60 protein-coding genes (1 of these 60 cut by a window edge) are annotated in these 57,671 nt (G+C 43.5%); 12 read left to right on the top strand and 48 right to left on the bottom strand.

Going from position 1 to position 57,671, the window contains the following annotated elements; genetic code table 11:
- A protein-coding gene (gene pepT, locus FZD51_RS15490) for a peptidase T (protein WP_148975603.1) crosses the window boundary here: on the top strand, positions 1–162 show its end. The gene continues 1,071 nt to the left of window position 1, outside the view; 162 of the gene's 1,233 nt are visible here — the last part of the coding sequence; the start codon falls outside the window, past its left edge; its stop codon occupies positions 160–162.
- 192 nt (positions 163–354) lie between these two features.
- Positions 355–1,875 (top strand): UDP-N-acetylmuramoyl-L-alanyl-D-glutamate--2,6-diaminopimelate ligase, encoded by a 1,521-nt coding sequence (locus tag FZD51_RS15485; protein WP_148975602.1) that lies wholly within the window; start codon positions 355–357, stop codon positions 1,873–1,875.
- Between the two features lie 96 nt (positions 1,876–1,971).
- Here FZD51_RS15485 and FZD51_RS15480 read toward each other — a convergent pair whose 3' ends face one another.
- Positions 1,972–3,756, bottom strand: coding sequence for a S9 family peptidase (locus FZD51_RS15480; RefSeq protein ID WP_148975601.1), 1,785 nt, complete (start codon positions 3,754–3,756; stop codon positions 1,972–1,974).
- 156 nt (positions 3,757–3,912) lie between these two features.
- Between FZD51_RS15480 and FZD51_RS15475 the strand changes: the two genes are divergently transcribed.
- Positions 3,913–4,812: a PhzF family phenazine biosynthesis protein gene (locus FZD51_RS15475; RefSeq protein ID WP_148975600.1), complete on the top strand. Its 900-nt coding sequence runs from the start codon at positions 3,913–3,915 to the stop codon at positions 4,810–4,812.
- An 11-nt stretch (positions 4,813–4,823) separates the two neighbouring features.
- Here FZD51_RS15475 and FZD51_RS15470 read toward each other — a convergent pair whose 3' ends face one another.
- The 11 genes from FZD51_RS15470 to FZD51_RS15420 all read right to left on the bottom strand — a co-directional run bounded on the left by FZD51_RS15470 (position 4,824) and on the right by FZD51_RS15420 (position 14,550).
- A complete protein-coding gene (locus tag FZD51_RS15470) occupies positions 4,824–5,813 on the bottom strand; it encodes a glycosyltransferase family 2 protein (RefSeq protein ID WP_148975599.1) in 990 nt (329 codons plus the stop codon).
- Between the two features lie 120 nt (positions 5,814–5,933).
- A complete protein-coding gene (locus tag FZD51_RS15465; RefSeq protein WP_009794397.1) occupies positions 5,934–6,125 on the bottom strand; it encodes a hypothetical protein in 192 nt (63 codons plus the stop codon).
- Positions 6,126–6,201: 76 nt separating this feature from the next.
- Positions 6,202–7,221: a galactose/methyl galactoside ABC transporter permease MglC gene (mglC, locus tag FZD51_RS15460; RefSeq protein WP_148975598.1), complete on the bottom strand. Its 1,020-nt coding sequence runs from the start codon at positions 7,219–7,221 to the stop codon at positions 6,202–6,204.
- Between the two features lie 12 nt (positions 7,222–7,233).
- Entirely contained in the window at positions 7,234–8,736 is a 1,503-nt protein-coding gene (mglA, locus tag FZD51_RS15455; protein WP_148975597.1) for a galactose/methyl galactoside ABC transporter ATP-binding protein MglA, read from the bottom strand.
- 172 nt (positions 8,737–8,908) lie between these two features.
- Positions 8,909–9,970 (bottom strand): galactose/glucose ABC transporter substrate-binding protein MglB, encoded by a 1,062-nt coding sequence (gene mglB / locus FZD51_RS15450; RefSeq protein WP_148975596.1) that lies wholly within the window; start codon positions 9,968–9,970, stop codon positions 8,909–8,911.
- Between the two features lie 513 nt (positions 9,971–10,483).
- Positions 10,484–11,161: a transposase gene (locus FZD51_RS15445; RefSeq protein WP_338120391.1), complete on the bottom strand. Its 678-nt coding sequence runs from the start codon at positions 11,159–11,161 to the stop codon at positions 10,484–10,486.
- Positions 11,162–11,178: 17 nt separating this feature from the next.
- Positions 11,179–12,057 carry a transposase gene (locus FZD51_RS15440; RefSeq protein WP_148975594.1) on the bottom strand — a complete coding sequence of 293 codons (879 nt, stop codon included), beginning with the start codon at positions 12,055–12,057 and terminating at the stop codon, positions 11,179–11,181.
- Between the two features lie 2 nt (positions 12,058–12,059).
- Positions 12,060–12,284 (bottom strand): transposase, encoded by a 225-nt coding sequence (locus FZD51_RS15435; protein WP_148975593.1) that lies wholly within the window; start codon positions 12,282–12,284, stop codon positions 12,060–12,062.
- A gap of 319 nt (positions 12,285–12,603) precedes the next feature.
- On the bottom strand, positions 12,604–13,179 hold the full coding sequence (locus tag FZD51_RS15430; protein ID WP_148975592.1) for a class I SAM-dependent methyltransferase: 576 nt from the start codon (positions 13,177–13,179) through the stop codon (positions 12,604–12,606).
- Positions 13,180–13,202: 23 nt separating this feature from the next.
- Positions 13,203–14,114 (bottom strand): NAD(P)/FAD-dependent oxidoreductase, encoded by a 912-nt coding sequence (locus tag FZD51_RS15425; RefSeq protein ID WP_148975591.1) that lies wholly within the window; start codon positions 14,112–14,114, stop codon positions 13,203–13,205.
- 34 nt (positions 14,115–14,148) lie between these two features.
- Positions 14,149–14,550 (bottom strand): Rrf2 family transcriptional regulator, encoded by a 402-nt coding sequence (locus FZD51_RS15420; RefSeq protein ID WP_009791002.1) that lies wholly within the window; start codon positions 14,548–14,550, stop codon positions 14,149–14,151.
- Between the two features lie 230 nt (positions 14,551–14,780).
- On the opposite strand from FZD51_RS15420, the gene FZD51_RS15415 reads away from it, so the two are divergent.
- Positions 14,781–15,344 carry a CBO0543 family protein gene (locus FZD51_RS15415; RefSeq protein WP_148975590.1) on the top strand — a complete coding sequence of 188 codons (564 nt, stop codon included), beginning with the start codon at positions 14,781–14,783 and terminating at the stop codon, positions 15,342–15,344.
- 166 nt (positions 15,345–15,510) lie between these two features.
- On the opposite strand, the gene FZD51_RS15410 is transcribed toward FZD51_RS15415, so the two are convergent.
- The 25 genes from FZD51_RS15410 to FZD51_RS15290 all read right to left on the bottom strand — a co-directional run bounded on the left by FZD51_RS15410 (position 15,511) and on the right by FZD51_RS15290 (position 40,750).
- Complete coding sequence (locus FZD51_RS15410; protein ID WP_148975589.1) at positions 15,511–16,680, bottom strand: sensor histidine kinase; 1,170 nt, start codon at positions 16,678–16,680, stop codon at positions 15,511–15,513.
- Positions 16,670–17,377, bottom strand: a complete 708-nt coding sequence (locus tag FZD51_RS15405; RefSeq protein WP_148975588.1) for a response regulator transcription factor — start codon at positions 17,375–17,377, stop codon at positions 16,670–16,672. The genes FZD51_RS15410 and FZD51_RS15405 overlap by 11 nt, the downstream gene beginning before the upstream one ends.
- Positions 17,331–17,933 carry a VanZ family protein gene (locus tag FZD51_RS15400; RefSeq protein WP_148975587.1) on the bottom strand — a complete coding sequence of 201 codons (603 nt, stop codon included), beginning with the start codon at positions 17,931–17,933 and terminating at the stop codon, positions 17,331–17,333. The genes FZD51_RS15405 and FZD51_RS15400 overlap by 47 nt, the downstream gene beginning before the upstream one ends.
- Before the next feature lie 216 nt (positions 17,934–18,149).
- A complete protein-coding gene (locus tag FZD51_RS15395) occupies positions 18,150–18,614 on the bottom strand; it encodes an NUDIX hydrolase (protein WP_187445780.1) in 465 nt (154 codons plus the stop codon).
- A gap of 99 nt (positions 18,615–18,713) precedes the next feature.
- Complete coding sequence (locus FZD51_RS15390; RefSeq protein WP_148975585.1) at positions 18,714–20,303, bottom strand: malate:quinone oxidoreductase; 1,590 nt, start codon at positions 20,301–20,303, stop codon at positions 18,714–18,716.
- Between the two features lie 299 nt (positions 20,304–20,602).
- A complete protein-coding gene (locus FZD51_RS15385; protein ID WP_148975584.1) occupies positions 20,603–21,043 on the bottom strand; it encodes a cell wall hydrolase in 441 nt (146 codons plus the stop codon).
- Positions 21,044–21,174: 131 nt separating this feature from the next.
- Positions 21,175–22,278, bottom strand: coding sequence for a 5-methyltetrahydropteroyltriglutamate--homocysteine S-methyltransferase (locus tag FZD51_RS15380; RefSeq protein WP_148975583.1), 1,104 nt, complete (start codon positions 22,276–22,278; stop codon positions 21,175–21,177).
- 146 nt (positions 22,279–22,424) lie between these two features.
- Positions 22,425–23,342, bottom strand: coding sequence for a LysR family transcriptional regulator (locus FZD51_RS15375; protein ID WP_148975582.1), 918 nt, complete (start codon positions 23,340–23,342; stop codon positions 22,425–22,427).
- A 211-nt stretch (positions 23,343–23,553) separates the two neighbouring features.
- Entirely contained in the window at positions 23,554–24,882 is a 1,329-nt protein-coding gene (locus FZD51_RS15370) for a 6-phospho-beta-glucosidase (protein ID WP_148975581.1), read from the bottom strand.
- Entirely contained in the window at positions 24,879–25,208 is a 330-nt protein-coding gene (locus FZD51_RS15365; RefSeq protein ID WP_148975580.1) for a PTS sugar transporter subunit IIA, read from the bottom strand. The genes FZD51_RS15370 and FZD51_RS15365 overlap by 4 nt, the downstream gene beginning before the upstream one ends.
- 82 nt (positions 25,209–25,290) lie before the next feature.
- Entirely contained in the window at positions 25,291–25,605 is a 315-nt protein-coding gene (locus FZD51_RS15360; protein ID WP_022543756.1) for a PTS sugar transporter subunit IIB, read from the bottom strand.
- Between the two features lie 132 nt (positions 25,606–25,737).
- A complete protein-coding gene (gene chbG, locus FZD51_RS15355) occupies positions 25,738–26,481 on the bottom strand; it encodes a chitin disaccharide deacetylase (protein WP_129612341.1) in 744 nt (247 codons plus the stop codon).
- A 12-nt stretch (positions 26,482–26,493) separates the two neighbouring features.
- A complete protein-coding gene (celB, locus tag FZD51_RS15350) occupies positions 26,494–27,843 on the bottom strand; it encodes a PTS cellobiose transporter subunit IIC (protein ID WP_148975579.1) in 1,350 nt (449 codons plus the stop codon).
- Between the two features lie 14 nt (positions 27,844–27,857).
- Positions 27,858–28,163 (bottom strand): PTS sugar transporter subunit IIB, encoded by a 306-nt coding sequence (locus FZD51_RS15345; protein WP_022543755.1) that lies wholly within the window; start codon positions 28,161–28,163, stop codon positions 27,858–27,860.
- Between the two features lie 240 nt (positions 28,164–28,403).
- Entirely contained in the window at positions 28,404–30,344 is a 1,941-nt protein-coding gene (locus tag FZD51_RS15340) for a BglG family transcription antiterminator (protein WP_148975578.1), read from the bottom strand.
- Between the two features lie 306 nt (positions 30,345–30,650).
- On the bottom strand, positions 30,651–30,929 hold the full coding sequence (locus FZD51_RS15335) for a hypothetical protein (RefSeq protein WP_148975577.1): 279 nt from the start codon (positions 30,927–30,929) through the stop codon (positions 30,651–30,653).
- 96 nt (positions 30,930–31,025) lie between these two features.
- Complete coding sequence (locus FZD51_RS15330; RefSeq protein ID WP_148975576.1) at positions 31,026–31,766, bottom strand: GntR family transcriptional regulator; 741 nt, start codon at positions 31,764–31,766, stop codon at positions 31,026–31,028.
- Positions 31,767–31,831: 65 nt separating this feature from the next.
- Positions 31,832–32,653 carry a PfkB family carbohydrate kinase gene (locus FZD51_RS15325; RefSeq protein WP_148975575.1) on the bottom strand — a complete coding sequence of 274 codons (822 nt, stop codon included), beginning with the start codon at positions 32,651–32,653 and terminating at the stop codon, positions 31,832–31,834.
- Positions 32,653–33,543 carry a carbohydrate ABC transporter permease gene (locus tag FZD51_RS15320; protein WP_148975574.1) on the bottom strand — a complete coding sequence of 297 codons (891 nt, stop codon included), beginning with the start codon at positions 33,541–33,543 and terminating at the stop codon, positions 32,653–32,655. The genes FZD51_RS15325 and FZD51_RS15320 overlap by 1 nt, the downstream gene beginning before the upstream one ends.
- Positions 33,543–34,427 (bottom strand): carbohydrate ABC transporter permease, encoded by an 885-nt coding sequence (locus FZD51_RS15315; RefSeq protein WP_148975573.1) that lies wholly within the window; start codon positions 34,425–34,427, stop codon positions 33,543–33,545. The genes FZD51_RS15320 and FZD51_RS15315 overlap by 1 nt, the downstream gene beginning before the upstream one ends.
- A 64-nt stretch (positions 34,428–34,491) precedes the next feature.
- Positions 34,492–35,772 (bottom strand): ABC transporter substrate-binding protein, encoded by a 1,281-nt coding sequence (locus tag FZD51_RS15310; RefSeq protein WP_148975572.1) that lies wholly within the window; start codon positions 35,770–35,772, stop codon positions 34,492–34,494.
- A 56-nt stretch (positions 35,773–35,828) separates the two neighbouring features.
- A complete protein-coding gene (locus tag FZD51_RS15305) occupies positions 35,829–36,803 on the bottom strand; it encodes an SIS domain-containing protein (RefSeq protein WP_148975571.1) in 975 nt (324 codons plus the stop codon).
- A 317-nt stretch (positions 36,804–37,120) separates the two neighbouring features.
- Positions 37,121–37,603, bottom strand: coding sequence for a VOC family protein (locus tag FZD51_RS15300; protein WP_148975570.1), 483 nt, complete (start codon positions 37,601–37,603; stop codon positions 37,121–37,123).
- Positions 37,604–37,862: 259 nt separating this feature from the next.
- Entirely contained in the window at positions 37,863–38,846 is a 984-nt protein-coding gene (locus FZD51_RS15295; protein ID WP_148975569.1) for a tRNA dihydrouridine synthase, read from the bottom strand.
- A gap of 209 nt (positions 38,847–39,055) precedes the next feature.
- The gene (locus tag FZD51_RS15290; RefSeq protein WP_148975568.1) at positions 39,056–40,750 is read right to left on the bottom strand and encodes a M3 family oligoendopeptidase; all 1,695 of its coding nucleotides are present in this window, start codon (positions 40,748–40,750) and stop codon (positions 39,056–39,058) included.
- 385 nt (positions 40,751–41,135) lie between these two features.
- Here FZD51_RS15290 and FZD51_RS15285 point away from each other — a divergent pair, with 385 nt between their 5' ends.
- Positions 41,136–41,966, top strand: a complete 831-nt coding sequence (locus FZD51_RS15285; protein WP_148975567.1) for a protein-glutamine gamma-glutamyltransferase — start codon at positions 41,136–41,138, stop codon at positions 41,964–41,966.
- A gap of 189 nt (positions 41,967–42,155) precedes the next feature.
- A complete protein-coding gene (locus FZD51_RS15280) occupies positions 42,156–42,314 on the top strand; it encodes a YjcZ family sporulation protein (protein ID WP_148975773.1) in 159 nt (52 codons plus the stop codon).
- A gap of 284 nt (positions 42,315–42,598) precedes the next feature.
- Here the strand turns inward: FZD51_RS15280 and FZD51_RS15275 are convergent, their stop codons facing one another.
- Both FZD51_RS15275 and FZD51_RS15270 read right to left on the bottom strand, forming a co-directional pair.
- Positions 42,599–43,036 (bottom strand): SMI1/KNR4 family protein, encoded by a 438-nt coding sequence (locus FZD51_RS15275; RefSeq protein ID WP_148975566.1) that lies wholly within the window; start codon positions 43,034–43,036, stop codon positions 42,599–42,601.
- A gap of 755 nt (positions 43,037–43,791) precedes the next feature.
- Positions 43,792–44,769, bottom strand: coding sequence for an SDR family oxidoreductase (locus tag FZD51_RS15270; RefSeq protein WP_148975772.1), 978 nt, complete (start codon positions 44,767–44,769; stop codon positions 43,792–43,794).
- A gap of 1,044 nt (positions 44,770–45,813) precedes the next feature.
- Here FZD51_RS15270 and FZD51_RS15265 point away from each other — a divergent pair.
- The 5 genes from FZD51_RS15265 to FZD51_RS15245 are packed head-to-tail and all read left to right on the top strand — an operon-like array spanning position 45,814 to position 48,129.
- A complete protein-coding gene (locus tag FZD51_RS15265; RefSeq protein ID WP_094767369.1) occupies positions 45,814–46,059 on the top strand; it encodes a spore gernimation protein GerQ in 246 nt (81 codons plus the stop codon).
- 16 nt (positions 46,060–46,075) lie between these two features.
- On the top strand, positions 46,076–46,444 hold the full coding sequence (locus FZD51_RS15260) for a spore coat protein (RefSeq protein WP_148975565.1): 369 nt from the start codon (positions 46,076–46,078) through the stop codon (positions 46,442–46,444).
- A gap of 18 nt (positions 46,445–46,462) precedes the next feature.
- Positions 46,463–47,599, top strand: a complete 1,137-nt coding sequence (locus FZD51_RS15255; protein WP_148975564.1) for a zinc-dependent alcohol dehydrogenase — start codon at positions 46,463–46,465, stop codon at positions 47,597–47,599.
- A gap of 17 nt (positions 47,600–47,616) precedes the next feature.
- Complete coding sequence (locus FZD51_RS15250) at positions 47,617–47,811, top strand: hypothetical protein (RefSeq protein ID WP_094767372.1); 195 nt, start codon at positions 47,617–47,619, stop codon at positions 47,809–47,811.
- 18 nt (positions 47,812–47,829) lie between these two features.
- Entirely contained in the window at positions 47,830–48,129 is a 300-nt protein-coding gene (locus tag FZD51_RS15245) for a spore coat protein (RefSeq protein ID WP_148975563.1), read from the top strand.
- A 256-nt stretch (positions 48,130–48,385) separates the two neighbouring features.
- Here FZD51_RS15245 and FZD51_RS15240 read toward each other — a convergent pair whose 3' ends face one another.
- Positions 48,386–49,258 (bottom strand): SDR family oxidoreductase, encoded by an 873-nt coding sequence (locus tag FZD51_RS15240; protein ID WP_148975562.1) that lies wholly within the window; start codon positions 49,256–49,258, stop codon positions 48,386–48,388.
- A 176-nt stretch (positions 49,259–49,434) separates the two neighbouring features.
- On the opposite strand from FZD51_RS15240, the gene FZD51_RS15235 reads away from it, so the two are divergent.
- Positions 49,435–49,872 carry an Rrf2 family transcriptional regulator gene (locus tag FZD51_RS15235; RefSeq protein ID WP_148975561.1) on the top strand — a complete coding sequence of 146 codons (438 nt, stop codon included), beginning with the start codon at positions 49,435–49,437 and terminating at the stop codon, positions 49,870–49,872.
- A 359-nt stretch (positions 49,873–50,231) separates the two neighbouring features.
- Here FZD51_RS15235 and FZD51_RS15230 read toward each other — a convergent pair whose 3' ends face one another.
- The 8 genes from FZD51_RS15230 to FZD51_RS15195 form a co-directional block, all read right to left on the bottom strand.
- Entirely contained in the window at positions 50,232–50,567 is a 336-nt protein-coding gene (locus FZD51_RS15230; protein WP_148975560.1) for an IDEAL domain-containing protein, read from the bottom strand.
- A 361-nt stretch (positions 50,568–50,928) separates the two neighbouring features.
- Positions 50,929–51,828 carry an aldo/keto reductase gene (locus FZD51_RS15225; protein WP_148975559.1) on the bottom strand — a complete coding sequence of 300 codons (900 nt, stop codon included), beginning with the start codon at positions 51,826–51,828 and terminating at the stop codon, positions 50,929–50,931.
- Between the two features lie 165 nt (positions 51,829–51,993).
- Complete coding sequence (locus FZD51_RS15220; protein ID WP_148975558.1) at positions 51,994–52,710, bottom strand: SDR family oxidoreductase; 717 nt, start codon at positions 52,708–52,710, stop codon at positions 51,994–51,996.
- A 91-nt stretch (positions 52,711–52,801) separates the two neighbouring features.
- Positions 52,802–53,314, bottom strand: coding sequence for a type 1 glutamine amidotransferase domain-containing protein (locus FZD51_RS15215; protein ID WP_148975557.1), 513 nt, complete (start codon positions 53,312–53,314; stop codon positions 52,802–52,804).
- Between the two features lie 257 nt (positions 53,315–53,571).
- The gene (locus FZD51_RS15210; protein WP_148975556.1) at positions 53,572–54,594 is read right to left on the bottom strand and encodes an LLM class flavin-dependent oxidoreductase; all 1,023 of its coding nucleotides are present in this window, start codon (positions 54,592–54,594) and stop codon (positions 53,572–53,574) included.
- A gap of 37 nt (positions 54,595–54,631) precedes the next feature.
- Positions 54,632–55,597: a TIGR03571 family LLM class oxidoreductase gene (locus FZD51_RS15205; RefSeq protein ID WP_148975555.1), complete on the bottom strand. Its 966-nt coding sequence runs from the start codon at positions 55,595–55,597 to the stop codon at positions 54,632–54,634.
- An 11-nt stretch (positions 55,598–55,608) separates the two neighbouring features.
- On the bottom strand, positions 55,609–55,956 hold the full coding sequence (locus FZD51_RS15200) for an ArsR/SmtB family transcription factor (RefSeq protein ID WP_148975554.1): 348 nt from the start codon (positions 55,954–55,956) through the stop codon (positions 55,609–55,611).
- A gap of 322 nt (positions 55,957–56,278) precedes the next feature.
- Complete coding sequence (locus FZD51_RS15195) at positions 56,279–57,373, bottom strand: L-dopachrome tautomerase-related protein (RefSeq protein ID WP_148975553.1); 1,095 nt, start codon at positions 57,371–57,373, stop codon at positions 56,279–56,281.
- Positions 57,374–57,671 lie beyond the last annotated feature (298 nt).

Below are 57,671 nucleotides of genomic sequence, written 5' to 3'. Positions count from 1 at the left end.
ACGGACGGTTCCCAGCTATCCTATATGGGGCTTCCGACGCCGAATATTTTCACAGGCGGCGAAAATTACCACGGCAAGTATGAATATATTTCAGTTGATAATATGGAGAAAGCAGCGAATGTGATTATAGAAATTGCAAAGCTGTTTGAAGAGAAAGCATAATATCAGGGGGCGGGGATTTGATCTTCGCCTTTTTTCTTCCTCCAAATTCCTGAATTGACCGGAGCACATCCACAAGATACATTTTTTCAGCTGGATGTGTAAATACTTTTAGTATGGGTATAGGTATATGGCGCATTGTCGAAAAATGCGCCAATTCAGGCTTTTATTACAGGGGGTTTAGATAGCAGCATTATGGACATCTACTTTGAACAATATGGTCAGCTGAACATCAGGCAGAGATGGGGCAGCCCCAGCCAAAGAATAAAAAGCATCACTTATGATTCCCGCAATGCAGGCCCTCAGTCGGTCTTTGTCTGCATGGGCGGCGAAAATCATGACGGCCATACATTTCTGGAAGAAGCCATTGCAAAGGGCGCAGCTGTCCTTGCAGGCGAGAATGCTGCCATTCTTGAGGAGTTCAGCAGCAAATTCCCGGAGCTTACCTTTCTCCAGACTGAAGACGCACGGGCTTTCCTTGCCCAATTATCGATTATATTCCATGGAAGTATCCATGAAAAAATACATACTGTCGGCATTACCGGCACTAACGGCAAAACGACTGTTGCTGCCTTTGTGAAATCATTGATGACGGCACTCAGCATACCCTCCGGTTCTATTGGCACCAACGGCGTTCTCTCGTCCAAGGGCCAGGTCAGCTTTGTCCAGTCAACTCCGACTACTCCTGAGGCGAGTGATCTGCATGCCATTTTTGCTGATTTCGCCAAGCGCGGAGATCAGCTCGCCGCCATGGAGGTCTCTTCCGTCGCCATTGAGCAGCAGCGGACCGCCGGCATCAACTTTGATGTGGCCATTCATACGAACCTGTCGCCGGAACATCTTGAGTTCCATAAAACCTTTGAAAATTACAAGCAGGCAAAGCTTAAGCTGTTCCGCCAGGCGAAGCGGGCAGTTGTAAACCTTGATGACGAAGGGATGGGTGCTGACATCATCCAGGACTTCCAGGGCAGCCTTCTCACCTACAGCCTGAAAAAGGATTCCGCTGCCGATGTAAAGGCTTCGAACATCAGGGTGACAAATGATGGGACAAGCTTTGAGCTGAGGCTTGGAAATGATTCATATATTGTCCGTACACCTGTATACGGCAGCTATAATGTGGCAAACCTCCTTTCTGCCATCTGTGCGGCCATGCACCTCGGCTTTACGATCGGACAGATCATTGAGGCCCTTCCGCGCATTGAAAATCCGACAGGCCGATTTGAGGTGCTGAAGGAATTCGGCCGGAGGAAGATCATCATAGACTACGCGCATACACCGGTCGCCCTCAAAAGCCTTCTGAAAGAAGCGAAAAAGCTGCCGCACAAGCGCCTTATTGTCATGATTACAGGAATCGGGATCAGGGATAAAGAGAAAATGCCCCAGATGGCAAAAGCTGTCGAGAATCAGGCGGACCAGGTAATCGTGTCTGTCGATCATCCTGGCTTCCTCGATCCCTGGGAAGTGGTCGGCCACGTGATGAAAGGCTTCTCCAATCCGCGCGCCGGGAATATCCTGCAGGAGCCGACGCGAAGAGACGGCGTCCTTGCAGCATTATCTGTCAGCGATGAAGATGATTTAATCCTTCTCACAAGCGGCTGCATCAATGGAGCCCAAATTGTAAAAGGCGAGAAAATACCTCATTCTGACAAGGAGATTATCCAGGAATTCTTCCAGAACTTTGAAGAGAGTGAAGAGCTTGAACGCTTTGAAGCGTAAGGACAGGCAGGCCGGGGGCTTGCCTGTTTTCTTTTGGAGCGGAGGCAGGAAAAAAGCCGGAAAGCGCACACACAGTGCGTACTTTCCGGCCAAACCTTAATCAATAAAACCATCAAAGAACTCCAGCACTTTGCGGTAGACTTTAATTTCGTTGTCTTTTTTGGAAAAGCCGTGGCCTTCATCGTCGAGAACCATGTATTCGACTTCCCTCCCCTTCTCCTGAAGCGCAGCTACGATTTTGTCGGATTCCGCTTTGACAACACGCGGGTCTTTGGCTCCCTGGATGACAAGCATCGGCTTTATCATTGTATCAAGATAGGTGATCGGCGAGTACTCGATCAGCTTTTCCTTGTCTTTGACCGGATTGCCGACCCATTGGTTCATGACCGGCTTCCAGTGCTCAGGAACCGATTCAATGAAGCTGAACAGGTCGCTCGGGCCGAAGATATCGACAACCGCTTTAAAGTACTCAGGATGCCTGCCGTGCAGGAGCAGGGCCATATAGCCGCCGTAGCTTCCTCCCATCAGCAGGAGCTTCTCCCGCTCTGCATAGCCGTTCTTGATTAGCCATTCAAGCCCTTCAACATTATCCAGGCGCGGGCCATAGCCCCAGTCGCCTTCAACCATTTTCATATAAGAGAGCCCGTAGCCCGAGGAGCCCCTGAAATTCGGTGCAAAGATGCTGTAGCCCCTGTGGACAAGGAACTGGAACAGAGAGCGGAAAGAAGCCCTTTCTGCCGCCTGAGGACCGCCGTGCGGCCAGAGGATGACATGTCCGTTGCTGTTTTCCTCCTTCGCCCTGAAGAAGAGCGCCTCGATCTCAAGTCCGTCGTACGAAGGGTAGTGCAGGATTTCAGGCTCTGCCATTTCCTCTTCACTGACGCCAGGCACACGATTATTGGTCAGCTGTGCCCACACGCCCTTTTCATATTTATAAAGATTAGGAGGAGTGACTGCAGACCTGCCGAGCAGGTAAAGATTTCCGGACTCTGCCACTGACAGCCCGTCGATGGTGCTCGCCGGGAGCTCCAGCTGCTCCGCCTCGCCTTCCTCAAGCCCGTAGCGGAAGAGATGGTCCTCTGCTCCTTTTTGGCTGCTGATATACAGGGCGCGGGCTTTTTTATCAAATTTCAGCCCTGAAAAGTCTTCCCCATCAAGCGAAAGCACTTTTGTGAATTCGTTCGTTTCCAGGCTGAATTTAGCTAAATAAGATAAGTCTTCTTTATAGTTAGTTACAAGATAAATATCGTTTTCCGAAGTAAAGACAGCATCTGTGACTGTATGCTGAGGCTCTGCCTCAGGCGTCAGCAGCACTTCCTTCTCACCATCCCAGGCATAGGCAAGCGAGTATGTATTCGCGAACATCCTGCCAAAGACAAAGCGCTTCTCATCAGGGCTTTTGGCTGTCAGGAAGGTGGCCGCATCCCGGCCGTGAAGCAAGACCTCCTCTTCCCCCGTCTCCATATTGTAGGCATATGCCTTCAAAAAGGTGGCATCTTCCTTGCTGGACGTATAATAAAGTGTCTTTCCGTCCTTAGAGGCGATCAGTCCCATATGCCGGGCATTTTCATGCGTGCGGATAGGCTTTAATTCACCGCCATTTCTCGGCAAAGCATAGATCTGGCCGTTTTCATCGCCGTCCGAGTCGATAACGGCAAGCAGGAAGCGCCCCTCCTTATCAAACTCTATTTCCTCACAGCTTTGGTTTTGGAAACTTAACGGATAAGGATAGAGATTGGGCAGATCCATCGCCCACAGATTGTATTTCCCGTTCAGGTTTGTGCTGAACACAAGCTGCGATTCATCCGGGCTTACAGCAAATGTCTGGATCCCAAAGGTCTGGAAAAAATATTCAACATCCGGTTTTGAAAAAGAAAGCATTCTAGTTTTCCCCCTCTTCTCTGTTTTTACTAGATTCGGCAGTGATTCTGTATAATAGATTTGCCGGCATCTCTATCCTATTCGGGAAGAAAGGCCGGAATCCCTATCTTTTTGCAAGAATTTTCTTGAAAATAAGAGCAGAAGGAGGAGTTTTTGTTGAAAAATATCACATTTTATCAGGTGGATGCCTTTACTGATCAGGCATTTGGCGGCAATCCAGCCGGCGTAGTCCCGGAAGCCGCAGTCCTGGAGGAAGAGGAGATGCAGCTGGCAGCGCGGGAATTCAATCTGTCTGAAACTGCTTTTCTATCTCCTTCCGGCAGCGAAAATGCCGATTTCAGGGTCCGCTATTTTACACCGTCCTGCGAGATCGATTTCTGCGGCCATGCGACCCTGAGCGCAGCGTGGTTCATGGCGTCTGAATTAGATTGGCTCAGGCACAGCAGGGAAATCCGTTTTGAGACCAATATCGGCATTGTGCCGGTTACTTTTCAAACAGAGGGAGAAAAGCTCCTTTCTGCAGAAATGACTCAAATATCTCCGAAAATAAAAGAAATAGAATACAGTCTGGAAGAACTGTGCCAAATGATCGGCGTTTCTTCTGCCGACATTGACGAGCGCTATCCCATCAGGCTGGGATATACAGGGAACTGGCATCTGCTTGTCCCCATGAAAACGAGGGAAGCAATCGATGGGGCAGCACCCCAGTTTGATCTGGTAGAGGAGCATAACCGCCGGCTGGGGATCAGCACAACCCATTTGTTTACTTTTGATGCTAAAGATATGGAATATGACATCTATACAAGGGATTTTGCTCCTGCTGCGGGCATCAGGGAGGATTCTGTCACAGGCTCCGCGAATGGCGCCCTTGCCGGTTATTTAATGCTTGAGAAAATTCTTGAACAGGGAAAAAACCACATGCTGGCTATTGGCCAGGGGCATGCAGCAGGCAGGCCCGGCCTGCTTCAGGCGGGCATCAGCTCTGATGGGGAAAGCATCAGGATTACAATCGGCGGCAGTGCAGTACCAGTCATCTCCGGAACGCTTGCATTTTAGGCACCCTGTCCCTAAGCCTGGACTGCCTCCAGGCCGGAGAAAGCCTTAAGTTTTTCCAGGTCGCCCCGCTTCACAAGGAAAAGGAAAACCCTCATATTGAGAGGAAGAAGCTTTTCCGTTTGATCATCTACCCAGCTGTTTAAAAATCGGTTCAGTTCACTGAGCCACAGGAACTTTTCATCAAGACTCATTTGAGAGCCGGCAAACAGGATGCTTCTTCCGGTTGTCAGCTCTTTCTTTAAGTACTTTGCCTTTAACAGATTGCGTTTCTTTTCATTCTCTGCGTATCGGTGGATGACCTTCACCGATTCTTCCAGCGTCTTATAATAGTCCCTCGGCTGGACCTGGATGACGCTCGCATGCTGCTTATCTTTATGATTGACCACATAATAGCATGGATAGTCCGCTACGATTGAAATGCCGCGTGCCAGGACATAGGCCTTTACCATGAATGGCTGGTCCTCTGCTGTGCAGATCCCTACCGGGAAGGTAATATCATTATCAAGCAGAAAGCGGCGGCGGAACATTTTTGTAGGGCCGATGGCCTCAAGCACATTTGATTCATACACATTGGTGAACGGCTCGTTCGCCGCAAACATCGACTTGGCCACCCATCGCCCATTCACGCCAGTAAATTTTCCTACAATAATGTCAGAATGACTGTCATTCCCCATCTTGTACATCCGCTCCAGCGCCTCCGGACCCAGATAATCATCCGCATCCACGAAAAAAATGAACTCTCCGAGGGCCTGCTTCATAATTGTATTGCGCGGGGCGCCCGGTCCCCCTGTATTCTCCTGATGGATGACAGTGATATTCGGATGGGTGCTTGCATAGCTGTCCAGCACTTGTCCGGAACTGTCGGTCGACCCGTCATTCACCATGATGATCTCAATGCTCTCCTGCTCCATCGACTGATTCAGGATCGACTCCAGGCAAGTACAGATATGATTGGCAGAGTTGTAGACCGGAATCCCGACAGTCACTTTGATTTGGCTCATATGGGCCTCCCCCTTTACTATATATGTATAGTTTTTTACATCTTTTCCCTCCTTTATCTTATCTCCAAACTGGAATATATCGGAAAAGGCCTCTTTAAATTAAACACACAAAAAAAGGACCTACTTTTTAGGCAGGTCCAAGGCTTGATAAGCAGTCTGATATTTTCCCCCGTCTGCAACCTCTGCGTGGTACAAGGCTTTTAGAGCGAAGTTTTTTTCAAGCATATGCTCTTTTTCGAGCTCTTTTAAACGCAGCTGCAGTTCTTTGTTCTGCTTGACCAGCTGCTTCATTTGCGATTTGAGAAATTTCATGGTCTGAGCTCCTTTTGCCGATATGTCTGGCAAGTATAGCACAGGGTGGCGCAAATGAGAAACGCAGCTTAGCAGCTTATTTCTTTTTCGCATGCTTTCTCATATCGAAGGCAACAGCGACGATGATGATGGCACCTTTGACGATGAACTGGATATAAGGGCTGACGCCAAGGAAGGCGAGTCCGTAGTTAATGATCTGGAAAATCAGTACGCCGGTGATGACGCCCGGCACGGTGCCGATCCCGCCGGACAGGGATACCCCGCCGACCACACAGGCTGCGATGGCATCGAGTTCATACATATTTCCTGTATTATTCGTAGCACTTCCTACACGTCCGGCTTCAAGGGTGCCGGAGAAGCCGTAGAGAAGGCCTGCGATCAGGTAGATCAGGATGATATTCCTCGCGACGTTGACGCCTGAAACCTTTGCCGCCTCAGGATTTCCGCCGATTGCGTACATATTTTTCCCAAGCTGGGTCTTGTTCCAGATCACCCAAATGATGATGGAAACAACAGCCGCATAAATGACAAGGTATGGCAGTTCATACTGCCCGATCGGGATTCCCCTCTGGGCGAATGTTGTGAAGCTCTGGCTCAGTCCGCCGATCGGCTGGGCCCCGTATGGCGGGCGGTCAAAGTAGATCGAAGTGACGCCGTAGACGCCGATCATCATGCCAAGGGTGGCAATGAACGGCGGTACATGAAACTTGGAAACAATAACACCATTAAGCGCTCCGAAAAGGCCTGTTACTGCCATGGCGATCAGAATCGGTATGATGATCGGCAGCTCGGCAAGATTCGGGTACATTTTATAAGCATAATCCGAAGCCTGCAGCATCGATGCTGACACAACAGCGGCGAGGCCGACAAGCCTTCCCGCTGACAGGTCTGTCCCGGCAGTGATCAGAATGCCTGCTACCCCGAGGGCAATGATGATCCTGGATGAAGACTGGCTCAGGATATTGATAAAGTTCGTGATTGATAGAAAGTCAGGTGACGCGATGATGATCCCGATGACAAGCAGGACCAGTACGACATATATGACATTGTCGACGAGCCATTTGGCTGCATCGAATCTTTTTTCCGCTTTGTTCATGTGTGTTTCCTCCTAGTACATTGCAGCGAGCCGCATGATTTCTTCTTGCGAGGCTTCTGCAGTATCCAGTATCCCGGCCAGCTTCCCGTTGCTCATGACCATGATCCGGTCACTCACGCCCAGCAGCTCGGGCATTTCGGATGAGATGAAAATGATCCCCTTGCCTTCTGCCGCCAGTTCGCTGATCAGCTGGTATATTTCAAATTTGGCCCCGACGTCGATTCCCCGCGTCGGTTCATCCAGCAGCAGGATTTCAGGCCTTGTGAGGAGCCAGCGGCCAATGATGACCTTCTGCTGATTCCCTCCGGACAAAGAGCCGATGGAAGTTTTCTGCGACGGTGTCCGGACATTCATAGAATCTATGACCCATTTTGTATCCTCCGCCACCTTGCCGTCCGAAAGAAAAATGCCTTTTCGGTATTTCTTCAGATTGGCAATGATAGAGTTGAAGCTGATGCTCAATTCCGGGAAGATGCCGGTAGACCTTCTTTCCTCTGTAACGAGTGCAAAGCCGTTCTTGATAGCATGCTGCGGGGAATGGTTCTGGACTTCCTTCCCGTGAAGCTCGACCTTTCCTGACTTCACGCCCCTCATGCCAAACAGCGCTTCCACCACTTCGGTCCGCTTTGATCCGACCAGCCCGGCGATGCCAAGGATTTCTCCCTTCCTCAGTTCAAAGCCGATATCAGAGAAAGAATGCTTTGCCTCCGCTGTGAGGCCGGAAACTTTTAATATGACCTCTCCCGGCTCGTTCACCTTTTCCGGGAACCGCTGTGACAGATCACGTCCGACCATAAGGCGGATAATCTCATCCGTTGTCAGCTCCTCGGCGCTTTTTGTCGCGATATACTGGCCATCGCGCATGATCGTCACTTCATCGGATATTTGGAGGATTTCCTCCATTTTGTGGGATATATAAATGATGGCTACATTTTCGCTTTGCAGCTTTTTAATGATTTTAAATAAGTGATTCACTTCTTTCTCCGTCAGTGAAGAGGTCGGTTCGTCCATGACGATGATCTTGGACTGGTAGGAAACCGCCTTGGCGATCTCAACCATCTGCATCTCTGAAACCGAGAGAGAGCTTACCTTGCTGGACGGATCGATGCGGATGTCCAGGCTTTTAAAAATGGCTGCCGTATCTTCGTACATCTTCTTCTCATCAATGAAGATGCCTTTCTTCGGGTAGCGGCCAAGCCAGATATTATCCATGACATTCTGCTGGCGCACCTGATTGAGCTCCTGGTGGACCATGGAGACCCCGCTTTCCAGCGCCTGCTTCGAGCTGGCAAAGGCTACCTCCCGGCCTTCGAGGAGGATCTGTCCCTCGTCCATTGAATAGATGCCGAAAAGGCATTTCATCAAAGTTGATTTGCCTGCTCCATTTTCCCCCATCAGCGCATGCACTGTCCCTGCCCTTACCTTGAGGGAGACATTGTTCAGGGCGATGACCCCGGGGAATCTTTTTGTTAGATTTTTCATTTCCAGCAGCACTGCTCCGTTTGTTTCCGGCATGAGTGCACCTCCTTGCTTGCCCTTCTGCATGTGCCGGCACTGCCTGTTATGGCTGTTTCATCCTGCCGGCTGTTTTTTGGAAAACAATGAGAGACCCGCACAGCAAGCCCCCCATTGTTGGAAAAACTCTTTTTATCTATTGTTCTGCTGCCATCAAATTGAGGCGCAGTTCTTACTTGTAAGCATTCTTGCCGACGTCGATATTATCTTTCGTCACTTCTACGTAAGGAACGCGGACGGCTTTGGCTTCGTCAAGCTCCCATTCTGTTCCGTCAAGCACGTCTTTGCCGTTTGCAGCGTTGACTGCAAGCTGGACAGTCGCTTTCCCCTGGTTCTGGGCATCGTTCAGGACCGTTCCGACCATTTTGCCGTTTTCGATCATATCCAACGCTTCCGGAATAGCGTCGACGCCTACGACTGGCATGAATTTATCTCCGGAGAAATAGCCTGCTTTTTCAAGAGAAGCAATTGCCCCGAGTGCCATGCCGTCATTGTTGGCGATGACGAATTCAATCTGGTCGCTGTATTTTGCCAGCCAGGCATCCATTTTTTCAGTTGCCTTCGTTGCATCCCACATACCGGTATCCATTGCCAGTTCTTCTGTTTCAATGCCGATGCCCTTGACTGTGTCAATCGCATATTTGGTGCGGGCTTCGGCATCCGGGTGGCCCGGCTCGCCTTTCAGGAGCACATACTGGATTTTGCCGTCTCCATTTTTATCCCATGCCGCTTCATTCGCTTCCCACTGCTTGGCAATCAGTTCACCCTGGATTACACCTGATTCGGAAGAAGTTGTCCCGACATAGTAGGCTTTGTCATAACCACTCATGACCGCTGCATCCGGCTCTTTGTTGAAGAAGATAACCGGCAGATCCTTTGCTTTTGCTTTGTCGATGACCGTCTGTGCCGCTTTCGGGTCAACCAGGTTGATGGCCAGTGACTTTGCTCCTTTGGCGATCAGTGTATCGACCTGCTCGATCTGCTTCGCCTGGTCGTTCTGGGAGTCATTGAGCATCAGGTTAGCCTGGTCCTTTGCAGCATCCTCCATTGCGCGGCGCACATAAGACATGAAGTTATCATCAAATTTATAGATGGTTGCCCCGACAGCCGGAAGTCCATCCTCCTTGCCTGAATCCCCTGAACCGCCAGTTGAATCGCTGCTGCAGCCCGCAGCCAGCATGATGCTTGATGCAACCGTAAGTGATAAAAGCAAACCTTTTTTCTTTTTCGCCATTTTCCCAATCCCCTTTTGGTTTTTATTTGTAAGCCCTTACATAAATAGTAGCAGGAGTGGAGGAGATTTATATTTGGAATAACTAGCATTAAATTGTGATTTTCTAGATTATTTTGTGAAAGCGTGTTCAGGAGCGTGGGTTAGGATATTTTTGTTGAAGGTGCTATTTGGAAAAAAGAAAGGCGTATGAATAGGCACAATACAAGGAGCCTTCCAGTTTGTAAGGAAAAGGTGTTATGGTAAGAACTCTCTCTTAACTTGAAGGCTCTTTTCGTAAAGATTAGCTTTTAATTATAACAATTAAAAATTAAATTTTTTGGTAACAGAACCTAATTTGAGTAGCCACCAAGCCTTAAAATAAGCGTAGAATTGAGACCGTCGATTAAGTTGTAGTTTTTTCTTCTTCTACACCTTATTTCACAGACTTTGTGAATTTTACCGGTTTTTTTCACAAACTTGCATTATTTTATTGGTTTTTCCTCTTGTGAAGGCCCTCTGTTTGTTCTCATTTCCCTAATTTGGGCAGACGGGGGCCTTAACCCGATTTTCGCATTTTTTGTAGCGGTAAAAGGGCTGAATAGATTCAGTTGCTTTTTTAACCATGATTTTCACGTTGATGACCATGGCCGTCAACTTGGACGCAATCCTTAATGATTCCCTACCTCTTGTTCTTGGCTTTCTGAGCCCGTGATGGTTGGCAGCTTCATGATTCGTTCTCTCCACATCGTACCTGGCTATTAATGCTTTTTTTCCTTCATCGGTTTGATTATAGGACCTTCCTTGTTCCATGATTTCGTAGAAATCACTGATAAAGACGGTTCGCCCTTTTTTATTGGTCGTACATTGGGCAAACATGGGGCATGCTTGACACGTTTCCTCTTGAAATTTGAATTGATAGCCATGGCTTTTGTTATTGCGTACTTTTTTAGAAGTAGCGTATCCAAGAGGGCATGTGACTTCATCCAATCTTTTATCAAAAACAAACCAATCGCTTTCTAACAATCCTGTCGGATTTGTACTTCTTTGTATGGGAGCACTCATTAGAATCTGCATCTTTGTTATTTTCTGGCGATTCTCTCCTGTGCCATAAGCCGTATCCCCGATAACTTGCTTCGGCAATATACTGTAGCGGCTGACCATTTCCTCCACCATGGGGACAAGACGGTCTCCATCCCATTCGTTACCCGGAATGGGTTCGGTATTCAGGATTAATCCATTCTGCCTCGACTCCAGGTTTCTTTTTTGGGTAATTCCTTGAATGTAAGTTGTGCTTGTCCAGCATCGTCAGGCTCAACCGGTTTGGTGTTCTCTTTCAGGATCTGATAAAGAATTCCTTGAAATTCTAAACAGCGAAGCTGTTGTTTATCGTTCTCCCATGCCCAGAATAAAGGCTTCACCCTCTCACTTTCCAGCCAATGCAACAGGCTGTAGCCTTCCACTGCCAGGCGGCTGAATAATACCAGCCGATCCTCTTCAGGCGCCTGGTCGGAGAGCCGTTTCAGGATGCTTTTGAGGGGACAGTCCTGGGAAAGATGGGTATATAACTTCGGATATGTCCGTTTGATGTGATGGATGATCTGGAGGATTCCCTGTTGGATTAGACGGTAGGAGCCCACCTTCGCAATATTGGCGTAAGTATGGAAGGAATCGATAAGCCAGCGGTCATCATCCTTTCCCCATAGCCCTTTCGCCAAAGCCTGGGAAAGGATATGGTGATGACAGGCATCAAAAAGCTCAGAACCCATGCGGCCCCGATAGAGACCCAAGGTGCTATGATCGAAACCATTGAAAGAAACGGGCACTCCCAAAAAACGTTTTAAATGCAGATGATAAAGAACGGCCTCTTCCATTTCACGGTCAGAGTAATTGTGATAGCGTTGCACAAAATGGATTTTTAATTTTAAGGAGGGAGCATAAGGGCGCTGTCCCTTTGTGGAATATAGGGGTGCACAGAGTTGATCGGCAAAGGAAAAGTCAACCACCTGTTCGACCCGGCTCCAGAATGGATGATCAGGAACCGAAGAGAAAACTTCATAATCTGATAAAGTTAGCTGACCAAATGTTTTATATTGAACGTGAGCCATCATGATCACTCCATACGTAGTTGCACAAAATGGATTTTTAATTTTAAGGAGGGAGCATAAGGGCGCTGTCCCTTTGTGGAATATAGGGGTGCACAGAGTTGATCGGCAAAGGAAAAGTCAACCACCTGTTCGACCCGGCTCCAGAATGGATGATCAGGAACCGAAGAGAAAACTTCATAATCTGATAAAGTTAGCTGACCAAATGTTTTATATTGAACGTGAGCCATCATGATCACTCCATACGTAAGATATATCATTATTTTACCGAACATATGGAGTGAAGTGATGAGGAATTTTTAGAGTATAGAAAAGTATGTGAAAAACTAGATTTGCTTTAATTAATCGACAGTCTCAAATCTCCGCTTATTTTAAAGCTTGCTGGTTGGGTCGGTCTCCTAAAATTCGTTCCCAGGTTTGATGTATATGGTTTGCCTAGTTTGTGACATAAGAAAAAGGGTCTCCCCTCTATTTAAGGAAAGACCACGTAACTTTTTCAATTAAATACTTTAAAGACACTTAATATCCTTAATCATTTAAAAAAATAAGTGCTTACTCCGTTTTCTGTGCCACTAGCATGTATAAGGATTCTGCTGGAATGAATTTCTCAGTTAATTTAAATCCTGCTTCTTTCATTTCACGCTCCATCCCTTCCATGGAAATTCTCGGCGCTTTCCCAGAACTTTTCTTTGGTTCAAGTTCCAGACAAATTAGATAACCTTCTTTTTTCAGGACATTTTTCATTTGCTGTAATAGCGGTGCGAGTGGCTTGATTTCATGCAGGACCAGAGAAGCGATAATGATATCAATAGAACTGTCTGTTAAAGGAAGTGCCTCCATACTGCCCAGCACTGGGACAATATTTGTCACCTGTTCCTCCAATGCTTTCTCTTTTATCATTTCCAGCATAGCCGCGTCGATATCCAGCGCATATACGCTGCCATTAATCCTTTTCGCTGCAGGGATGGAAAAATAACCGGTCCCAGCGCCAAAATCCAGCATGCTATCATTTTCCTTTAAAGGAATCATGTTCAGTAATTGTTCGGGAGATAATACCTTTCTTCGCTCGGGGCTTTCCAAATATGATACTTTTCCTTTATCGTGCTTGCCATGAGAATGATGGTTCATATAAATCCTCCTATTTTTGACTTTTATTTTTCCTGGCTATATTTCTCTTCTATAAGAGCTGCATTCACAGCTATGGCAGCCATACTGCCTTCCGCTGCCGCAATGATTAACTGGGAAGCACCGGCAATTCGTGTATCCCCGCAGGCATACAGGCCTTCTGTGTTCGTGCGCTGCCAACTGTCAGTTGTAATCCCTCCCTGCTCATTCAGTGTGTAGCCAAGTGAATCAAAAGAAGCAGCCTGTTTCCATTCTGACGCAATAAACCCTCCTTCACGAAGCACTGAAGTTCCATCATCAAGCTGGATTTTTTCCAGCAGCCCCTCTTTTCCAATGAGTGAGGAAATCTTCTTTTCGTTAATCCCGATGCCATTATTTTTGAGCAATGCTTTTTCTTCGAGCGAAAGGACTTTCCTGCCGTTCGTAAAAATAATTAAATCATTCGTCCAGTTAGACACCACTTTCGCCATATGAAACGCCGCCTGCTGCTTTTCAGCGATCACTGCCAGCGGCCGATCTTTTAATTCCCAGCCATCACAATAAGGACAGCCGAACAGGCTCTTGCCATAGAACTCTTTCGCCTTTGGAATATCTGGAAGAATTTCCTTGAATCCTGTGGCGATTATAATTTTTTTTGCACTATATACTTCCGCGTTTTCTGTCTCTATTTGAAACAAATTGTTATCTTTATTTATACGATGCACCCGCTGCCGTTCAAGCCTCACGTTCGGGTACTTGCTTAATTCTCCTTGAGCAATCTTTTTGAATTCCTGCGGATGTATACCATCCCTTGTGATAAACCCATGGGACTTAGAAGTTACCGCATTTCTCGGTTTGTTGTCATCAAACAGGATCGTTTTACGTCTTGATCTTCCGAGCACTAAAGCAGCATTCAACCCAGCCGGGCCTCCGCCAATCACCGCGCAGTCTAATACCATTTTGTTCACTCCCTCAATGAATTTATATATTTTCTTATTTCCGTTGTGATTCTGCCTCTTTAGCGATATCGATTAGAAGCTTTGATGCCAGTTCACTTTTCATATTTTCCTCTGCCTGTCTCATGACGTTCTCAATCAAGCAGCCTTCATGGTGAATGGAGCAATCGAATAAGCTAGTCTCCCCTTCAATCGCGTGGATGACATCCAAAAAGGATATTTCATGTTTTTTTCTGGAAATTTTATAGCCTCCCTTTGCACCAGGAGTTGATTCGATCAAGCCCGCTTTCGCAAGTTTGGTTAAAACCTTAGAAAGGTACGTCGGGGAGAGGTGCTGCATTTCTGCTAATTCCTGTACTCCCACTGTGCCCTCCCCAGGCTCCAGCATTAGATGGACCATCGTATGCAGAGCATAGTTTGTCGCGTTTGAATATTTCATAATTACCTCCTCTAATAAAAAAGATATTAAAGACTCATAATATCTGTAATTGAGTTGAGTTTATCACTTGAGGTAAAGGAAGTCAACGAGAGGTTTTTGAAAATCCTAAATTTAACCTGGTCATGTCTATAGTTGCCGGGCGCTTTCTTTACTACCCTGCCAGCTAACCATACATAAGTTCCAAAAAGTGGTGAAAAATATAATCACTAACATTTTGAGGTGAAGGAGATATGTCATTCAAGGAAGGACTGAACCAGTCAGAAAAAGCGTACAATCAATTTACTGATACCAATTCCCTTTTTGCGGAGATCTTGCTGGAGGATTTACTATTTACTTGGCAATGGTGGGTTGGTATCGGACTCTTTATAACCCCATGGTTACTCTGGTTTTTTCTAAGAAAAAGGGAAAGCACTGGTCGTTTGCTTTTAGGCGGATTATTGACGGTCATTTTGTCACTAACAATTGACCTCGCTGTTTTATCAACGGGGCTTTGGTCTTATCCGATGGTCATCATCCCATTAGCGCCCTTTTTATTTTTACCCTATCACTTTTCTTTAGCACCTGTAGGTATTATGTTTACATTGCAGATTAAGCCAAATATGAATTCCTTTTTAAAAGGTGTAATTTTTTCTGCGCTTGCTGCATTTGGAGGGATGAATCTTTTCAATGCCATTGACTTCTATAACCCCAAAAATTGGTCAACTTTTTATGACTTTTTCATTTTTCTTTTTCTTTATTATGCCGCACACAGCATTATAAAACTGGATAGCTTTGAGAAGATAAAAAAAGAGTAATTAACTAAACAGTATCCTTCACTTCAAGATGGAAAATAGCATACCATTTAGCAAAACAAACCGCCTTGACAATAATAAATGTCAATATGATATTTTCTAGCGACAAAAGAAGACCAAATCATAAGCGATTTGGTCTTTTAGTTAATAAGCCACTCAAATCTTCTCCCTAAACCCGACTGCTTATACTGGCTTGAATCCGAAATTTATTAAGTACTTTGCCTTCATCATTATATCCTCTTGGCAGTCTGATGATAAAAGCTGTTCTTCCCGGGCTGCTTGCTGCTTCAATAGTTCCTCCATGCAGCTCAATGATGCTCTTTGCTATCGCCAGTCCGAGACCAGACCCTCCAGTAAAATGCGAACGGGATTTTTCGACCCGGAAAAACCGTTCAAAAATATGAGGAAGGTCATTCGCTGGGATGGCAGTTCCGTAATTGACAACCTGTATTTCGACAATATTGCCTGTGCCTCCAAATATGATATCCAGATACTTTCCTTCTCTGCCATACCGGACAGCGTTTTGGATCAGGTTCTCAAAGACCCGGATCAGCTTCCCTCCGTCCCCGGGAACAATAGGGGGTTCATCTCCTTCCAGGAACTGCCGCCATTCCATCCCCGCGTCCTCCAGCTGCACACGGGATTGAACCGCAAGCTGATTCATCAATTCCTCCAAATCGATCGGATGCTTTTCAAAGAGTGCCTGCTGGTTCTGCATGTATGTGTATTCGAAAATGTCGTCTATCAAGGAATGCAAACCTGCTGTCTTATCAGTGATGACCTGGATATAATGGCGCAGCTCCACCTCATCCTGATAGCGATCTTCATTGATCAAATTTAAATAGCCGATGATGGAAGTGAGCGGAGACCGCAAATCATGTGCCACATTTGTCACCAGCTCATTTTTCAGCTGCTCTGCTTTTCTTACTTCGCCAATAGCCTGCTCCGACTTAGTGAAGATCTCCTGAATCCCTTCAGCCAGCCTGCTGAATTCTCCATTGCCGGATAATACAGCTGGGCCCTCTTCAAAAGCCAGCTGATGCACCTCTTCTGTCAGCTTTTTCACATAAAAGCTGAGGTACCTTTTTCTTTCGTACAGGTAAAAAAGCAGCAGGAACCCTGTCATAAGGATTGCATAAAAAACGAGAAGCACTAATGACCTTCCGTAAGATAAAAGGAACAGGAGGCTTTCAGCAAATCTCGAATTGTCCTCTATATACCAGACAGCCGGCAATAGGAGGGCGGCAACAGCAAGTGCAAGAAAGAAAGAGAGGATGATATACATTGCAATCTTCCATTTTGGAATGAACCTGAGGATATGCTTAAGATTATCTTTCAATTTTATACCCCACTCCCCATACCGTGTGAATGATTTTTTCGCCTGGTAAAGCTGCTTCAAGCTTTTCGCGCAGATTGCTTATATGGACCATAACTGTCTTATTGGACCCTTCACCTGGTTCATTCCAAACACTTTCAAATATTTCTTCAGATGAAAAAACACGGCCCTGGTTTCTTGCCAGCAGATAAAGGATCTCAAACTCAATGGAAGTTAGCTTTATGCTATTCCCTTCGGCCAGCACATGATGCTTTTGTTTATCGATTGCAAGCGGGCCGATTTGCAGAACAGCATCTCCCTTTTCTGGCTGGGAGTAGTTTGCTCTCCTGAGAAGAGCCTTCACTCTTGCTGTGAGCTCCAGCGGATTAAATGGCTTGCTCATATAGTCATCGGCACCAGTCATCAGACCCACGATTTTGTCCATATCCTCTACCTTTGCACTCACCATCAGAATAGGCACCTGGCTGTTCTTCCTCACCTGCGTGCAAAAAGACAGCCCGTCCATCTCAGGCATCATAATATCCAGAATGATCAAATCCGGCTGGCTTTTGCCGAAGCTGTTCAATGCCTCAACCCCATTGCCAGCTTTACTGATCTCATAGCCTTCATTCTTTAAATACACCTCAATCAGCTCTGCAATATGCTGATCATCATCAACAATCAATATTCTCGTCAATGACTGACTCTCCCTTCTTTTCATGCAGCTGAAACTGCTTCAGCAGACCGCCAATAAGCTTCATTTTAAACAAGCTTTTCACTATGAAAAATCCAATTATAGCTCCTGCTGTATTTGCCAGCAGATCATTCACATCCGTACTTCTGCCGCTCCCAAGCGTAACCCTGATCAGCAGCTGAACCATTTCAAAAGCTAGACTCAATGCAAAACCAAGCTTTGCAGCATCTTTAAAGGAAGCTATTCTCCTGTTCAGGAACGGAAGGTACATCCCGAATGGCACAAGCATAAGCACATTCAGCATAAAAGTCGTGATATCAATTGTCAGGACTGGAATGAAGTTCACAGCCTGATACCATTTTGTCTGATTCGCATACTTTCCTATATTCACTTCTATCGGGAAAAACACAAGATGGATCACGCAAAGCAAGTATATTCCAAATGACAATAAAACAGCGTATTGAGCTAAGGTCAACTTCCTTTCTTGACGCTTTCCCCAGACCGCCAGGACCAGAAGCCCCATGAATAAGAGCGGACCCAGCAGATACCATGATTCAATAGTGAACATAATCGATTTTTCCATTATCTTTCCTCCTAATCATTCTCTTAACAAAACTCAGTATAGGAGGAAATGTTAAAGAAATTTTAAAGAAGAAATTAAGGATGACTAAATTATTCTGGATTTAATGGTTCTGTCTGCGGATTGCTTGCATAATAGAAAAGCCCCGCAATTTTGCAGGGTCTTCAAATTTCAGATACTCCTTCAGTTGGATGCCTGTATACAGATTACTCTTTCATTTTAATCCAGTACAGGCGTCTTCTTCCCCTCCGCCCAATCTTGAATAAACTCCTTCTGCCTTGGATTTAAATTGCCTGGCAGGCCGTTCTTCTCAAAATACCGATGCTCCCTGCTTTCGTCTCCCGTTTGCTTTAAGGTCCCGCTGAAAGAGCTGGTTTTGAATATAATCTGGACACTGAATACCCTGTCTTTATTGGGATATTCAACAAAGCATTTCTCCCCTGAGTAAATCCCGAACAGCTCAAGCCTCTGAACTTCCAGCCCTGTTTCTTCAAGAGTTTCTCTTTTAGCCGTCTGCTCAAACGTTTCGCCCAGCTCCATCACTCCACCGGGTATGCACCAATTATCCTCGTCTGTACGGTGCTGAAGGAGGATTTTCCCCTCGTTCTCAATGATGATGCCGCAGCCGACAGTGAACAGCGTTTCATGCCCAATCATTTTTCGCATTGTTCTTATATAATCCATTTTCCCTCCCACTTTCCTTCTCATTTAAATAGAAAAAGAACCTCTAATCTAATCATGATTAAAGGCTCAGGTTGTTTATGGTGTTAACATAATATTTTTCTAGGAAACCAATTCTTTTTTCATCAAGCCAAGCGTCTCGGCTGTCGAAGTCTGGATTTCATGGAAAAGTGCTGGATTGCTGGCCAGCGACAAACCGAATGACGGAATCATTTCTTTGATTTTCGGCTGCCATTTCTGCATATGCTCAGGGAAGCATTTCTCAAGCACTTCGAGCATGACCTGTACGGCAGTTGATGCACCTGGAGATGCTCCGAGCAATGCGGCAACAGAACCATCTGACGCACTCACAACCTCTGTCCCAAATTGCAGCGTTCCTTTGCCGCCCGCTTCTGTGTCCTTGATGACCTGCACGCGCTGGCCGGCTACGACTGTATCCCAATCACCGCTTTGTGCGTTCGGGATGAACTCGCGCAGCTCCTGAATCCGCTTTTCATGCGACAGCAGCACCTGCTCGATCAAATACTTGGTCAAAGGGAATTCCTTCATACCCGCTGCCAGCATGGTAAAGACATTATTCGGTTTAACAGAACCGATCAGATCGAAATTAGAGCCTGTTTTCAGGAACTTAGGCGAGAATCCGGCAAAAGGACCGAACAGCAGCGACTTCTTGTTATCGATATACCTTGTATCAAGATGCGGAACCGACATCGGCGGCGCTCCGACCTTTGCTTTCCCGTATACCTTGGCATGGTGCCTGGCAATGACCTCCGGATTATTGCAGACAAGGAAAAGTCCGCTGACAGGGAAGCCGCCGATACGCTTTGACTCAGGGATCCCGGTTTTCTGCAGCAGCGGCAGACTGCCGCCCCCGCCACCGATGAACACGAACTTGGCAGTATGGTGTTCCACAGCACCGCTCTCAAGATTCTTTACCTTCACGTCCCACAAGCCCTGGCTGTTGCGCTTGATATCCTTTACCGTATGCTTGTAATTCATTTCTACATTTTGCTTTTCTAAATAGTCGAACAGCATCCTTGTCAAAGCACCGAAGTTCACATCAGTACCGGAATCAATTTTCGTAGCGGCGATCGGTTCGGTTGATTTCCGGTCTTCCATGATAAGAGGGATCCATTCCTTCAATTTCCTTGGATCACTTGAGAATTCCATGCCCTGAAACAGCGGCACACCTGAAAGCGCTTTAAATCGCTTTTGAAGGAATTCTACATTTTTTTCACCTTCCACAAGGCTCATATGCGGTATAGGCATGATGAATTCCTGCGGATTGCGGATAAGGTCCTTTTTGACTAAATAAGACCAAAACTGGCGCGACAGCTGGAATTGTTCGTTTATATTAATCGCTTTCTTTATATCAATAGAGCCATCCGGCTTCTCTGGCGTATAATTCAGCTCGCACAAGGCTGCATGGCCTGTACCTGCATTATTCCACTCGTTTGAGCTCTCTTCGCCTGCACCTGCAAGCTTCTCAAAAACCTTGATCTCCCACTCAGGAGCCAGCTCCTTCAGAAAAGAACCCAATGTTGCGCTCATGATCCCGGCACCAATTAAGATAACGTCTGTTGCTTTCTGTACGCTGCTCATAATACGTTCTTTGCCTCCTATATGTGAAAAAAGATTGTGCGCTATTTCACCTAGAAATTCACTCTTCCGTTTCAAATAAAACCCTTTCATATTCTATTATAATGATTTATTGGGTAATTTATCTACTATTATCTGATAATTATATATTATTTTTCGTTAGGAAAAAAGTGCAAAGGTTCACTTTATACTGGAAAAATCAAAAATTCTGTACTTTTATCATTATATCAGGATTGGAATTTATTAAACATTATATTCCTATATTAAAATAAAAAGTAAGCGTTCACAAGTCCAGTATATCAAGGCTAATGTTTTTTTTCAAAAACTGGCATTTTAACATTCACCCTATCTGCTGCCGTGAAAATAAAAAAGCCTACTCAAAGAGAGTAAGCTTACCCGGAATAAACAGCCTCACAAGTCCCTGCCTTCGGTTCATAATAACAATGATTCTTGAACTGGCCGGCAAATGGCTGATCATACCAAGTGGGAGGACAAGGGGCATACGGATTAAAATACCAGAGAGCATACTTCCCCGGATGCTGTCTCCAATAATCAAGGTTCTGCTTGGCTAATCTTCTCTCAGCTTCCCTTGCCCTTTGATAAAACACATTCCCCTTTTGGACGGCTTCAAAAGAATAATTTCCGCCCTGCACCTGATAAATGACATCCCGTACGGATCTCAATTCCTTAAAATCCAAACAATTGGCTAAAAGACGGTTCACAATTACATTTCCCACATACAGCATCCCTTGCTTGCCTTCCCCTTCAGCCTCTGCCCGCATCATCCTGGCCATCAGGTCCACGTCAGCACTTCGGTAATTCACTCGTGGCATATATCTCACCTCCATGACAGTGTATGATGGGAAGGCCTGTTTGAATGTTAGTGTTTGTGGAATGGGGATGTCCTTTTTATAATCGGTACGAAAAAAAGCGGACAGCCGCCAAGAGCTGTCCGCTAAATATTTTATCCCCAAATCTCCTTAGAAATATCTACAATATACTTCAGCTTTGCCCACTGCTCTTCCTCTGTCAGGATATTGCCGTGATGGGTAGAAGCGAATCCGCATTGCGGGCTGATGCATAATTGCTCCAGCGGCAGGTATTTTGTGGCTTCTTCTACACGTGCTTTAATGTTCTCCTTGTCTTCCAAAGTGCCATGCTTGGACGTGAATACACCCAGCACCACCAACGGGCCGCCATTTGGAACGAACTCCAGAGGACCGAAATCGCCGGAACGGTCATCATCATATTCCAGGAAGAATCCGTTCACCTTCTCTTTTGCAAACAATACAGGCGCAATCTTGGCATAGCTGCCTTCGAATGCCCACTTCGAACGGTAGTTCCCGCGGCACAGGTGAGTGGTTACAGTCAGATCCTCCGGTTTATCCTCCAGCACACCGTTCACAACTCTTAATGCCAGGCTGATTAATTCCTCACGTGAATAGCCGCTGTCATTGAAAGGAATCTCCGGTGCATTCAGGCCGGCGATGTACACATCATCAAATTGAAGGTAGCGGCAGCCTGCATCATAGAATGCTTTTATTGCATCCTTGTAAGTCTGGATAATATCGTTCGCATATTCTTCAACATCCGGATAGATGTCGAGGTTGCGGATGCCAGCGTTAAACAATTGGTTAGGGCTTGGGATGGTCTGCTTTGCAACCGCTCGGTCACCGACAATTTCTTTAAATTCAAGAAAGTCTTTAATATGCGGATGCTCTTGGTTAAACGAAATTTTTCCTGTGACCCTCACATCATACCTTTCCGTTTCTTCTCCTTTGAAGGCAAAGCCATGATCCGGCACATAGCCCTCTACCCCATTAAGATGCTCAAGGAAATCTGTATGCCAGAATCTGCGGCGGAATTCCCCGTCGGTGACAGCCTGAAGGCCGACCTCAATTTGCTTGTCCACAATCTTTTTAATTTCTTCTGTTTCGATCGCGTGCAGCTCCTGGGCTGTAATCGTGCCTTCCTGGAACTCCTTCCTGCTCTTATGAATCCGCTCCGGGCGCAATAAGCTTCCTACATGATCTGCTCTGAATGGAGCTTTAACAAGTGTTTTAGTCATAGTGAACTCCCTCTCCCCAAATTTCCAAAGCTCTTATCTTAAAAAAAGCTGCCCTGGAACTTGGCTTGTTTTAATTAAAGTAAGTGTAGCACAGGGAAATTCTTATAACGTAACACAATGTCGCTATGCCTTGTTATAGCTTAAAGCTATAACCCGCCAAGCTCTTCTTTTATGCTTTCTTTTAAATATTGGATATAGATATTAGCAAGCGGGCTGTTGGTCACATTTTTATGCGTGATATAACCCACATTAATCTTCTCATCCACCTTTAAGGGAATGGCTATAATATCCTTGCTGTTTAATTTATGGCTGATGACTCCTGTAGAAATGGTATAGCCATCCAACCCAATCAGCAGGTTAAACAGAGTGGCCCGATCCGTCACCCGGATATTCTTCGGCCTTGACAGCGTACTGAGAATCTCCTCGGAAAAATAGAAAGAATTATAGTCTCCCTGCTCATATGAGAGATAGGGATAAGGATCCAAATCAGATAAAGTGACATAATCCCTTTCAGCAAGCGGATTTGTGGAGCTGATAAAGATATGGGGATCTGCCTCAAACAGCTCATGAAACTTCAGGCTTCCATCCCTCAAAAACTTATAAATCACATTTCTATTGAATTCATTCACATACAAAATCCCGATCTCACTGCGCAGATTCTTCACATCATCAATGATTTCATAGGTCTTCGTTTCCCGCAGGCTGAATTCATATTCCTCCGGATCATATTCTTTTAACAGGCGCACAAACGCACTGACCGCAAAGGCATAGTGCTGGGCAGAAACAGAAAAATGCTGCTGCGGAGACCGTGCATTCGTATAACGATTTTCAAGAAGCTCTGCCTGCTCCACCACCTGCCTGGCATAGCCAAGAAACTCTGATCCTTCTGGAGTGATGACAATCCCCTTATTTGACCGCGAAAAAATCGTGATCCCCACTTCCTCCTCCAGCTCTTTCAGTGCATTCGAAAGACTGGGCTGGCTGATAAACAGCCTTTGTGCTGCTTTGTTGATCGAACGGCTTCTGGCTACTTCGATTACGTATTTTAGTTGTTGTAGGGTCATGGTTACTTCCTTTAAAAAGAGTTATTTTTGCTTTAAAGCTTCTAAATAATGTGTTGAGTATCATACTCTATTATGTCTAGCTGGTATTTCAAAAGATTATAAGGCATTCTGCAGGATTAATCCATATACACCTGAAGAGCTTATACATTTCTGGTCTATGAAGCACACAGAAAGAAAGAATCCAGCCCTGTCAGCCGGATTCTTATGTATTCTATGCCTCTACCTTATTAAAAAACTGCGGCAAATGCTCTTTATGGGCTTCAAGCATTTCGTCGACAATCTGTCTTGCAAGTTTATCAGATGCCACTAAAGGATTGATTGTCAGTGCAAGGACAGCTTTGTCATAATCTCCCGTAACAGCAGCCTCTGCAGCAATTCGTTCAAAAGATTTAATCTGCTGGACCAATCCGCGGACCGGCACAGGGAGGTCACCCATGACAATAGGTCTAGGGCCGTCCTTTGTAATAATACAGCTTACCTCGACTGCTGAATCATCCGGAATGCTCGCTATCGCTCCGTTATTCACAGTATTCACAGGCTGGATATCGCGTTTATCATTGTACATAGATGAAATCAAACGGACAGCTGCATCAGAATAGTATGCGCCTCCGCGTTTCTCAAGCTGCGGCGGCTTAATGTCCAGGTTGGGATTCTTATAAAGCTCAAAAAGCTCATTTTCGAGTTTTTGAACCACTTCTGCGCGAGTACCTTCCATTTCTGAATTTTTCAAGTCCTTTTCAACCATTTCTCTCGTTTTATAATAATACAAATGGTACGGGCATGGAAGAACGTTTAAGGCTTTGAGAAAAGATGGTTCCCATCCAATTCCCTGAACATTCTTTACAAAGCTGCTATTCTGCGGATCAGTGAGAAGGTCTATTACTTTTCCTTTTACACTCTCCCCATCCAGGTATACATCAAGGCCATATACCATGTGATTCAATCCGGCAAAATCGATCCGGATACGGGAATGTTCTACATCAAGCAGTTTAGCAATTCCCATTTCCATTCCTATAGGTACATTGCAGAGGCCAACTACCTTTTTGATATTAGAATAGCGGAGCACCGCTTCCGTTACCATTCCAGCAGGATTTGTAAAGTTAATCAGCCAGGCATCAGGACACAATTCCTCCATATCTCTGCAAATATCCAAAATAACCGGTATAGTCCGCAAGCCCTTGAATAATCCACCAGGACCGTTTGTTTCTTGTCCCAGCACCCCATATTTTAAAGGGATTCTCTCATCCTTTGCCCGTGCATCCAATAAACCTACCCGAAATTGAGTCGTTACAAAATTGGCATCCTTCAAAGCTTGTTTACGATCAAGAGTCAGGTGAACCTCGATTGGGAGGCCTGCCTTCTGAACCATCCGTTTAGCGAGGTTCCCTACGATCTCAAGCTTTTCTTTCCCGGCTTCCACATCAACCAGCCAAAGTTCACTGACTGGCAGCTCATGATATCTCTTAATAAAGCCTTCAACTAACTCAGGGGTATAACTTGACCCCCCGCCAATGGTAGCGATTTTTAATCCTTTTTTCATGCATTCACACCTCCGGATAGATTTACGTGCTCATACAAGTCTACAAATTCGCCTGCCATGTCTTTTATTGTAATCGCATTCATAAGATGGTCCTGAGCATGCACCATTAACAAAGTAATCTCTGTACTTTCTCCTCTCACTTCCCTTTGGATCAGAGACGTTTGGATGAGATGCGCGCTATTCAGCTCATTAGCAGCTTCCTCAATTTTTTTTCTTGCCCCAGCTATATCCCCGCTCTTTGCAGCAGCAATCGCTTCCATGGCAGAGCTTTTCCCATTGCCGCCATGAAGGATGATCTGAAAGATTGTCTCTTCGATGCTAGCCATAAAGAAAACATCCCTTCCTTCTATGATTTATTTATAAAAGACATGTTCTACCTATTTCATGTGCAAGAAGGGACCTATGAAGCTATCCCTTTTGACCGTTGATCAGATCAATAGCTGCCTTTAAGACTTCCGGTCCATTGCACATTCCATAATGAACAGGATTGATAGAATCTACTGGTATATTTTTTTCCTCGCACAGCTTTTTCATTTGAGGCATTAAATAGCGCACCTGCGGACCAAGGAGCAATACATCTGCATTGTCGATATGCCGTTTAACTGCATCAGCCCCTTCCGCCCAAATCTTAGCCTCAATGCCCTGGCTTTTAGCTGCTGTTTCCATTTTAGTCACCAATAAGCTTGTAGACATTCCTGCTGCGCAGCATAGCAAAATATTCATCCTCTTATTCCTCCCTGATTTGTTTATCTTGCAAAAAATGTCCTCCATAAAATTCATTAATTCTTTTTTTATCACTGGAATTCATCTAAACAGGTTCCGGACCATGCCAGTCCAGGAACCTGTTCATCCCTTTCAAACCACGGACTTAATAGAAACCTCCCTAAAGGTTATAAGGTCTATGCCCCTGTCAGTAATGGCTTTTTGAACAGCAGGGTCGGTTAATATGGTTAGTTCCCTGACACGCTGCAAAGCATATGAACTGCCAGCATAGACCTGTTCATCAACAAAAGCAGGATGTGTCATTAACTCTGCAGTTTCATAAGGACGTGCTTTATCAAGCAGTTCGAGCAAATACTCTGTCGTCAGCTGATCTCCATAAAATTCATGATTAAAATATTGGACAGGCTGCAATGGGTTTGGATCTGAACTTACTTTTCTAATAGGCAATTGATTTTCCCTGGCTATTTTTTCTACAGCGGGATAAACATTTGGAAGTGAATGCACATGATGATGGCTGTCGATATGAGTGGGTATTATGCCAAAAGAAATGAACTTTTCAAATTGGCTCCTTAATTCAAGTTCAATTTCCTCTGGAATTCCATCCTCCTCTATTGCCGATATCCTGTTAAATTCTCCTTGGCTATTTACAAGCGAGGCCGCTTCATTGCTTACCGGCCTTCCGCAGGTCAACACGAAATGGATTCCCACTCCAAGGCCAGGGTTATTCTTCGCCAGGCCGGCAGCATGTTCTGCTCCAGGCATATTTGCCATTAATGTGGTTGAGGTAACCACACCATTTTGAAAGGCTTCAATGATTCCCAGATTAACTCCTTTTGAATAGCCGAAATCATCGGCATTGATGATTAACTTAGTCATTACTTCAGCTCCTTACATGCTTGCAACTTTTTTATTGGCATCGACTGGAGGCTGAAAACCGCCTTCTTCAACGAGCTTTTGTTTATCCCAGATGCGGAAGAAAGGATAATAGATGGTAAAAGCTAAGGCAAAGTTTATTAATTGCAGGACAGCACCTGACATTTTTCCTCCTGCTGCCAAATATCCCCCGATAATCGGAGGCATTGTCCATGGAACCGCAATTCCTGCCGGTTTTGCGACCAGCCCTGTACTCATGCCAATATAGGTGGTTAAGACCATTACAAGCGGTGTAAGTACAAACGGAACGATCAAAATAGGGTTCATCACTATTGGCATTCCAAATACGACAGGTTCGTTAATATTGAATAGTCCCGGCCCGATAGCTAGACGGCCTAATTGCTTCATTTGCTTGCTTCGTGCCCTCAAAATCATCGCAAGCACCAATGCTAACGTTGCGCCGCTTCCTCCTATATATACAAAGATATCGAAAAATTGCTGTGTGAATATATTCGGCAAAGTTTCGCCCCCCTGGAACGCAAGGCGGTTGGCATCCATTGCTGAGAGCCAAATTGGCCCCATTACTCCTCCAACAATGGAAGCTCCATGTAATCCACAGGACCATAACAGCTGTACAAGAAATACTGCAACCAGGCTGCCGATCAAGCTTCCGCCCAGAATGCCAAGTGGTTTTCCGAGGACTTCGCCAATGATATTATGCAAGCTCTGAAAGTCTGTTTGCTCTACAAGAAGCCTAAGAACCCAAATCAAGGCTATAACAATAAAACCAGGTATAAGTGCAACGAATGATTTGCTGACAGCAGGCGGTACGCCATCAGGCATTTTAATAATGATATTTTTTTGGATGATAAATCGGTATATTTCCGTTGAGAGCATGGCAATAAGCATCGCTACAAAAAGTCCCTTGCTTCCCATTAAAGCGGCCGGGATCGCTCCTCCTACAAGTACTGCTTCTGATGCTCCGTCTGGCGTAAAGGAGACCTGGTACGGTGTTGCCAAAAGAAATGCCGCAACAGAAATTGCACCTGCAGACAGCGCATCCACTCCATATTTTTCAGCAAGGCGGTAAGCTATGCCAAAGGCGGCAATCAAGGCCATAATATCGAAGGTCGCACCCACTGGATACATCAGCTTTGTCAGCCATTGATCACCGAATGTATTTGCCATGAAGTCGTCATAGCCGGGAATAGGCAAGAAACCAAGAATCAGAAATAATGAACCGACAATAATCAGCGGCATCGTCAGGATAATTCCATCACGGAGTGCCTGAAGATGGCGCTGGCCCGCTACCCTGCCTGCCACAGGCATCACCTTATTTTCAAGGAAATCATTCATTTTGCTCATTAAACTCACTCCCCCTATTTATTTACTAATTTTTCTGCAAAGCTTAATACTTCGGTCCCATTGCATGTGCCATAGTGAACGATATTAATTACGTCAACCGGGATCTTTTTTTCTTCACCCAGCTTCTTCAATTGAGGAAGCATAAAACGCACTTGAGGGCCTAGAAGCAGCACATCCGCCCTGTCAATATGATGGTGTACCGCATCACTTGAAACAGCCCAAATTGTATATTCTTTATCTTGTTCTCTTGCACTTTTCTCCATCTTTGTAACTAACAGACTTGTAGACATCCCGGCTGAACAGCACAGCAATATGTTCACTTTATCACCCCTCTTTTAAGTGGAATCTCCTTGCTCGTACCTTAATACTAAATTGAAAACGCTTCCATTAACACATACACTTTTTCCGTTGAGCAACGGAAATTTTTTATTAGACAATTCTGACTAATCAAAATTCCCTTCGGATAATGAAAGTTTTTTAAACTTTATCTCCTTAGTTATTTCGTTTGCTTACAAACCTAAAAAACACCATGCCAAATTGACTGGCATGGTGGAACTGCTTTATTCTTTTTTGCTCAGGAAAACAGATATAAACTCATTATAAGTTTTGCTCTTCAATAATTGGTGTACCAGCGTGCTGTCCTCAACCACTTCTATCAGGAGCTTGTACATATTGACCAAGTCTTCTTTACTGTTTTTTCTTACACATAGCAAACAAACAAATTGCACCCGCTTATTATCCCAGTCGACAGGTTTCTGAAGTGTGCATATGGCCCAGAATGTTTCATCCGTTCGCGGCATGATCGGATGAGGTATGGCAACCAGGTTTCCAAAGCAAGTTGGAGAAACTTCCTCCCTTTCCAAAACGGCAGGCAAAAAGTGTTCATCAGTCAAACCCAGACCTGTTAACTCACTTGCTAAAAACCTTAATACTTCTTCTTTTGTTTCAAATTCCTTTTGAAGAAAAACCAGCTCTTTTCTTGTATAAGCAAAAGACTGTCCGGTATGATCCTCCAATACTCTCTCAATCTTTAATAAATCAGGCCCCCCAAGTATAGTGTTTACCTGAATGACCGGGACTGGAAGTTCAGAGGCAATGGGAACTGTACTGACAATAAAATCGATCGTGTCCAGCGGGATTTCATTTATTTTATAATATTCTGTTGTCCCTGCCAGCTCCAGCCTGGAACCAAATTGGGACTCGAGCTTGTGATATAAAAGCCGGGCGCTGCCGACTCCTGAAGCACAGACAATCAGACAGCGTTTGACTGAATGGTTTGCCTTGACTCTCTCCATCGCCGCTCCAAAGTGAAGAGCCAGATAGGCGACCTCGCTTTCACCAATTTGGTATCCATATTCTTCTTTGATACAAATCCCAGCCAGAACGCCTGCCTGAAAGGCTACCGGATAATTGGATTTTATCGCATCCAGCATCGGGTTCCGGATATTCATGCCGAATCTGAACCGATTTAATGCGGGCTTAAGATGCAAACACATGCTAACAAACAATTCCTTATCATTTTTAATGCCCAGCTTTAGCTTTTGTTCAATCATACTCAGGATTTTTTTTGCCAGATTAAAGACTTCCTCATCAACAAGACTGCGTATTTCTGTTTCATTCAAATGAAAATGAGCAATCATTCTGATCCCCATTAAATGAATGGCTATATAGGCAATTTCCGACTCTGGAAACTCTACGAAAAGATGTTTATTTATTTCCTGGACTATTTCAGAAGCTACTATATACTCCTTTTGGTTTATGATTTCATGCATGTCTTTCGGGAATATCATTACATATTTTTCACATCGTATCCTGCAGCAGGCAATGGCAATATGAGTGATCAAATTATTCAGGCCCATGTCGGAAAGTGATATACCGCTTACCCTGACTTGATCAAGAATAATTTTTCGGATCAGCTGGACTTCTTCTTTTGGCAGAATGGACATGCGGCTTTCAAATAGGTCAAGGACCGTTTTTTCCCGATTGTAAATATACTGGGACATGCAAAAGCGAAGTTTAACTTCATCTCCCTTTAACTTGAGGCCATAATTCGGCCGCTTCTCAACTGTAATAGCATACTGCTGTAAAATCCTTTTGGCTTCTCTTAAATCATTTTGAATGGAAGATTTGCTAATGAATAATTCTTCAGCCAGGTCATCCAGTTTCACATATTTATCAGCAAAAAGAAGCCGCTTGATCAGAAACTGGACACGATCTTCCGGAAGGTTCGGTATATGCCCGCTTTTTAATGAATCTTCTCCTGCAACTCGAAACAGCAAATTTTGAAATTTGGCATCATCCCCAACAGTCAATTTATATCCAGTTCCGCGGACCGATTTAATTTCAGCGCCGTTTTCAGCAAGCAGCATATTTAACTCTTTTATTGAATTCCTGATTGTACGGGAAGTAACCTGTATGATATTTGCCAGGTACTCGCTTGTGATTACATCATCTGTTTCTATTAAAGCTTTTAGAATACTGCTCATTCGGGTATTCAGCATTCTAATCTTCCCCCCACCAACAGTATTTTTTATCTATTTTGTAATTCTTTAGAACAACTGTTATAAGTAAACATCTGGAAGTTATTTTCCAGGATCCAAATACTTGTCATTAAAAAAATGCTTAGTTATCTAAATTATCAGAAATATGTTAAGTTAATACCATTTTAATAGAAAAAAGATTAATTTGGGCACTTTCACAAAAAAAATTGGGGTAAATAGACCATTAACCCAACACCCGGCAAAATAAATAGGGAGCTGCTCAGAGCAGTCTCCCTATAAGTGCTATCAATCAAAAAAATTTTAGTATTATGGCAAAAATGGCGCAAAATACACCAATAAATCCTGTTGCTTATTATAAGCAAAATATGTACACGGCTGCTGCCCAATTGGTGATGGAAAAATAACTTTCCCGCAAAGTGGGCAATTGCCTTTTAGTCTAAATTGATGTTTTACTCCTACTGGGAAAGGATGGCTATCATTGCCAAGCAGGAAAACAAAATCCTTGCCATCCACTTCAAAATTGATTTCAAATCCCTTAAAACCAGATGATCTTGTGATATTGTAATTCGCTATTTCAAACTCCACTTATCTTATCCGCCCCCCCTGAAGATGTACTTATACCCATAACTTCCAGAAACGTTCGTTTCTAAGGGATTTTCAGTCTGGAAGTATAGTTATAGATCATTCAGGATTAATAATATGCTCTAACCTCAACTGTACACGTTCAGCAATCAGATAGTACTTTGAATAGTGGACAGGTAAATCCTGTTCACCATAAATCACTTTATCCACCAGGACAAGTAAATTGAAATTATTCACTTTTAAGTGTGTTTGCAATTCTTCGTCTGGATAGACAAATTCCAGGTTTTTGCGGACTCTTTTAAACTTAACTGCATACTCATCATGAATAATAGCAAAAGTAGAACTTTCGGGCGTTATTTTTTCTTCGATGCCTGGATAAAGATCAACAGGCAAATAGGCGTAATCTACGCTTAGCGCCTGGTCATTGCGGTAGACTTTTCGCACAAGTTCAATATACTCCTTATATCGGCTGTTAAAAATCCTGTCTAAATCCGGATCGCTTTTGATTTTCTGGATGGAAATGATATCTTTCGTTATCGTGTCATTTTCGGTTGTTAATCCTTCGGTAAAACCCTGCAGGTCCAATAAATGAATTTCTTTTCTTGGGGCACTTACAAAAGTGCCCTTGCCTCTGACAATTGTAAGAGTACCTTCGTCAACTAATTCCTTGATGGCGCGTCTGATAGATATGCGGCTGGCTTTGAATAAATCTCCCAATTCTTTCTCGGTGGGGATTCGATCTCCCTCTTTTAGTCCATTGCTTTTAATATAGTGCATCAGTCCGGTCATGATTTCTTCGTATAAATAAAGCTGATCTCGATTTAGATTGTCTTTTTCCATTGTCAACGCCTCAATATCTCAATTTTACAATAATTATACATGAATCCGCCCGTAAATAAAAAGAATCACATGTTTGCGGGATACCCAAATCCCCCATATTCCTGGCATGTCTTTTCAGCAGAAAGGGTTCCTTTTTCAAGAGCCTTTTCTACATTGCCGCTCTTGGCATATTCAGTCAGAAAGCCTGCAATCAAGCTGTCTCCTGCCCCCATTGTATCGACAACATTAATTTTCCTCAGTTTCTGCTTATAGATATTCTCTTGATGGACGAATACAGCCGGCTCTCCTCCCCGTGTCAGACCTATAACCTCAAAGCCAAACGATTCAAGGTCTGCAATGAAATCATTAAGTTCTGCTTCAGATAATTCTGCAGCTGAGAAAAATGCATAAGTGATAGATGGGGCTATAGATGAAATATATTCCAGGTCTTTCCGATTTGAAAAATCATACGAAACTTTAATCTCTTTAGCGATCTTAGCCAGTTCGCTTTCCATCGACGAATAGCAGCTCACATGGCAAACATCAAATTGCTTAATATAATCAATTTCCTCCGGAATCAGCTGAATTTTAAACCGGTGCTGCACAGTGTCTTTAGGTCCTCCTACAAATACCCGATCATTGTCCTCTGTGAGCGCGACTTTGGGCTGGCCTGTGATGCCGATAGCATCCCTGGAAAACTGGAAGTCGACACCCTCTTGCTGCAATGCATTTTTGATATGTTTTGCAGGCTCATCTGTAGCAAAAATCCCAATATAGCCGACACGGCTTGCACCGTTTCGCTTGGCATTTACAGCGACATTCACACAATTGCCGCCAGGAAAATATTCGTTCCGGTCCAAATAGCAGTCTACAACATTGTCACCCACAGCCATTAATTTCATCGTCATTATCCTTTCACCGAGCCTTCTGCAAGGCCTCGTACTAAATATTTTTGGAGAGCAATCAACAATAGAACCATCGGGATTGACGCAATGACCATTCCTGATAGCAGGACACCCCAATCTGTTCGCAGTGCATCCCGGAAGACCATAAGCCCTGATGGAATCGTTTTCAGCTCGCTGGAATTAATGAATACTGTTGCAAATAAGAACTCGTTCCAAGCATAGAAGGCGTTAATAATCACTGAAGTTATCACAATCGGAATAGACAGCGGCAAGTATATCCTCCAATAGATCCCAAACTCACTGCAGCCATCGATCAAGGCAGATTCTGACAGCTCTTGAGGCACGGTTATGAAGAAAGCGCGGATCAGTATGATGGTAAGGGGCAGCCGATAAGCAACATATGTCAGAATTAAAGCCCACCTTGTATCGATCAAATTAAAAAGCGATAAAATCTCAAATAATGGAATGAGAGCCACCTGCGGATTCATCATCAGTCCGCCAATGATGAATAAAAGAGCTGCATCAATCCAGCGGCTGCGGTATCTGGCCAGCACAAAGGCTGCCATGGTACCTGTCATAACAGTAAGCAGGATTGAAAAGCCGGTAACATAAGCGCTGTTCAGAAAGTAATTTTGGATTCCTTTTTCCCATGCTAATGCATAATTCTCAAAATGCCATTCGCTGGGGAGTGCCCAGACATTTGAATAAATCTCCTTATAGCTTTTAAACGAAGAGATCACCATCCAAAAAAGCGGGTAGAGGATCATGATGGCGAAAATGATTAGTCCAAGGAAAACTAAATTTCTGGAAAGCCGAGTTTTACGGGTCAGCTGCCTTCTTTTTACGGCCGGGAAAGTTAACTCATTGGTTTGAAGATTTTCTATTTTCATCATCAATCTTCCTTTCCTGTTTTAGACACTTTGATCTGGACTAAGGCAAAGATTGCCGACAGCAGAAACATGGTTGTGGCGATTGAAGAAGCATAGCCCATATTGTCTTTGAAGAATCCATTCTGATACATATGAACAGCCAAGGTCATCGAGCTGTTCCCTGGTCCCCCATTGGTCAGGATATAGGGCTCATTAAATACCAGGATGGAACCAGTAACTGTGATCAGCAGATTGACAAACATCGTTTCCTTAACTTGAGGAAGAGTAATGTGAAAAAACTGGCGTATTTTTCCTGCGCCATCTATATGGGATGCCTCATATAATTCATTAGGGATTTTTTGAATGGCTACAATGAAAAGCATTGTAATTAGACCGATACTCTGCCATTGGGACATGGCAATAACACTGTAGATCGCGGTTGTTGAATTGCCAAGCCATGGTTTTGCAAGATCACCTAGTCCAATTAACTCCAGGAAGCTGTTTAACAATCCAATTTGCGGATTATATACAAAACCAAACAGCAGGGCAATAACAGAAATGGAGATCATCACAGGGATAAAGTAGATGATCCTGAGGGCTGGAGCGACTTTGCGAAACAATTTATCTTCAAGAATACTTGCCAGGATTAAGGCAAAGAATATTTGAAAAATCACAGAAATAACTCCATATTTCACATTGTTCCATAATGCGATCCCGATTACTTCATCTTCAAATAATTGCTTTATATTACTCATGCCAACAAAGGATTTTGAATCTGAAAATACATTGAAATCGAAGAAGCTGTTATAAAAGTTCTGAATGAGTGGTATGTAGATGAAAATGCCCAGGAATAGTACAGTTGGCAAAAGAAAGAGAATTGGCGTCATAGACATTTTTCTTAATTTCATACTTATTACCCGCTTTCCCGATAATTAGAAAGCCCCGACACCCGAATGTCAGGGCCCTCCTCTGTTACTCGCTCTTTTTCGCTGCTTCTTTTTGAACCTCTTTCATAATATCTTCCGGCGATTTTTGTTTCGTAGCCAGCTCCTGGCCGCCGCGCATAAAGATGTCGGCAATCGTAATATCAACTGCATTGTCAAACCATGGTGCTGTCGATGCTGCATCTAACACAATTTGATAGGCTTCATAGCTGGTAGGACTTGTATTCTCCTCTGTTACGCCATTCTTTACAGCATTCAGCTGGCCATCAGTTTTCGTAAATTCCTGGGCTGTTTCCTCGGAAGTCAGGAATTTCAGGAACTCTACAGCTTCTTTAGGAGCATCCTTACTAAGCATCCACCCTTCAGGCGCGCCGGTCAGGGAGTCCGCACGACCTGCTCCATCCGTTACTTCCGGAAAGTTGAAAAACCCAATTTCTACATCGCCAATCTCCTGGACCAATCCTACTTCAGCAAATTGCATATACAGAATTGGCACTTCTCCAGCAGCAAACATATTTCTGGCAGCTTCATGGTCAATTGCGGTAGACACCTCTCCCATAAAACCAGTCAGCTCCTGGAATATTTCTAAACCGCGGATATATCCTTCATCTGTGTATGGTGTATCACTTTCCAGATTATAGTCTGCCTCCCGCACTTCAGGATCTACTACTCTATCAAAAATGGTACCCAAGTAGTGTGAGATAGCCCAGGCATTCGTCAGCCCTTCGACAACAGGCGTTTCATAACCCGCAGACTTTAATTGCTCTAAAACATCCACCAGTTCATCGTATGTTTTTGGAACCTTAATATTATTTTTCTCAAAGATCTCCTTATTGTAGAAGAAGGCTTTTCCATCTACCGTGAAAGGAATGCCGTATGTGCTGTCATCAAAAGTAAATCCGGCATATTGGGACTCAAGAATACTGCCGCTCCACTCTGTGTCTTCATTAATGATGTCATTCAGTTCCTTAATCCGGCCGGAACTTACCAGATTTTCAGCGAAAGAGTCTGACCAGGAAGAGAAAATATCCGGAAGGCCATCATTTGATACTAAAACCCGTACCTTTTCTTTATAAGAATCATTGAGAACAGAATCCACATTAATAGTGACGCCAGGATGCGACTCCTCAAACTCTTTGATTTTTTGATCATAGAATGATTTTCTTGGTTCATTTGGCCAGCGGTGGAAGAAATCAATAACTACATCATCGCCATTCGATTTTGAGCCTGAGTCAACAGATGAGTTACATCCTGCCATAATACCGGCCGCGATAATGCCGACTAAAAGAATGCTGAACATTTTTTTCATATGATCGCCTCATTGATATAGTTATTTTTAAAGATTTTACACCAATTCCAATAGAATTAATACTCCATCTTCCACATGTATCTTCTTACTGAAAGAGGATGTCCTTTATGTTCTGCAAGGCCATCAGCATAAAGCCTCATAACAGGACCTGTTAGGGCCGGGCCAAAGTACTCCTTCAAATCTTCATCCACTCCGCTGTAATCAAACTTAGAAGCATCTACTACTTCTACTTTCTCACTGTACTGCTTTACGAAATCCAGTGCCCGCTCATCTAATGGCCTGCTTGGTCCTTCGCCTGCTATCAAAAGGAATGGCACATCAAAGTCTGTAATTTCAAATGGGCCATGGAAATACTCTCCGGAATGAATAGCATTTGAATGGATCCACAGCATTTCCATCAGCAGGCAGCTGGTGAAAGAATAGGCATGGTGGATATAAGCCCCGCTTGCCATCGTATAGATCGTATTCTCCCTCTTATTGCGTTTGCCGAAATCAAAAGCTGCTTCTCTAAACTGCTGCTGGTTCTTCTCGATTAAATCTCCCAGATTGCTTAACTGCTCAATTCCTCTATCATACTTTTCGTCACCAGTAAAAATCTTTAACAGCTTGAAAATGAATGTGTAATATATACCGATTTCACCGTCAATGGCATCTGATCCATCTTTGTAATTGTAGTGAAGGACATATTCTGCTTCTTTGCAGAGCGGAGATTCAACATCCATAGAGATGGCGACAGTTAGAGCTCCTTTACCCCGGGCATATGTAGCTGCTTTAACTGTTTCTGGCGTAGTCCCTGAATGTGAGCGCAGGATAACCAGGCTGTTTTCATTTAGTGCTTTAGGATTTAAATGGACAAATTCATTAGAAGTATAAACAAAGCTCGGTTTCCCCGTATCTTTTGTGATGAAATAATCTCCAAAAGATAGAGATGCCATCGATCCTCCGCAGGCTACGAAAAATACATTCTGAACATTTTTGTTCTCAATGGCTTCAATGGCTAATTGGATTTGATTAGTATGTTCCTGTTTCATTACTCCCCCCTCCTTACTATTGGTTTTGATTGGCGATTTAGAAACTGATTGTGTCATACTAGCACCTCCGGTTTTTTATGATGTCCTATAACATCATATTGATAATTATAGTACGTCATATGATGTTATACGTCAACAGTATATTTGAAATTTTCTGTTTATTTTAATATGCAAATTCCGACAAGCTTTATATTATATTGGAGGATTTTTATTGATTCTGTCATTGATTGAAAAAAAGATGCCTGCCTCTTCCCTTTTGTCTTAGTCGACAAAACGGGATGCGGCAGCCACCACGTTAAGAGATTGTATTCAACTTGTTATATAGAGATTGGTCGATTTTGCAGGCACCGATCAAACTCTAACCATTGTTTGAGATGCATAGGCGAAAGATCCCAATTAGGTTCCTGATCTAAAACAGCTATATATTCCAATGAGTTGCCATCCAAGTCCTTGAAATAGCAGCTGGCAGCAGGCATCCAGGGGTGTACAATAGGTTCGCCTGCATCTAATCCAAAAGATGGAGAAAGGTCTATACCTTTCTGCCCCAAAAATCCAGGTACCTCCAACAGCTCTTTAAGTGACACCGAAAATGCGAAGTGAGACGGTGTGAATTTGTCTTCAGAAACTTCCCAGATTCCCAGCATCTGTTCTTTCTTTGATGGTTCCCCCAGCCAAAAGAAGGCCACCCTTCTTTCTTCCACTGTATAAGCCAATTCCAATTGCAGCTCCTGGTAAAATTGAATCGCATTGATTAAGTTTTTTGTATTTATGTGCGTTTCATATAATCCTGCATTTTTCATATGCCTCTTCCTTCCTATAGATGATGCTTTAATCATAGAAGGTAAAGGCATATATTGAATCAGGCGAATTGCTGAGAAATCCATACTACATTCGACATATAAAAACCACCCCGCTGAGAAGATCTTGTTACAAGTCCAGTTAGGAATATGAACGGGAAATTATCCTTAAACCACAACGAAAAGACCTCAACATATAGTTGAGGTCTTAATAATAACTTTGTGAATAAGGAGCGAATCTCTTCCCAGTCAGCCTGCTTATTTAGTTAGTAACACTTTCCTCAATCTTACTCTCATAGCTATCAAGCAAAACTCGCACATCAGCTGTTGTATCAGTATTCATCAACTGATTTCTTAATTCGCCCGCACCACGGAACCCTTTCACATAAATCTTGAAAAAGCGGTGAAGAGCCCTGAACGGACGTGCTTCCAGCTCTTTCGAATATTTATCATGAAGATCCAGGTGCAATCTCAAGAGATCAAGCAGTTCCTTAGGAGTATGATCTTTCGGCTCTTTTTCAAAGGCAAATGGATTTTTAAAAATACCGCGGCCAATCATCACACCATCGACACCATATTGATCAACCAGCTGCTGGCCGGCTTGGCGGTCAAGGATATCTCCGTTAATGGTCAAAAGGGTGTCCGGTGCCACACGGTCACGAAGCTTCTTGATTTCAGGAATCAGCTCCCAGTGAGCATCCACTTCACTCATTTCTTTGCGAGTCCGAAGGTGGATTGAAAGATTAGCGATATCCTGTTCCAGAATGTGTGTGAGCCAGTCCTGCCACTCATCTAGTTCAGTATAGCCGAGCCTTGTCTTCACACTGACAGGCAATCCGCCCGCTTTTGCTGCCTGCACAATCTCTGCAGCCACATCAGGACGGAGAATCAGGCCGCTGCCCTTTCCTCTCTGGGCTACATTCGGGACCGGACATCCCATATTGATATCAATGCCGCGGAAACCCTGCTCCGCCACACCAATACTCGTCTGCCGGAAAAATTCTGGCTTGTCTCCCCAAATATGGGCAACCATCGGCTGTTCATCTTCCGTAAAAGTCAGACGCCCGCGCACACTCTGGTTTCCCTCCGGATGGCAATAGCTTTCCGTATTCGTAAACTCTGTAAAAAACACATCAGGCCGAGCAGCTTCACTCACGACATGGCGGAACACAACATCCGTCACATCTTCCATTGGTGCAAGTATAAAAAATGGCCGTGGCAATTCACGCCAGAAATTATTAGTCATGTTGAAATTCAAATCCTTTCATTATGGGATATTCTATCATACTTTCATCCCAGAACTTAGGCAAAAGTTTTTGCTCCATATACACTTATAGCACGAGTAGACGGTTTATATCAAACTAAAGTAAATTTTGAATATTATAAACTACAATTAGAAGCAGCAAAAAAGGAGATTGGCCCCATAAATTGGCCAATCCCCAAATTAGTACTTTTTTAAAGTGCCTTATCTTCAACCGTATCCAAATAAGCCTCAATCTCACCAATCACCGACTTCACACACCCATCTTCAAACGGAGAAATCAAGTTTGCTTCTTTGACGAGTCCTGTGAATGACTGGCTTCCGCCCTGCTTGCATAAGTGCAGGTAATCCTTCCAGGCTTCTTCGGTATTTTCCTGCGTACGCTTCCAGAATTGCAGCGCGCAGATTTGGGCCAGTGTGTAATCAATATAATAGAAAGGAACTTTGTAAATATGTCCCTGCTGCTGCCAGAAGCCGCCATTTTCCAAGAAATCATTTCCTTCATAATCGCGATGCGGCAGGTACTTCTTCTCGATATCTCTCCAAGCGTGCTTTCGCTGGGCTGGAGTTGCTTCCGGGTTAGCATAGACAAAATGCTGGAATTCATCGACTGCTACACCATAAGGAATAAACAGAACCGCTTCACTTAAATGAGAGAACTTGTATTTATCCGTATCTTCCCCGAAGAAGAGGTCCATCCATGGCCAGGCGAAGAATTCCATGCTCATGGAGTGGATTTCACATGCTTCCAGCGTAGGGAACCCGTACTCTGGCACTTCGAATCCACGGCTTTCAAATACCTGGAAGGCATGCCCCACTTCATGCTTTAATACACGAACATCGCCTTTTGTTCCGTTAAAGTTTGCGAAAATATATGGTGACTTATGCTGGCTGATATAGGTGCAGTATCCGCCGCCAGCTTTACCTGCTTTGCTTAACAGGTCCATCAGGTTGTTTTCCACCATATAAGTGTAAAACTCATTCGTTTCCGGGGACATTTCCTCGTACATTTTCTTCGCCTGATCGACAATCCACTCTGCATCTCCCTTTGGATCAGGATTTCCTGTCTTGAAGCTGAAGCTGTCATCGTAATACCTGAATGTATCGACGCCAATACGTTCCTGCTGCCTTTGTTTGAGTTTGGAGGCTAATGGAACGATATACTCTTTCACCTGGTCACGGAACTTTGCTACCATTTCAGCATCATAATCCGTTCGTGAAAGCCTGGCATAAGCTAACTCTGTAAAAGAAGAGAATCCCAGCTTCTTGGCAATACTGGTACGCACTTTTACAAGCTTGTCGTATAAATCATCCAATTGATCGGCATGCTCAACAAAAAAGCTGTACTTCGCTTCATTGGATTCCTTCCTCACGCTGCGGTCAGGTGACTGGTGATAAGGAACTAACTGAGCGAGATTTTTTACCTGCCCATCAAATGGGATCTTAGCCGAAGCAAGCAGATCCACATACTCACTAACCAGCTTGTTTTCTTCCTGCATTTCCTTCAGCACATCAGGAGAAAAAGTCTTTAACTGGCTGTCCGCCAATAGGAATAACTGTTTCCCCCACTTATCCTCCAGCTGAGAGCGGAATTTAGAAGCTGTAAGGGCCTCATAAAATTTTGTGATTAGACCCTTGTAGGCTGGTCCCACATCATTGAAAAAATCTTTTTCTTTCTTATAAAACTCATCTGTCGTATCAATCGTCTGACGGATCTGCACAATCTGCCTCATGCTGTCAAACTCAGAACGCAGCTCATTGATTTCTTTCATTACGGCGTCCTGGACTTCAAAGGACTCCGCAGATTGGAACTTCTCTAATAATTGATTAAAATTTCCTTCTACCTCTTCCATATTAGGTCTTGTGTATGGGTAGTCATTAAAATTCATCAAAGATCCTCCTTATGTAGTAAAAATATCATACATACATATTTCGGCAGAATGAGACAAAATCCTTTTAGTTTTGGAAAAAAATTTCGCTTTTCGAAATATAATAGGAAGCTGCATTTGAGCCATCTTCAGGTGAAACGGGTACTTTTCCATTGCTTTTTAATTATTTCCTCATTATAACCTTCTCTGAGCTTAAGTTCCTTAGTATAAGCAAACCAGCTGTACCTTTTTCTCAGACTCCCTAATCTGAACATCATTAACCTTAGCGGATTTGTTTGTTGAGCCAAGGGACCTGACCCCTTGGCTCTTTTTAACATGATTCATAAATAAGAGAATACGATAGATATGAGCGCAAAGAAAAGCGAAATAGGAATTGGGGGATTGTATGATCCAGATATCAGGGGTACCTTTTCAAAATCAAGGAAGTGGACAGCTTGGAAGTGTTGAGAAAACGATTATGCAGCAGATGCAGTCTGCACCAGTTTTGTTTTCTTATAATTCCGAGTATGAATTACTTTTTGAGCTTACAGTGCGCAGGAACATCATTCAAAGTGCGAAAGAAATGGATAAAAGTCAGGCTGTGTTTACAAGCTTTGAATATGCCCGCTGCAATCCCAGGTACTGGCAATTAACAAGAGCCGGCGGGTTCCTTTTGAGGCCTGATGTGCGGCCGGCTGAAGCAATTATAGATATTTATCGCAACGGTTCCTTTTATGCATTCGAATGTGCGACAGCTATTCCAATCATCTATTACTATGCCATATTGAATAGTATCGGCAGCGAAAGGTTTAATTCATTATTTCAGGATCTATATCTTTACAGCTGGCATACAGATACAGACCTGGGCATCATCACCTTTTACTCTGATCATTTTATACCTGGAGACGTCCTGTACGTAAATAATCCTGACTTTGATCGAAAAACACCGCATTTCAGGGGTGTTAATGCTGTGCTCCTTGAGGATGGCAGGCTGTTTGGACACGGATTTAATATAAGAACATCAGAAGAAATGATTCGGCTCCTTAATGAGACGAGAAAACCGGACAGTCAGCAATCAGCATATATAACAAAATTGGTGACCAGGCCTTCTTTCAAGTATTTATTAAGAGCGGCAGGCTGGCAGAGGAACAGCGCAGCATACAAACCACAGCGTCCAATCGTGCATCATAACAAAAGCTCCATTTCATATGTACACTATCTCTATTATTCAATCTAATAGCCGGTCATATCAAATAACCCGGACATTCGCCCATTTTTTTATAGACGGGCTCCAAACTCACCTTCGAGAGTACTATATAGAGAAATTCATTACTCGAGGGAGGTATGATAAATGTATTCAAATCTAAACGCCCCGCCGACTCTTAGTGCAAATGTTCCTCCAAATGTTGCTCCAAATGCCGCTCCAATGCCTGCCTATACATCCCCAGCATATGATTGCGGAGCTCCATATCCTGCATATAGCTACAGCTGCCCTAGCAATCGTAACGATTTTTTCTTAATTGTAGTTCTGTTTATTTTACTTATCATTGTGGGGGCAGGCTTTTACTCCGATAACAAATGCTAACTTCAATGCCTATAGGTAAGAATAATGGGAAATAATGATCAACCTAGGGACTTGGGGAACTCCTCAAGCCTTATTTTTATTTAAGAAAAACATTAAACTCATATTCTATTAGGCTTTCATCGTTCTTCCTATCAAAAAAATAATCAAAGAGCTGCTTTTCTTGGAGTGGCTGATGCTTTTTTTAATAAATAGATTACCAAACCGCCTAGGATTGGCGGCTCGTTTTGAACAACAGCACCCGTTACTTTAGTGTAGTTCTTCACAAACTCTATCTTTCGAACCAACTAGACAGCGATCTCACCAGTAATCCATCCTTCAACAAAGTGTTTTAATGAAGCTGCAACCCAAGTTCGACTATCATCCTCGTGATTCCACACATAAATATCGGTTTTTTCAATGGTTCCATTTTTTAATATTGCATAACAAAATAAATCGCCATTACCTGCGTCTGAAAAAAAGAAAAGATGATCAAATGGCATATAAATATCTCTATAATCCTCAAAATTTCTATAAAATAGATTGTCCTTAATCATTTGGGAAGCTGGCCAAACCAAAGGACTATTCCAGTCGTCAAACACACCATTTGTTTCATTAAACAAGGCAGTTAATTCTTCTGGTAATTCAACATTTAATTCTTTTTGAATTTGAGCAATCTCAAACTTTGTTGCAGGGTCTTTAAAATGATATTCCTTAGAAAAGGAATTGACAAATTCTTTCCACATTTCATTCCCCCCTCATTTTAGATGAACATGTTTATATTCTTTTTCTATTTATAAAAATCCTTCTTTCTTTTCAACTGAGATTTATGAAAATTTACAAGGGCGGCGGCATTATGAGGCTGTTAATTTCCGTTCCAGGCACTTTGCTTTCCACGGGGCGACGCTGAGCCTCCTCCCGCTGCGCGCTGCGGGGTCTAAGTATTGCCGCTGCTTTTCCACAGGAATCTTCGTGCCTTGCACTCCAATTAACAGGGTTTTTTAAACTTTGTGTGTGTTTAACACGGGTTATGTAAATGTGGGGTCAGGCACCTATTTTTTGTTTTCTTCCTGAATTTCCTTCAGGACATCAGGAGTACCCGTCCTTAATTGACTGTCCGCCAATAAGAATAACTGTTTCCCCACTTACCCTCCAGCTGAGAGCGGAATTTAGACGCTGTAAGGGCCTCTTGAAGTTTTGTGATCAGAACCTTGTAGGCTGGTCCACTTCATTGAAAAAATCCTTTTCTTTCTTATAAATCTCATCCGTTTTATCAATCGTCTGACGGATCTATCTGACTCATGCTGTCAAACTCAGAACGCAGCTCATAGATTTCTTTCATTAAGGCGTCTTGGACTTCAAAGGACTCAGCAGATTGATACATCTTGTATTTTGAAATATGGCACTAAGCATGGAGCTATAGCCATAAAAAAACCGACTTCCCCCGCAATAATCGGAAATCGGCTGCGCTTTATCTAGATTTCGGAAATACTGCTTCCTTTTATGAATGAGTAGATTCTCCGCCGTCCACGTGCAGTACTTGGCCGGTGACAAAGCGTGAGTCATCGGATGCCAAATATACATATGTTGGAGCTAATTCAAATGGATGGGCCACGCGCTGCATAGGATTAAAGGCTCCGTATACCGCCACTTGGTCTGACGAAAAGCTCGCAGCGATAAGCGGCGTCCAGATCCGTCCGGGCGCTACTGCATTGACGCGGATTCCCTTTTTCACTACGTTTTTGGCCAGTGCCCGGGTGAAGCCGACGATGGCGCCTTTTGTGGCAGTGTAATCAATCATTTGTTTTTCGCCAACATAAGTCACTACAGATGAGGTTCCGATGATCGAGCTTCCCGGTTTCATATATGGAAGCGCTGCTCTTGTTGTATAGAAGTGAGAATAGATATTTACCTTAAAGGTGTCATCAAATTGCTGGTCCGTAATGTCCGTCAAGCTCTTCTGCTGGAACTGGATCCCCACATGGTTACAGAGTATATCCAGGCGGCCGAATGTCCTTACAGTTTGTTCTACAATGGCCACACATTGCCGTTTATCCCGCAAGTCGCCAGGCATTAATAAACAGCGCTGGCCGAGTTGTTCAACTCTCATTCTTGTCCGGTTGGCATCCTCATGTTCATTTAAATAAGCAATGGCTACGTCCGCGCCTTCCTTTGCAAACGCAATCGCTGCCGCAGCCCCAATACCGCTGTCACCGCCTGTAATGAGCGCAACCTTCCCCTTTAATTTTCCGCTTCCTTTATAATTGGGATTTTCAATGATCGGCCGGGGCACCATTAATCCTTCCACACCAGGATGGGAAAGCTGGCGTTGTTCAGGTAAATTTAATGGGATTTCCTCATATTGAATGATTTTTCCATAGTTAGGATACATCGGGTATGGGTGTTCCACTTTGTTTGCATCAAATGCTTGCTGCAGCTGTTGGATCTGCCGCAGCTTCTTTTGCTCCTTCAGGCCCATCATGTTGCCGTGTTGATATTGTCCCATCATATCTCCGTATTGATATTGCCCTTTCCCATTACCAGCATGCTGGCCCATTTGCGGCATAACATACTGTGGCATCTGATTGGCTTGCTGCATTGGAGACATCGGGTACTGCGGCATCTGATTGGCTTGCTGCATCTGGTACATTTGAGGTTGATACATTTGCGACTGGTTCATTTCCGGCATTTGATCCATCATAGCCATTTGATCTGCGATATCGATATCTTGCATTTGATCCACTTGCGGCATTTCGCGATTCTGATTTTCTTGAGTCATGGGAAACCTCCTGGTATTAAAAACTTTATGTTTAACCTATGTTTGGCGTCCGGCCGGAGTGCCTGTTTCCCAATAAAGTAAATCCCCTCCTATCGGCTCAGGGGTATGTTCCTGACCCGTTTTAGGCAAGTTGTACTTGCTCCATATCCATTTAGCATGAATAAGGTAAAACGTAAGAAAAAATGTTAAGGAGGCAGTCCTTTGAATTTTGAGTTTAGTCCTAAAGTAAAACTATTGCTGGTCAACCATTCAGATCAAAAAGTAAGGATGGATTATATCAATCATTCCTGGCCAATGCCGGAAATAGGTTGGAGACCGCCTTATTACACTAACCCCGAGTATGGTTTCAACTACCCTGTTATCTAATTTTACTCCGGGACGTCATAGCGATTCGAAAGAAAATGCCTGTATTTTCACATAGATTCATGGATACAGGCTTTTTTCAATAGCTATTTTTTTCTTTACTGTAAACAGCCTTTTTAGTTCACTACATATGAAAACCAAAGAAAAATTTAATATATTTTGCATAAGGAATTTTTAAATAAAGATACTAAATTGACCATTGCCCCTCGCTTTTTTGTTTATTCTAATAAACCGCCGTTCCTTTACTGCGCACTTTTTTTCTCCTTAAATCCTCTTTTTTACTCCTGCATGTGCCGGATTAATTTCCTGAAAAAAATCGGAATAATTTGTTGTGAATTTTGAAACTATATCTTTGTACAAGTCAATAAGGAGGTCACCAGAATGGACGTTCAAAAATTAGCCGATCATGAGTCATTGGATCTGCATGAAGTTATTAACTTTAAAACCCTTTGCTTAGCGAAATCAAAACTAATGCAAGGTCTGGTATTTGATCAGGATTTGAGAGAATTAATGAAAAAAGATGTTGAACAATCTATCCAATCGCTTGGAGAATTACAGGCGATTTATCAGCGTGCGCCTTTTGAAGCTCCTGTTCCACAAAACCGGCCTACACCAATAGTAAATTGAAAAGGAGGCAACTTCATTGAATAATGACTATTTAGACCCTATAAACTCATTACATGTACCTGAGCTGGCTGATACCACATTTGCCATGGATTTCCTCCTTCGTGCTAAAGAAGGTGTGCGTAATATTGCTGTCGCATTAACAGAGTCGGCATCACCTGATGTGAGAGCACTCTTACGAAGCCAATTAATGCAAGGTATTACCATGCATCAGGAAATTACAGACCTGATGGTTAGCAAAAAATGGTTCCACCCATACGAACTAAGTGAACAGTATAAACTGGATCAACTCTCTGCCAACAATACATTGATGATTGGCAAAATGAATCTGTTCCCTGTTGAAACAAATAGAAAAGGTATGTTTGACCGGACACCTGATGAACACTAACACTGGAGGCTGTATAACATGAAGGCAGTAACGTATCAGGGCATTAAAAATGTTGTAGTCAAAGAAGTTCCAGATCCAAAAATTGAAAAACCGGATGATATGATTATTAAAGTAACGAGTACTGCGATATGCGGATCTGATCTGCATTTAATTCATGGAATGATTCCAAATATGCAGGAAGATTATATTATCGGTCATGAACCGATGGGGATTGTTGAAGAGGTTGGACCAAATGTGACAAAAGTAAAAAAAGGGGATCGTGTTATTATTCCTTTTAACATTGCCTGCGGGGAATGTATGTATTGTAAAAACCATTTGGAAAGCCAATGTGATAATTCTAATGATAATGGTGATATGGGTGCGTATTTCGGATATTCTGGTACGACCGGCGGCTATCCAGGCGGGCAAGCCGAGTATTTAAGAGTGCCGTTTGCCAACTTTACTCATTTCAAAATTCCTGAGACATGTGAAGAACCAGATGAAAAGTTATCCGTTATTGCCGATGCGATGACTACTGGTTTTTGGAGCGTTGACAATGCAGGCGTAAAAAGTGGAGATACAGTTATCGTATTTGGCTGCGGCCCGGTTGGTCTTTTTGCTCAAAAATTCTGCTGGTTAAAAGGTGCAAAGCGTGTCATTGCGGTAGATTATGTCGACTATCGTTTGCAGCATGCCAAACGTACCAACAAAGTCGAAATTGTTAATTTTGAACAATTTGAAAATGTGGGCATGCATTTGAAAGAAATGACAAAAGGCGGCGCTGATGTTGTCATTGATGCAGTTGGCATGGACGGTAAAATGACTGATATGGAGTTCCTTGCGAGCGGAATGAAGCTTCAAGGGGGAGCATTAAGTGCGTTTATCATGGCTTCACAAGCTGTGCGTAAAGGCGGGACAATTCAAGTTACGGGCGTTTACGGCGGCAGATATAACGGTTTCCCTTTAGGAGATATTATGCAGCGAAATATCAATATCCGCTCCGGACAGGCCCCTGTCATCCACTATATGCCATACATGTTTGAATTGGTATCGACTGGCAAGATTGACCCAAGCGATGTAGTAAGTCATGTCCTTCCTCTTAGTGAAGCAAAACATGGCTATGAGATATTTGATACAAAAATGGATGAATGTATTAAAGTCGTGCTGAAACCTTAAGGGAGGAGGATTTAATAATGAACTACGCTTTGCATGAAGTTCTTGAAGTCCATGAGATGGCTGCATTTAAGACCAATTGCCTAACTAAGTCCAAAACGATGAAAGCGTTGGTTACAGACCCTCAATTAAAAGATATTATGCTGCAGGACATTGATGTATCTACGAGACAATTACAAGAATATGCTTCTATCCTTTCGAATGCTAAGCAGTAAATTAGGAGGTGGATGAAAATGAATCCAATCATTGAAAATTTTACTGGCATGAATGCACTATCAGATCAAGTGGTTGCAATGGATTTACTGATTGCAGCCAAGAGTGGAGTCAGAAATTATGCCATGGCAGTTACGGAGTCAGGAACACCGGAAATTAAGGAAATACTCACCCGCCATTTAGTGGAAGCTCTTGATATGCATGAACAAATATCCACTTATATGGCAGCAAAAGGCTGGTATCATGCTTATGATACGAACGAACAGATCAGTTTGGACTTAAAGAATATCGATACTGCATTGAACCTGCCGACATTATAAGAAATTCCCGGGAACATTTCGACAGGCGATGGTTCTTTTGGAAAACGTTCAGAGAGACTGGGAATGCCGGAACTATTTGAAGAACAGGGTTTTTCCAAATGGACCGTCATGATATACATCAATGTGTGGCCAAGTATTTAAGAAAACATTTGCCTGATGTCATCATATTGTATATTAAGAAGTAGCCTCCCCGCTTGTAAAAAAACGATCAACATAAAAACCGGCCATTTCTATTTAAGAATAGCCGGTTTTTTTTTTATCTTGTCTGGGAGATTCTATTAACCATTTCAGTTAATGCCTCTTTGACCGGTGTGGCTGGACGTCCCAGAACCTTTTCGAAATCATTGCTTTCAACTTCCAGAGAGCCGCTGCGGATGCTTTCCTGAATGCCGACCAGTAGCGGGATGATGAACTCAGGGAGACCTGCATCTTTCATGATAGCAGCATAGGCTGTGTCATCCACCTGCTGCACTTTGACATCTTTACCCAGGACATTGCCCAGTTCGGATACAAGTTCTTCCTGGGTCAATAACTTCCCTGACAATTCGTAGATTGTGTTTTCGTGACCATTACCAGAGAGGACTGCAGCAGCAGCTTCTGCATAATCCTGCTGCGTTGCCCAGCCTACTCTGCCATTACCTGCGGATGTAATCCATGGTGCCCCAGCCAAAACAGCCTGAATGGTTGGAATTTCATTCTCGAGGTACCAGTTATTGCGGAGAAATGAATAAGGGATTCCTGTTTTCTTGATGGCTGCTTCAGTGGCAACATGAGGCGGAGCCATAAGATTAGTGCTTTCTGGAGCATTGGCTATACTTGTATAAGCAATGAATTTAACACCTGCGCGCTCCGCAGCAGCGACCGCGTTTTTATGCTGGCGGATTCTTGTTTCATTGTCCCCATCAGCAGAAATGATTAACAAGCGGTCAATGCCGGCAAAAGCTGTATCCAATGTTTCCGGGCTGTCAAAATCCCCCTTACGGACGTCTACTCCGCGAGCTTCTAATCCTGCAGCTTTTTCAGGGTTACGGACACTGACAGCCACTTGCTCAGCTGGAACAGTTTTTAATAAAGTATCAACGATTTTTGATCCAAGTTTTCCAGTGGCGCCTGTAACTAATATTTTCATAAAAAAGTCCCTCCCAGATTCATATTCAAAGTTGTAACTAAAACAATTACCTGTAATCAGTATAATTACAAGTTAGTGGCAAGTCAACAAAAAGACGTTTGTCCTTTGTTATTCTTCATGATTTTAAGGTATAATAAACCTGTAATCGAATTAATTACAAACGGAAGGGATGCTTTATGTCCATCAGCAGTAGATTTTCTGTAGGAATTCATATATTGTCGTTGATTGAGTTTAATAAGGACGGGATTAGCTCTTCCGATTTTCTGGCCTCAAGCGTTAACACGAACCCCGCAGTAATCAGGAAACTTATGGGGATGTTAAAGAAAGCAGGATTGGTCGAAGTGCACCCAGGAATCGCAGGAGCCAAGCTTGCCAGGAAAATGTCTGAAATTACACTTCTGGACGTATACAAGGCTGTTAATGTCGTACAAGATCATGAGTTGTTTGGAATGCACGATAATCCTAACCCCGACTGTCCGGTGGGAAGGCACATCCAAAACACAATTGAGCCGATATTTTCAGCTGCACAGTTAGCAATGGAGAAAGTATTGGGTAACGTGCTGCTCGAGGATGTTGTTAAGGATATTGGTGAAAAATCAAATATAGACTGTTAATATAAAGGCATTCATATAGAATGTCTTTATATTTTTTCCGGAGTTTAATGAAACAATAGAGCTGGAGGGGTGACTAACCACCGGCCTCTCACACATCATTTAGCTCTCCCATTTTATCCTTTGCCTTATTGATCAAAGTGACTGACATTATCATCTGACCGCATGCTTTACCGGCAGGCAAGATGGCCGAAAAAAAATTAATAATAAGCCGTTTGTCCATTTGATTACCGCCCAACAGTTGAATCACCCATCAATCAGTTATGGGTGATGGGCAGTCTGGCAAAAAAAATACCTGCCGCTCCCAGAACATTGGAACTAACAGGCACTCATTCAGCCGGAACGTTATTTCTTCTTTTGCGTTATCTAATGGAATCAACAAGCTGCCTCATGGAGTTTATCTGAGAAGATAATTCAATAAACCATTCCTCATCCCCTGTAGAAAGCGCCAAATCAATCAGAAAACGAATTTGCTCTTTGTTTGATATTTTCGTTTCCGGCAATTTCTTCACATCTTTGCTCTGCATTAGAATAGTTTTCCCAACAGCCATCTCATTATCAGATGTAACGGCTGTTACTTTCAGAGCCCCGCCCTGGGCAGCAAGAGATTCTATATAACCCATTAGCAGCTCCCCATCGATTGACTTTCCCTTTACCCAATCCCCTGCTTTTAAAATTAAATCTTTATTTGCAGTCATTCTTTATTCACCTCTCTATATTTATCGGCTGGACCGCGAAGTAACTGTAATTTATTTTATTACATTTATAATAAAGTGAAGATTGGCCACCGTTAGACTGATTATTCCTCGTGGTCATTCAGTTCGACAACGTCGTTAGCAGCCTTCTAAGCCGTTAAGCAATTGCTTTTAACACAGAAAGAAGTACTATATTAATAAGCACTGCAGATAACAAAGGCAAAGTACTACAACAGCAACCGTACTGTAACTATAATTTTTACAGTTAAGAAAGTCAACTGCAAATAATTAGACTAGGATAAAAAACAGGATTGATTCACGTGGTAACATTCTTTCCCTAGTCTCTTATCTATCCCTAAAATTTCTATAAAATGTCCAAAGGCATTTTTCCAGTCGGCTGCGGAAATACTTTATCAAGTCTATTTAAGTCCTCTTTTGTAAATGCAATGCTGGCAGCTTCCGCATTTGCCAGGACATGATCTTCTTGAACAGCTTTTGGAATAGCCAGACAATTGTTAGATCGGATTGTCCAGGCGAGAGCGATTTGTAATGGCTGGACAGCGTATTTTTCCGCAACCTGTAAAACGGCTGGATCCGTTAAAAGTTGCTTTCTCAAGGAACCTCCTTGAGCCAGCGGGCTATATGCCATAATAGGCATGTGATGTTCCCGCTGCCATGGTAAGAGATCATACTCTATACCCCTTGAACCAAGATGATATAAAACTTGATTAGTCATACAATTCTTTCCATCAGTGGTGTTCCATAGCTCTTTCATATCATCGGTATCAAAGTTGGAGACTCCCCACCTTACTATTTTCCCCTCCTTCTTCAGCTTTTCCATTCCTCCAATGGTTTCTGCTAATGGCACACGTCCCCGCCAGTGTAAAAGGTACAGATCTAGATGATTGGTTCCGAGCCTTTTTAGACTGTCTTCACACGCTTTGGCAATCAAATCTGATCCTGCATGATGAGGATACACCTTTGATACTAAAAAGACGTCATCTCTGCGTCCTTTAATTGCTTCACCTACTAAGCGTTCAGAATCGCCATCACCATACATTTCCGCCGTATCTATTAGTTTCATGCCCAATTCTATTCCGAGCTGCAAAGCTTTGATTTCCCTTTCCCGCATTTGAGGATTTTCCCCCATGTACCAGGTTCCTTGTCCTATTCTTGGCAGAGAAGTTCCATCAGGCAATGTAACGACACGACTTTCAAGGGGATTTTTTATTTTTGCCAATTTATTTTCATCCTGTATACTCATTAAAAATCACTTCCTTTTGTATCTTATTTTGAACCTAATAACAGGCGGCCATACTCTTATCAAGTATTGCCGCCTGTTAATCACTTAATTCTTACCCTATTTCTGCTTAGTTAGAATCGCTCCATCAAAGGGCGAATAGCTTCCGCCCAATATCCATCCCGGCCATTATACTAAGCGGGCTCCCCCATCAATAAGAACAGCTGTACCAGTAGTAAAGCCATTTTTAGCAAGGTATACATAAGTTTCAGCTATGTCGTCCGGCTTTGCAATCCGTCCAACTGGGAGCTGCTTGGCGATGTCGCTGAACAGTGCTTGCCTCTGATCATCCGGCATTCCGGCATACAGTGGAGTGTCTACAATTCCAGGTGAAACCACGTTTACTCTAATAGGGGCCAGGTCTACGGAAAGTCCCCGAACCAATCCTTCAATGGCTGAATTGATTGCCGCTAGTGTAGTAGCTCCTTGAGGAGGACGTACGCCATATACACCAGAGGTTAAGGTGATGGAGCTTTCATTGTTTAAATAGGGAAGGGCTGAACGGACGGTAATATATTGCCCCCAGAACTTGCTATCAAACGCCTCTTTAGCACTTGCCACAGGCAATTCGCTAAAGTGCCCCATTGCGCCTTCTCCTGCAGTTACCACTAGGTGGTCAAATTTTCCAACCGTACTGAAAAATTCTGCTGCTTTTTCTTCGCTTCGAAAATCGATTTCAATGCCCTCTACATTGCCGCCAAGAGCTTGCTTTGCTTCATTTAATTTGGAAACAGAACGGCTGGCAATGATCACTTGAGCAGATTGATCGAGAAACGCTTTGGCAGTTGCCAAACCAATGCCAGAAGTACCTCCTAAAATAACTACTCGTTTTCCTTTTAATGACATAGTAAAACCCCTTTTCTTATTAAAACCTTTTAGTATTGAAATACACTGTGAAATATAATTTCTAAAAAGATACCATTGAGTAATTACGCTCTTATTCAGCTAATAATTTTAAGGATTCACGATTGAAGGCGGGAATGTCATCCGGGAAACGGCTTGTTACAATATTATTGCTTACCACAACTTCTTCATCTTTGTAGTTAGCACCTGCATTTTTGAGATCATTCCTTATTGATTTAAAACCTGTTATGTCGACGCCTTTCAATAGGTCTGTATCAATTAATACTTGCGGGCCATGGCAAATGGCGAAAACAGGTTTGCCTTCTTGTATAAATGCTTTTGCAAATTCACCAAAACGGTCGTCCTCACGCAGTAAATCTGGTGAGAAGCCGCCAGGGATGAGTAAAGCATCAAAGTCCTGGGGATTAACTTCCCCGATTCCTTTATCTATTTTTACTGTTTCACCTTTTTTACCAGTGATATCTTTTCCACCTTGTATGTCGATTGTGATCACTTGATGACCAGCATCTTTAAATGCTTGTGCCGGTTCTGTGAATTCTACATCTTCAAATAAGTCAGTGATTAATGTTGCGATTTTTTTGCTCATTATAATAAGCCCCCTTATAGTGGAAAAAGCATCGTTGGTATTATTCTCATTTAATAAAATAAATACAAGTAATCTACTGTTATTAGTATATGTTACTGCTGTATAAAACCTTTTACTTCGCTCTGTCACATGTTTTTATGAAGTGATCTCCTTTGGAGGAATTCGTGATCTAAAACCAAGACACGAACTATAATCCCCTCGGCCTATTCATTTTCCTGCATTTGTTTCATCACTTTAGCAGCCTGATGTCCTCCGTTTTACCTTTCGCTATGTGTGATTTCTGCCAGAAGCTCGTATGATCGCAGGCGGGCTTTGTGATCGTACACTTGGGCAATGGTCATGATTTCATCTGCCTGGCTCTCTTCCAAAAATGTATGCAGCTTTTCCTTTACCGTCTCCCTGCTGCCGACAATCGATGAGCCTAATTGCTGCTCGAGTGCCTTTAACTGGTAGCTGCCGGCCACTTCGGATATGTCATCTACCGGTGGTTGAAGCGGGATAAGACTGCCGCTCATCAGATTCAAAAATTGCTGCTGTATGGTGGTAAAAAGGCGCTTTGCCTCTTTATCGGTTTCTGCTGTAATGATATTCAATGCCACTATCGCATACGGCTTATCGAGAACATTCGAAGGCTTAAACGCTTTGCGATAGATCTGCAGTGCACCCAGAGTGTTAAGCGGCGAAAAATGGGCGGCAAACGCGAATGGCAAACCCAGTTCTCCGGCCAGCTGCGCACTGAAGCCGCTTGAACCCAGCAGCCAGATTGGAATATTCAAACCTTCACCCGGAATAGCTTTTATAGGGTTCCCTTGTGCCAGGGATGGATCAAAGTAACCTCGGAGTTCCGCTAATTGCTCAGGAAAGTCATCTCCTGTGCTTCTCAAGTCGCGTCTCAATGCGCGAGCGGTCCCCTGATCTGTACCAGGTGCCCGTCCCAGACCAAGGTCAATTCGCCCCGGGTATAATGATTCAAGAGTGCCAAACTGCTCAGCAATTACCAGCGGGGCATGATTCGGAAGCATGATTCCACCTGAACCAATCCTGATTTTTGATGTACCGGCTGCCACATGGGACATCACAACAGAAGTGGCGGAGCTGGCTATAAACGGCATATTATGGTGTTCTGCCAGCCAAAAACGGTTGTAGCCAAGTTTCTCAGCAAGCTGTGCGAGTTCCAATGTATGGCGGAAAGAGTCAGCAGGAGTACTTCCGGCTGTTATCGGCGAAAGATCAAGCACAGAGAATGGAATTTCGTTTAGTTTATTTGCATGTTTAGACATAAGATCATCTTCTTTCCTTATTTAATATTTTTAAAAACTAATCTTTTACTGGAATTTCATGAGTCGGAAAGTAAGGCAGCACAAACTCTCCAAGCTCCTGGATGACTTCCTCGGGAGGGCGCTTTGAAAAATACAATACAAATGCCAGGAGATTGACACCAATCGATTGGAATTGATATAGAATTTCTAATAAATGTTTGCGCCCTGTACGAAATCCTAACGGAATCGGAACAGGAGACGAATCGGGATTTTCCGATAAGTCGATAAATAAAGTCTGGGTGAAAGGCTTAAACACTCCTGGGGCGTGAATTTCCGACAACTCGCGATAATCTTTAATCAATTGAGTTTGCTGCGGGATATTCCTCGGGTACTGGATCCAGCCGTCCCCATTCTGTGCGATCCATTCAATCGATTGATTTGTGAATCCTGTCACCATGGTCGGAATCGCTGAAAAAGGTTTGGGAAACATTCTCATATCGGTTCCATCGATCATGCCTGAATCGCTGCTGATTGTCGGATTCTCCTCCTTTAACAGCCGTTCAAGGAATGCATAATTTTTTTTAAACAGCCCTCCACTTTCGAGCTTGGAGATTCCCAAAGCTGTGAAATCTTTATCCCGGTCTCCTGAAGCCACTCCCATGATCAGGCGTTCGGGAAACAGCCGGTCAATAGATGATGCTTCCTTTGCCACCCGGACAGGATGGCGCAGCGGGAGGACCACACTCGCCGTCCCAAGTGCAATATTCCTGGTATGGGCCGCAAGATAGGTCAAATAAATCCATATATCATACATTTGCCCATTATCATCAATATTCAAATTCTGAATCGTAACGTCCCGAAGCCACAATGCTGCAAATCCATGGTCTTCAATTTTGCGGGCAAGCGGCAGCTGATTTTCCATAATCGGATATTTCGACATCTTTGCCGTCGGAATCGAGAAACCAAGCGTCATTTTGTCCTGCTGGTACAATCTGTTGAATGCACGATGCTGTAATAAACTCACTTTAATTCTCCTTAAATTTTTGTACCAATGTATTTTTCGAACTTTTTAATTGTCTCCTCATTACGGCGATAATATGTCCATTGTCCAATTCGCTTCATTTCAACCAGTCCGCTTTGCAGCAGAATCGATAAATACTGTGAAGTTGTGGATTGCGAGATCCCGGCCTTGCTTCGGATATCCCCTACGCAAACTCCGCCTTTAAATCCTTCATCAGCAATAATATGGGCTTGCGGTAAAAAATGACTCTCGGGGTCTTTTAACATTTGAAGAATGCTCACCCTCGTCTGGTTCGACAATGCCTTAAAAATTTCAACGGCTTGTTCATCATTTAAGCGTTCCAATTCCTGCTTCAATGTCATTTGCCTCTTTCTATGTCGATTATCACTATCCCAATGGAAGCTGGATAGATGATCTGAAAGCATCACGCCAAATCGGCAATTCGCGATATTCATATATTACCTATCTGTTCTGTGCAAAGCAAAAGATTTGTTTCGAAGGAGTTCAGAAAAATCATCTATCTTAAAAAAGACCACAAAAAAACCTGCAAATAACAGGTTTTTCCGACGGTTTCGCCACTCCACCTTAGTTGATACAGGTCTAAAATAATGGTTCCTGTATTCCTGATAATGCTGATTAGCAACTAAATGACCTGCTGCCTGTGAAAGAAGTAGACCATCATGATTAAAAGGCTGGAGCAGGTAATTCCCCAATATACATACGAAGTAAACTATAAGGTTTTTCCCGTAAATCTCTTCCATAGTGAAATCTGGCCTGCCGATGCAATTGGTTTACAATGACATATAAGTATCCATCAGGGCCAATTGAAAAAGTATCCGGCCATAATATTCTTGGATCATGTGCAATGGTTTCGATTGCTCCATTCGGAAATATCTTACGGATACTGTTATTTTCATAGTCCCCGGCATAAACGATTCCTTTTGCATCGGTAATCATTCCATCAGATGCCCCTTTTTCACCCAAATATTCCACATGATAAGGTAAATCCGTGTCCGGTATCGTTCTTTCTCTAAGCGCTTCTGTTGAGATCGAGAACAAGTGACGGCTGGTTAACGGAGCAAAATATACTATCTTTCCATCGGGAGAAATCGCAAGACTGTCAGACGCCAATCTAAATGGAGAAGTTGAACCGTCTTTGTTTCGGTTCATTAAGATTTGGCCTTCTACTTTCGGTATAAAATAGGGATCAGGCGAAGTTGAATGGGCTCCATTTAACCGTCTAAAAGCGTTTCCATTTGCTAAATCTACGACGATAATAGCTCCTGGCCCTCTTGATGAAGAATCCGTTATATAGGCATAACCTGCTTTTCCAACACGAAAATCAAATCGTACATCATTCAGATAAGTCGTTGGCAGGACAACATCATCTGTAAAGGTATATACCCTTCTAATCGTATTGGTTTTTAAATCAACAGCCACTAATTTTGCCCCGCCTTTAATGGGTACAGAAAAATTAGGTGCTCCTGTATCCAGTACCCAAAGTGTGCCCAAACCATCCGCAACTACACTTTGGACACTGATGAAAGTCATTGTGACATTCCCGGGGTTAACCAAATTGGTTTGTAAATTAGGATAAGGCTGCAATTGGTCCCCAACAATTTCAGCCACCGTAAATTCAACATCGTCTCCCCATTTCGGAAAGCAAACGAAAATACGGCCATTTTCTGAAACCGTAACACCTGTAGGCATAGGCCCATAAAATGCATACACCAATTCTAAATTACCGAAATATTTTTCACTGGGTAATATAGGTTTCATAATATCCTCCTCAAGCAACAACGGGATATATCCTATATATGATGTGATTTTTTTCTAGTGCATGTTTCTTGGTAAGTTTCTATATGTAAGATCAACTGAGAAGTGTGGCGGTAATATGGGGCTGTTCATTTCCGTTCCAGGCACTTCGCTTTCCGCGGGGCGACGCTGAGCCTCCTCCCGCTGCGCGCTGCGGGGTCTCAGCATTGCCGCTATTTTCCCGCTGGAGTCTGCGTGCCTTGCACTCCAATGATCAGGGCTATTTATACTTTGTGCGAGCTTAACATCAGTTAAGAACTAT

Origin of the sequence: Bacillus infantis (assembly GCF_008180445.1) — a bacterium.
Lineage (GTDB): Bacteria > Bacillota > Bacilli > Bacillales > Cytobacillaceae > Bacillus_AB > Bacillus_AB infantis_B.
Note: the sequence above shows the minus strand (reverse complement) of the source record. Positions and strands in the feature narration are given on the sequence as shown.

Excerpts from the sequence above, each read along its gene's own strand:
- FZD51_RS15485 (WP_148975602.1), top strand. The coding sequence starts at position 355 with ATGGACATCTACTTTGAACAATATGGTCAGCTGAACATCAGGCAGAGA.
- FZD51_RS15480 (WP_148975601.1), bottom strand. The coding sequence starts at position 3,756 with ATGCTTTCTTTTTCAAAACCGGATGTTGAATATTTTTTCCAGACCTTT.
- FZD51_RS15470 (WP_148975599.1), bottom strand. The coding sequence starts at position 5,813 with ATGAGCCAAATCAAAGTGACTGTCGGGATTCCGGTCTACAACTCTGCC.
- FZD51_RS15465 (WP_009794397.1), bottom strand. The coding sequence starts at position 6,125 with ATGAAATTTCTCAAATCGCAAATGAAGCAGCTGGTCAAGCAGAACAAA.
- mglC (WP_148975598.1), bottom strand. The coding sequence starts at position 7,221 with ATGAACAAAGCGGAAAAAAGATTCGATGCAGCCAAATGGCTCGTCGAC.
- mglA (WP_148975597.1), bottom strand. The coding sequence starts at position 8,736 with ATGCCGGAAACAAACGGAGCAGTGCTGCTGGAAATGAAAAATCTAACA.
- mglB (WP_148975596.1), bottom strand. The coding sequence starts at position 9,970 with ATGGCGAAAAAGAAAAAAGGTTTGCTTTTATCACTTACGGTTGCATCA.
- FZD51_RS15440 (WP_148975594.1), bottom strand. The coding sequence starts at position 12,057 with ATGATGGCTCACGTTCAATATAAAACATTTGGTCAGCTAACTTTATCA.
- FZD51_RS15435 (WP_148975593.1), bottom strand. The coding sequence starts at position 12,284 with ATGATGGCTCACGTTCAATATAAAACATTTGGTCAGCTAACTTTATCA.
- FZD51_RS15430 (WP_148975592.1), bottom strand. The coding sequence starts at position 13,179 with ATGAACCATCATTCTCATGGCAAGCACGATAAAGGAAAAGTATCATAT.
- FZD51_RS15425 (WP_148975591.1), bottom strand. The coding sequence starts at position 14,114 with ATGGTATTAGACTGCGCGGTGATTGGCGGAGGCCCGGCTGGGTTGAAT.
- FZD51_RS15420 (WP_009791002.1), bottom strand. The coding sequence starts at position 14,550 with ATGAAATATTCAAACGCGACAAACTATGCTCTGCATACGATGGTCCAT.
- FZD51_RS15415 (WP_148975590.1), top strand. The coding sequence starts at position 14,781 with ATGTCATTCAAGGAAGGACTGAACCAGTCAGAAAAAGCGTACAATCAA.
- FZD51_RS15405 (WP_148975588.1), bottom strand. The coding sequence starts at position 17,377 with ATGAAAAGAAGGGAGAGTCAGTCATTGACGAGAATATTGATTGTTGAT.
- FZD51_RS15400 (WP_148975587.1), bottom strand. The coding sequence starts at position 17,933 with ATGGAAAAATCGATTATGTTCACTATTGAATCATGGTATCTGCTGGGT.
- FZD51_RS15395 (WP_187445780.1), bottom strand. The coding sequence starts at position 18,614 with ATGGATTATATAAGAACAATGCGAAAAATGATTGGGCATGAAACGCTG.
- FZD51_RS15390 (WP_148975585.1), bottom strand. The coding sequence starts at position 20,303 with ATGAAAGGGTTTTATTTGAAACGGAAGAGTGAATTTCTAGGTGAAATA.
- FZD51_RS15385 (WP_148975584.1), bottom strand. The coding sequence starts at position 21,043 with ATGCCACGAGTGAATTACCGAAGTGCTGACGTGGACCTGATGGCCAGG.
- FZD51_RS15380 (WP_148975583.1), bottom strand. The coding sequence starts at position 22,278 with ATGACTAAAACACTTGTTAAAGCTCCATTCAGAGCAGATCATGTAGGA.
- FZD51_RS15375 (WP_148975582.1), bottom strand. The coding sequence starts at position 23,342 with ATGACCCTACAACAACTAAAATACGTAATCGAAGTAGCCAGAAGCCGT.
- FZD51_RS15370 (WP_148975581.1), bottom strand. The coding sequence starts at position 24,882 with ATGAAAAAAGGATTAAAAATCGCTACCATTGGCGGGGGGTCAAGTTAT.
- FZD51_RS15365 (WP_148975580.1), bottom strand. The coding sequence starts at position 25,208 with ATGGCTAGCATCGAAGAGACAATCTTTCAGATCATCCTTCATGGCGGC.
- FZD51_RS15360 (WP_022543756.1), bottom strand. The coding sequence starts at position 25,605 with ATGAATATTTTGCTATGCTGCGCAGCAGGAATGTCTACAAGCTTATTG.
- chbG (WP_129612341.1), bottom strand. The coding sequence starts at position 26,481 with ATGACTAAGTTAATCATCAATGCCGATGATTTCGGCTATTCAAAAGGA.
- celB (WP_148975579.1), bottom strand. The coding sequence starts at position 27,843 with ATGAGCAAAATGAATGATTTCCTTGAAAATAAGGTGATGCCTGTGGCA.
- FZD51_RS15340 (WP_148975578.1), bottom strand. The coding sequence starts at position 30,344 with ATGCTGAATACCCGAATGAGCAGTATTCTAAAAGCTTTAATAGAAACA.
- FZD51_RS15330 (WP_148975576.1), bottom strand. The coding sequence starts at position 31,766 with ATGGAAAAAGACAATCTAAATCGAGATCAGCTTTATTTATACGAAGAA.
- FZD51_RS15325 (WP_148975575.1), bottom strand. The coding sequence starts at position 32,653 with ATGACGATGAAATTAATGGCTGTGGGTGACAATGTTGTAGACTGCTAT.
- FZD51_RS15320 (WP_148975574.1), bottom strand. The coding sequence starts at position 33,543 with ATGATGAAAATAGAAAATCTTCAAACCAATGAGTTAACTTTCCCGGCC.
- FZD51_RS15315 (WP_148975573.1), bottom strand. The coding sequence starts at position 34,427 with ATGAAATTAAGAAAAATGTCTATGACGCCAATTCTCTTTCTTTTGCCA.
- FZD51_RS15310 (WP_148975572.1), bottom strand. The coding sequence starts at position 35,772 with ATGAAAAAAATGTTCAGCATTCTTTTAGTCGGCATTATCGCGGCCGGT.
- FZD51_RS15305 (WP_148975571.1), bottom strand. The coding sequence starts at position 36,803 with ATGAAACAGGAACATACTAATCAAATCCAATTAGCCATTGAAGCCATT.
- FZD51_RS15300 (WP_148975570.1), bottom strand. The coding sequence starts at position 37,603 with ATGAAAAATGCAGGATTATATGAAACGCACATAAATACAAAAAACTTA.
- FZD51_RS15295 (WP_148975569.1), bottom strand. The coding sequence starts at position 38,846 with ATGACTAATAATTTCTGGCGTGAATTGCCACGGCCATTTTTTATACTT.
- FZD51_RS15290 (WP_148975568.1), bottom strand. The coding sequence starts at position 40,750 with ATGAATTTTAATGACTACCCATACACAAGACCTAATATGGAAGAGGTA.
- FZD51_RS15285 (WP_148975567.1), top strand. The coding sequence starts at position 41,136 with ATGATCCAGATATCAGGGGTACCTTTTCAAAATCAAGGAAGTGGACAG.
- FZD51_RS15280 (WP_148975773.1), top strand. The coding sequence starts at position 42,156 with ATGCCTGCCTATACATCCCCAGCATATGATTGCGGAGCTCCATATCCT.
- FZD51_RS15275 (WP_148975566.1), bottom strand. The coding sequence starts at position 43,036 with ATGTGGAAAGAATTTGTCAATTCCTTTTCTAAGGAATATCATTTTAAA.
- FZD51_RS15270 (WP_148975772.1), bottom strand. The coding sequence starts at position 44,769 with ATGGGCCTGAAGGAGCAAAAGAAGCTGCGGCAGATCCAACAGCTGCAG.
- FZD51_RS15265 (WP_094767369.1), top strand. The coding sequence starts at position 45,814 with ATGGACGTTCAAAAATTAGCCGATCATGAGTCATTGGATCTGCATGAA.
- FZD51_RS15255 (WP_148975564.1), top strand. The coding sequence starts at position 46,463 with ATGAAGGCAGTAACGTATCAGGGCATTAAAAATGTTGTAGTCAAAGAA.
- FZD51_RS15250 (WP_094767372.1), top strand. The coding sequence starts at position 47,617 with ATGAACTACGCTTTGCATGAAGTTCTTGAAGTCCATGAGATGGCTGCA.
- FZD51_RS15245 (WP_148975563.1), top strand. The coding sequence starts at position 47,830 with ATGAATCCAATCATTGAAAATTTTACTGGCATGAATGCACTATCAGAT.
- FZD51_RS15240 (WP_148975562.1), bottom strand. The coding sequence starts at position 49,258 with ATGAAAATATTAGTTACAGGCGCCACTGGAAAACTTGGATCAAAAATC.
- FZD51_RS15235 (WP_148975561.1), top strand. The coding sequence starts at position 49,435 with ATGTCCATCAGCAGTAGATTTTCTGTAGGAATTCATATATTGTCGTTG.
- FZD51_RS15230 (WP_148975560.1), bottom strand. The coding sequence starts at position 50,567 with ATGACTGCAAATAAAGATTTAATTTTAAAAGCAGGGGATTGGGTAAAG.
- FZD51_RS15225 (WP_148975559.1), bottom strand. The coding sequence starts at position 51,828 with ATGAGTATACAGGATGAAAATAAATTGGCAAAAATAAAAAATCCCCTT.
- FZD51_RS15220 (WP_148975558.1), bottom strand. The coding sequence starts at position 52,710 with ATGTCATTAAAAGGAAAACGAGTAGTTATTTTAGGAGGTACTTCTGGC.
- FZD51_RS15215 (WP_148975557.1), bottom strand. The coding sequence starts at position 53,314 with ATGAGCAAAAAAATCGCAACATTAATCACTGACTTATTTGAAGATGTA.
- FZD51_RS15210 (WP_148975556.1), bottom strand. The coding sequence starts at position 54,594 with ATGTCTAAACATGCAAATAAACTAAACGAAATTCCATTCTCTGTGCTT.
- FZD51_RS15200 (WP_148975554.1), bottom strand. The coding sequence starts at position 55,956 with ATGACATTGAAGCAGGAATTGGAACGCTTAAATGATGAACAAGCCGTT.
- FZD51_RS15195 (WP_148975553.1), bottom strand. The coding sequence starts at position 57,373 with ATGAAACCTATATTACCCAGTGAAAAATATTTCGGTAATTTAGAATTG.